45 protein-coding genes (1 of these 45 running past the window's edge) are annotated in these 57,671 nt (G+C 44.7%); 21 read left to right on the plus strand and 24 right to left on the minus strand.

The annotated features are described in order from the left end of the window. Window positions 1–207, plus strand: partial view of a recombinase family protein gene (locus HMPREF1536_RS18110; RefSeq protein WP_028726652.1) — the final stretch only. 390 nt of this gene lie to the left of the window's left edge; the window shows 207 of its 597 coding nt (coding positions 391–597); the start codon falls outside the window, past its left edge; its stop codon occupies window positions 205–207. Here the strand turns inward: HMPREF1536_RS18110 and corA are convergent. The 3 genes from corA to HMPREF1536_RS18125 are packed head-to-tail and all read right to left on the minus strand — an operon-like array spanning window position 204 to window position 5,210. Beyond that, window positions 204–1,286, minus strand: coding sequence for a magnesium/cobalt transporter CorA (gene corA, locus HMPREF1536_RS18115; protein ID WP_044191578.1), 1,083 nt, complete (start codon window positions 1,284–1,286; stop codon window positions 204–206). The genes HMPREF1536_RS18110 and corA overlap by 4 nt on opposite strands. Before the next feature lie 12 nt (window positions 1,287–1,298). Then, window positions 1,299–3,770, minus strand: a complete 2,472-nt coding sequence (locus HMPREF1536_RS18120) for an endonuclease MutS2 (protein ID WP_028726650.1) — start codon at window positions 3,768–3,770, stop codon at window positions 1,299–1,301. A gap of 15 nt (window positions 3,771–3,785) precedes the next feature. Further along, window positions 3,786–5,210 (minus strand): PDZ domain-containing protein, encoded by a 1,425-nt coding sequence (locus HMPREF1536_RS18125; RefSeq protein ID WP_028726649.1) that lies wholly within the window; start codon window positions 5,208–5,210, stop codon window positions 3,786–3,788. Between the two features lie 222 nt (window positions 5,211–5,432). Between HMPREF1536_RS18125 and HMPREF1536_RS18130 the strand changes: the two genes are divergently transcribed. Further along, window positions 5,433–6,017 carry a nucleotide exchange factor GrpE gene (locus HMPREF1536_RS18130; protein ID WP_028726648.1) on the plus strand — a complete coding sequence of 195 codons (585 nt, stop codon included), beginning with the start codon at window positions 5,433–5,435 and terminating at the stop codon, window positions 6,015–6,017. Window positions 6,018–6,053: 36 nt separating this feature from the next. Next, window positions 6,054–7,214, plus strand: a complete 1,161-nt coding sequence (dnaJ, locus tag HMPREF1536_RS18135) for a molecular chaperone DnaJ (protein WP_028726647.1) — start codon at window positions 6,054–6,056, stop codon at window positions 7,212–7,214. A 77-nt stretch (window positions 7,215–7,291) separates the two neighbouring features. Here the strand turns inward: dnaJ and HMPREF1536_RS18140 are convergent, their stop codons facing one another. After that, window positions 7,292–7,927 carry an HAD family hydrolase gene (locus tag HMPREF1536_RS18140; RefSeq protein ID WP_028726646.1) on the minus strand — a complete coding sequence of 212 codons (636 nt, stop codon included), beginning with the start codon at window positions 7,925–7,927 and terminating at the stop codon, window positions 7,292–7,294. Between the two features lie 192 nt (window positions 7,928–8,119). Here HMPREF1536_RS18140 and HMPREF1536_RS18145 point away from each other — a divergent pair, with 192 nt between their 5' ends. Next, on the plus strand, window positions 8,120–9,496 hold the full coding sequence (locus HMPREF1536_RS18145) for a 3-keto-disaccharide hydrolase (protein WP_028726645.1): 1,377 nt from the start codon (window positions 8,120–8,122) through the stop codon (window positions 9,494–9,496). Window positions 9,497–9,498: 2 nt separating this feature from the next. On the opposite strand, the gene HMPREF1536_RS18150 is transcribed toward HMPREF1536_RS18145, so the two are convergent. The 5 genes from HMPREF1536_RS18150 to HMPREF1536_RS18170 all read right to left on the minus strand — a co-directional run bounded on the left by HMPREF1536_RS18150 (window position 9,499) and on the right by HMPREF1536_RS18170 (window position 19,194). Further along, entirely contained in the window at window positions 9,499–11,265 is a 1,767-nt protein-coding gene (locus HMPREF1536_RS18150; RefSeq protein ID WP_028726644.1) for an ArnT family glycosyltransferase, read from the minus strand. Between the two features lie 97 nt (window positions 11,266–11,362). Then, a complete protein-coding gene (locus HMPREF1536_RS18155; protein WP_028726643.1) occupies window positions 11,363–12,922 on the minus strand; it encodes a DUF4435 domain-containing protein in 1,560 nt (519 codons plus the stop codon). Between the two features lie 301 nt (window positions 12,923–13,223). Continuing rightward, window positions 13,224–15,932 (minus strand): alpha-L-rhamnosidase, encoded by a 2,709-nt coding sequence (locus HMPREF1536_RS18160; protein ID WP_028726642.1) that lies wholly within the window; start codon window positions 15,930–15,932, stop codon window positions 13,224–13,226. A gap of 209 nt (window positions 15,933–16,141) precedes the next feature. Continuing rightward, window positions 16,142–17,623, minus strand: a complete 1,482-nt coding sequence (gene proS / locus HMPREF1536_RS18165) for a proline--tRNA ligase (protein WP_028726641.1) — start codon at window positions 17,621–17,623, stop codon at window positions 16,142–16,144. Window positions 17,624–17,922: 299 nt separating this feature from the next. Then, window positions 17,923–19,194 carry a phosphoglycerate kinase gene (locus HMPREF1536_RS18170; protein WP_028726640.1) on the minus strand — a complete coding sequence of 424 codons (1,272 nt, stop codon included), beginning with the start codon at window positions 19,192–19,194 and terminating at the stop codon, window positions 17,923–17,925. A gap of 277 nt (window positions 19,195–19,471) precedes the next feature. Here HMPREF1536_RS18170 and HMPREF1536_RS18175 point away from each other — a divergent pair, with 277 nt between their 5' ends. The 3 genes from HMPREF1536_RS18175 to HMPREF1536_RS18185 are packed head-to-tail and all read left to right on the plus strand — an operon-like array spanning window position 19,472 to window position 22,316. Further along, window positions 19,472–20,623: a COG1470 family protein gene (locus HMPREF1536_RS18175; protein WP_028726639.1), complete on the plus strand. Its 1,152-nt coding sequence runs from the start codon at window positions 19,472–19,474 to the stop codon at window positions 20,621–20,623. A 3-nt stretch (window positions 20,624–20,626) separates the two neighbouring features. After that, complete coding sequence (locus HMPREF1536_RS18180; RefSeq protein ID WP_028726638.1) at window positions 20,627–21,367, plus strand: ABC transporter ATP-binding protein; 741 nt, start codon at window positions 20,627–20,629, stop codon at window positions 21,365–21,367. After that, window positions 21,360–22,316 (plus strand): ABC transporter permease, encoded by a 957-nt coding sequence (locus tag HMPREF1536_RS18185; RefSeq protein WP_028726637.1) that lies wholly within the window; start codon window positions 21,360–21,362, stop codon window positions 22,314–22,316. Before HMPREF1536_RS18180 ends, HMPREF1536_RS18185 begins: the two co-directional genes overlap by 8 nt. 88 nt (window positions 22,317–22,404) lie before the next feature. Here the strand turns inward: HMPREF1536_RS18185 and HMPREF1536_RS18190 are convergent, their stop codons facing one another. The 3 genes from HMPREF1536_RS18190 to HMPREF1536_RS18200 form a co-directional block, all read right to left on the minus strand. Then, the gene (locus HMPREF1536_RS18190) at window positions 22,405–22,872 is read right to left on the minus strand and encodes an alanyl-tRNA editing protein (protein ID WP_028726636.1); all 468 of its coding nucleotides are present in this window, start codon (window positions 22,870–22,872) and stop codon (window positions 22,405–22,407) included. Window positions 22,873–22,952: 80 nt separating this feature from the next. Further along, window positions 22,953–24,014, minus strand: coding sequence for a GNAT family N-acetyltransferase (locus HMPREF1536_RS18195; RefSeq protein ID WP_028726635.1), 1,062 nt, complete (start codon window positions 24,012–24,014; stop codon window positions 22,953–22,955). Window positions 24,015–24,158: 144 nt separating this feature from the next. Continuing rightward, a complete protein-coding gene (locus HMPREF1536_RS18200) occupies window positions 24,159–24,674 on the minus strand; it encodes an outer membrane beta-barrel protein (protein ID WP_028726634.1) in 516 nt (171 codons plus the stop codon). 151 nt (window positions 24,675–24,825) lie between these two features. On the opposite strand from HMPREF1536_RS18200, the gene panB reads away from it, so the two are divergent. Together panB and HMPREF1536_RS18210 are read left to right on the plus strand one after the other, a co-directional pair. Further along, window positions 24,826–25,653 carry a 3-methyl-2-oxobutanoate hydroxymethyltransferase gene (gene panB / locus HMPREF1536_RS18205; protein ID WP_028726633.1) on the plus strand — a complete coding sequence of 276 codons (828 nt, stop codon included), beginning with the start codon at window positions 24,826–24,828 and terminating at the stop codon, window positions 25,651–25,653. Between the two features lie 126 nt (window positions 25,654–25,779). Further along, window positions 25,780–27,108: a cobyrinic acid a,c-diamide synthase CobB gene (locus HMPREF1536_RS18210; RefSeq protein WP_028726632.1), complete on the plus strand. Its 1,329-nt coding sequence runs from the start codon at window positions 25,780–25,782 to the stop codon at window positions 27,106–27,108. Window positions 27,109–27,111: 3 nt separating this feature from the next. Here the strand turns inward: HMPREF1536_RS18210 and HMPREF1536_RS18215 are convergent, their stop codons facing one another. Further along, window positions 27,112–27,849: a DNA alkylation repair protein gene (locus HMPREF1536_RS18215; protein ID WP_044191571.1), complete on the minus strand. Its 738-nt coding sequence runs from the start codon at window positions 27,847–27,849 to the stop codon at window positions 27,112–27,114. Window positions 27,850–27,920: 71 nt separating this feature from the next. On the opposite strand from HMPREF1536_RS18215, the gene HMPREF1536_RS18220 reads away from it, so the two are divergent. From HMPREF1536_RS18220 to HMPREF1536_RS18235, 4 genes are all read left to right on the plus strand, one after another. Then, window positions 27,921–28,415, plus strand: a complete 495-nt coding sequence (locus HMPREF1536_RS18220) for a membrane protein (protein WP_028726630.1) — start codon at window positions 27,921–27,923, stop codon at window positions 28,413–28,415. Between the two features lie 22 nt (window positions 28,416–28,437). After that, window positions 28,438–30,045, plus strand: a complete 1,608-nt coding sequence (locus HMPREF1536_RS18225) for a flotillin family protein (protein WP_044191569.1) — start codon at window positions 28,438–28,440, stop codon at window positions 30,043–30,045. A gap of 524 nt (window positions 30,046–30,569) precedes the next feature. Next, window positions 30,570–32,381, plus strand: coding sequence for a reverse transcriptase/maturase family protein (locus HMPREF1536_RS18230; RefSeq protein WP_046151773.1), 1,812 nt, complete (start codon window positions 30,570–30,572; stop codon window positions 32,379–32,381). Between the two features lie 176 nt (window positions 32,382–32,557). Beyond that, on the plus strand, window positions 32,558–33,124 hold the full coding sequence (locus tag HMPREF1536_RS18235) for a cob(I)yrinic acid a,c-diamide adenosyltransferase (protein ID WP_028728754.1): 567 nt from the start codon (window positions 32,558–32,560) through the stop codon (window positions 33,122–33,124). A 24-nt stretch (window positions 33,125–33,148) separates the two neighbouring features. Here the strand turns inward: HMPREF1536_RS18235 and HMPREF1536_RS18240 are convergent, their stop codons facing one another. Then, window positions 33,149–33,994 (minus strand): histidinol-phosphatase, encoded by an 846-nt coding sequence (locus HMPREF1536_RS18240; protein ID WP_028728755.1) that lies wholly within the window; start codon window positions 33,992–33,994, stop codon window positions 33,149–33,151. 203 nt (window positions 33,995–34,197) lie between these two features. Here HMPREF1536_RS18240 and HMPREF1536_RS27950 point away from each other — a divergent pair, with 203 nt between their 5' ends. Further along, window positions 34,198–34,368, plus strand: a complete 171-nt coding sequence (locus HMPREF1536_RS27950) for a hypothetical protein (protein ID WP_167331512.1) — start codon at window positions 34,198–34,200, stop codon at window positions 34,366–34,368. An 86-nt stretch (window positions 34,369–34,454) separates the two neighbouring features. Here the strand turns inward: HMPREF1536_RS27950 and kbl are convergent, their stop codons facing one another. Then, window positions 34,455–35,645: a glycine C-acetyltransferase gene (gene kbl / locus HMPREF1536_RS18245; protein ID WP_028728756.1), complete on the minus strand. Its 1,191-nt coding sequence runs from the start codon at window positions 35,643–35,645 to the stop codon at window positions 34,455–34,457. 250 nt (window positions 35,646–35,895) lie between these two features. Between kbl and HMPREF1536_RS18250 the strand changes: the two genes are divergently transcribed. Continuing rightward, entirely contained in the window at window positions 35,896–36,849 is a 954-nt protein-coding gene (locus tag HMPREF1536_RS18250; RefSeq protein WP_028728757.1) for an NAD-dependent epimerase/dehydratase family protein, read from the plus strand. A gap of 295 nt (window positions 36,850–37,144) precedes the next feature. Here HMPREF1536_RS18250 and HMPREF1536_RS18255 read toward each other — a convergent pair whose 3' ends face one another. After that, a complete protein-coding gene (locus HMPREF1536_RS18255) occupies window positions 37,145–38,023 on the minus strand; it encodes an aldose 1-epimerase family protein (protein WP_028728758.1) in 879 nt (292 codons plus the stop codon). Between the two features lie 125 nt (window positions 38,024–38,148). Here HMPREF1536_RS18255 and porU point away from each other — a divergent pair, with 125 nt between their 5' ends. The 3 genes from porU (at window position 38,149) to HMPREF1536_RS18270 (ending at window position 45,667) form a co-directional block, all read left to right on the plus strand. After that, window positions 38,149–41,589: a type IX secretion system sortase PorU gene (porU, locus tag HMPREF1536_RS18260; protein ID WP_052349868.1), complete on the plus strand. Its 3,441-nt coding sequence runs from the start codon at window positions 38,149–38,151 to the stop codon at window positions 41,587–41,589. A 33-nt stretch (window positions 41,590–41,622) separates the two neighbouring features. Then, complete coding sequence (gene mgrA, locus HMPREF1536_RS18265; protein WP_028728760.1) at window positions 41,623–42,621, plus strand: L-glyceraldehyde 3-phosphate reductase; 999 nt, start codon at window positions 41,623–41,625, stop codon at window positions 42,619–42,621. Between the two features lie 172 nt (window positions 42,622–42,793). After that, window positions 42,794–45,667 (plus strand): PD-(D/E)XK nuclease family protein, encoded by a 2,874-nt coding sequence (locus HMPREF1536_RS18270; RefSeq protein ID WP_028728761.1) that lies wholly within the window; start codon window positions 42,794–42,796, stop codon window positions 45,665–45,667. Between the two features lie 3 nt (window positions 45,668–45,670). Here the strand turns inward: HMPREF1536_RS18270 and HMPREF1536_RS18275 are convergent, their stop codons facing one another. The 7 genes from HMPREF1536_RS18275 to HMPREF1536_RS18305 form a co-directional block, all read right to left on the minus strand. Then, a complete protein-coding gene (locus HMPREF1536_RS18275; RefSeq protein ID WP_028728762.1) occupies window positions 45,671–46,387 on the minus strand; it encodes a porin family protein in 717 nt (238 codons plus the stop codon). 5 nt (window positions 46,388–46,392) lie between these two features. Further along, a complete protein-coding gene (locus HMPREF1536_RS18280; protein ID WP_028728763.1) occupies window positions 46,393–46,959 on the minus strand; it encodes a flavin reductase family protein in 567 nt (188 codons plus the stop codon). 5 nt (window positions 46,960–46,964) lie between these two features. Continuing rightward, window positions 46,965–47,429 (minus strand): aspartate carbamoyltransferase regulatory subunit, encoded by a 465-nt coding sequence (pyrI, locus tag HMPREF1536_RS18285; RefSeq protein WP_028728764.1) that lies wholly within the window; start codon window positions 47,427–47,429, stop codon window positions 46,965–46,967. 14 nt (window positions 47,430–47,443) lie between these two features. Further along, entirely contained in the window at window positions 47,444–48,358 is a 915-nt protein-coding gene (pyrB, locus tag HMPREF1536_RS18290) for an aspartate carbamoyltransferase (protein ID WP_028728765.1), read from the minus strand. Between the two features lie 69 nt (window positions 48,359–48,427). Further along, entirely contained in the window at window positions 48,428–50,122 is a 1,695-nt protein-coding gene (locus HMPREF1536_RS18295) for an alkaline phosphatase (protein WP_028728766.1), read from the minus strand. 20 nt (window positions 50,123–50,142) lie between these two features. Beyond that, complete coding sequence (locus HMPREF1536_RS18300; protein WP_028728767.1) at window positions 50,143–51,318, minus strand: M24 family metallopeptidase; 1,176 nt, start codon at window positions 51,316–51,318, stop codon at window positions 50,143–50,145. A gap of 90 nt (window positions 51,319–51,408) precedes the next feature. Next, window positions 51,409–53,691, minus strand: coding sequence for an ATP-binding cassette domain-containing protein (locus tag HMPREF1536_RS18305; protein ID WP_028728768.1), 2,283 nt, complete (start codon window positions 53,689–53,691; stop codon window positions 51,409–51,411). Window positions 53,692–53,794: 103 nt separating this feature from the next. Here HMPREF1536_RS18305 and HMPREF1536_RS18310 point away from each other — a divergent pair, with 103 nt between their 5' ends. Then, a complete protein-coding gene (locus tag HMPREF1536_RS18310) occupies window positions 53,795–54,274 on the plus strand; it encodes a DUF456 domain-containing protein (protein WP_028728769.1) in 480 nt (159 codons plus the stop codon). A gap of 44 nt (window positions 54,275–54,318) precedes the next feature. Here the strand turns inward: HMPREF1536_RS18310 and HMPREF1536_RS18315 are convergent, their stop codons facing one another. Next, entirely contained in the window at window positions 54,319–54,825 is a 507-nt protein-coding gene (locus HMPREF1536_RS18315; protein ID WP_028728770.1) for a ferritin-like domain-containing protein, read from the minus strand. A 142-nt stretch (window positions 54,826–54,967) separates the two neighbouring features. On the opposite strand from HMPREF1536_RS18315, the gene HMPREF1536_RS18320 reads away from it, so the two are divergent. Both HMPREF1536_RS18320 and HMPREF1536_RS18325 read left to right on the plus strand, forming a co-directional pair. Continuing rightward, window positions 54,968–55,309, plus strand: coding sequence for a hypothetical protein (locus tag HMPREF1536_RS18320; protein WP_028728771.1), 342 nt, complete (start codon window positions 54,968–54,970; stop codon window positions 55,307–55,309). 56 nt (window positions 55,310–55,365) lie between these two features. Beyond that, a complete protein-coding gene (locus tag HMPREF1536_RS18325) occupies window positions 55,366–57,558 on the plus strand; it encodes a DUF4838 domain-containing protein (RefSeq protein ID WP_028728772.1) in 2,193 nt (730 codons plus the stop codon). The last annotated feature ends 113 nt before the right edge of the window (window positions 57,559–57,671 follow it).

Genomic DNA, 57,671 nt, shown 5'->3' on the forward strand with positions numbered 1-57,671 from the left:
ACAAAAGAAGCATTGAATCATAAGAAGGATAAAGGATTACAATTGGGACGTCCGAAAGGAACCGATGCCAAGCAATCCCTGTTGGATGCCAATAAGGATGAAGTGATGAATATGCTGGAAAGAGGTGATACGGTTGTGATGATCTGTAAGCATTTCAATGTTTCAAGAAATACCTACTATCAGTTTAAAAGGAATTACGGACTCTAAAACCAGTCTTTTTTCCGCATATATATCCAGGTGAGCAGGCCTGTGAGGAACATAATTCCCCAGGCAATGCCATAACCGTATCTCCAGTCGAGTTCAGGCATCAGCTTAAAGTTCATCCCCCATACACCAACAAGGAATGTCAGTGGAATGAAAAGGGTAGACACTACCGTCAGCCGCTTCATGATCGCATTCATGCGCAGGTCGTTGTTGGAAATATAGAGATCCACTAAGGAAGAGATGATTTCCCTGCAACTTTCGGTCGTTTGTATGACAAACTGCAACTGGTCGGATAAATCGGTATAGACCGGCAACATATCCGGACTTATTATTCCGTTTTCTGTGCGTAACAATTTGGGGAATTGTTCTTTCAAAGGCTGGCTGTTCTTGCGGATAATCATGTATTCATGGCGGCGCTGTTGTATCAGCGATCCCATATTGCCCTGGTCGCTTTTTATATCGAGCAGAGTTTCTTCTATATCCTCCAGCATTTCCTCTACTTTAGAGGCTGTTTCTACCAGATTGGCGATAATCGTATTCAGCAGGAAAGCCAGTAGCAATCCGCTGCCTTTTTTTCGCAGGTTCAGCATATCCGATTCCAGTGCTTTCATTGTACTGGCAAATACCGGATTGTTCGTCTCGGTAAAAGTGATGACCACATTTCCTGTCACCAGCAGACTGATATGCTCGGAATGAATTTCCATATTCGCATCATAGTAGCTGGAATTAAGAATGATAAGCATGTGGTTGGCATACTCTTCGATCTTCACGACATGTTGAGGGGTCAGGATATCTTTGGCATCCAGGTTATGCAGTCCGAAATCGTTTACGATACGTGTGATCGCTTCCGAATCGGTAAGTCCGCTCACCTGGAACCAGTTTACTTTATTGGGGTCTGTCAGCTTGTTGAACGAGGTAGTTCCTTTCTTGACTTCTGTCGTATGAAGTCCGTCGGAATTGTATTGTGTGAGACGAATGTCGGTTACTGTTTCATGTTCACCTGCATAATAATATTTATCCGACAAATGCCGGTTGGAAATATGTCTGCGCCTGTGTAAACGCGTTCCCTCTTTTCGTCTCATAACTACAATTGTTTAATCCAGTTCTACAACAGTGATACCTGCACCGCCAAACTGGACATGCTCATCGTGGTAATGCCCGACTCCCGGAACCGAATGCAGATAGTCGCGTATCAGTTGCCGGAGAATACCTGTACCCGTGCCGTGCAGGATACGTACCCGTTCCGCTCCGACCTGGATGGCATCGTCAATGAAATAGGTTACAGCTTGCAGTGCTTCATCGCCCCTCATACCTCTAACATCTATCTCCTGCTTAAAGTTCAGTTTCTTTTCATGCATATGGTCTGTTGTGCCCACACTGACAAAGGTACTTTTCTGGATCTCCTTTTTGATCTGGCCTTTGCTGACCTTCTCCAGTTGCTCCAGTTTGACTGTACTTTTTATCATACCGAATGCCACGACAGCCTGTTTTCCCTGTAGCTCCATGACTGTTCCGGCCGATACCTGTCCTTTCAGACGGACATTATCGCCCACTTCGATCACCTCGCGGTTGAACGTCTGTTTGGCAGCCGGCGCATTCTGTTTCTGCTTCTTACGCTCTTTACGTTCCTGCAGTTTAGCCATTTTGCGAGCTATCTTATCGTCTTCTTCTCCGGTCGACTCGACAGATGCTTTGAATTCCTCCAATGCTTTGCGGGCAAGCTTGGTCTGTTCCTTTTCCGCCTGTGCTTCCTTGATCTCACGAACCGTATTTTCGATTTTTGCATTGGCTTCGGCCAGTATTCGCTGTGCTTCGGCCTTTGCTTCGCGCATGATCTCCTTGCGTTGCTTGTTGACTTCTTCCAGGTCTTTTTCGTAACGCGCCGTGATATCTTCCAGCTTCTTTTCCTGCTGGCGGATATTCTGCCGTTTGCTTTCCCAGTAACGTTTGTCGCGAACAATATCCTGTAGATATTTGTCCATATCGATATAATCGGAACCGACCTTGGCGGAAGCGTCGGCAATCACGTCTTCCGGTAGTCCGATCTTTCGTGCGATCTCTACTGCGAACGAACTACCCGGGTTTCCAATCGATAGTTTGAACAACGGTTGCATCAGATGGCGGTCGTACAACATGGCACCGTTTACGATCCCTTCAGTATCTTCGGCGAAATGCTTCAGGTTCTGATAGTGGGTCGTGATTACTCCGAAGCTATGGTTGCGGTTGAACCGGTCTAACAACGCTTCAGCAATGGCTCCACCGATCTGTGGCTCCGTACCGCTACCGAATTCGTCGATCAGTATGATCGTTTTTTCGTTACAGTTCCTGACAAAATACTTCATGTTGGTCAGGTGGGAGCTGTATGTACTCAGGTCGTTCTCGATACTCTGTTCATCACCGATATCGATAAAGATACTGGTGAAAATTCCGGTACGCGAACTCTCATGCAAAGGAATTAACAACCCGCATTGCAGCATATACTGCAACAATCCGACTGTCTTCAGGCAAACTGATTTACCTCCGGCATTCGGGCCGGATATGATCAGCAGGCGTTTTTTCTCATCGAGCGTGATGTCGAGCGGTATGACCTGCTTGTTTTGTTTTTGTAAAGACAGATAAAGCAGGGGATGGACGGCACGCGCCCAGTCTACCTGTTGTATGTTTTCAACTACCGGCTTGATCCCTTTCACCTGCTCGGCAAAAAGAGCTTTGGCACGAATGAAATCGATATCGGCCATAAACTCATACGATTGCAGGATATCCGGAACCATCGGACGGACGATATTGGTGAAGTCTGTCAGGATCTTCATGATCTCGCGCCGTTCGTCGCCTTCCAGCTCCCTGACGCGGTTGTTGGCTTCGACAACGACTTCCGGCTCAATGAACACAGTCTTGCCACTGGCAGACTCGTCATGTACGATCCCTTTGATCTTTCTTTTGAAAGCTGGAGCGACGGGGATCATCAGACGTCCGTCGCGCATGGTAGGTGTTACGTCTTTGTCGACAACTCCTTCCGACTGTGCGCTTCGCAAGATCGATTGCAGGCTGCGGGAAATACCGCTCATTGTCGATGTGATCTCCTTCCTGATCTGTGCCAGTGTGGGAGAGGCATTATCTTTTACTTTTCCGAACTTATCCAGGATGGAGTCTATTTTTCCTATCAGTTGCGGGAAGACAAGTATATCTCCGGCCAAAGCCGTAAGTGCCGGATAAGCGATCTCTTCATCCTCTACAGGACGGAAAAAGCGGACGATATCGTTGATGGTTTGTAAAGAACGTTTCAGGTCGAATAGCTCCTTTTCATCCAACCAGGTTCCTTCCGGACGTATCCGCTTCAGCGAATAGCGTACATCGAAGAAGAAAGCGGCAGGAAATTCCTGTTCCCCATGTAAAATACGGACAAACTCATCGGTTTGTTCCAGACGTTCAATAACAGTTGAATAATCTGCCGAAAATTCCATTTCGGCTACCCGCTCTTGTCCCAGCGGGCTTAAACATTTATCGGAAATTAAACGGCGGACTTTATCGAACCCCGTTTTTTGTTCAAAGTTTTGTGGATATATCACGTTAATTAATATGCTTTATTTTATCTCCACCGTAACCTCTCTGCGGATGGTAGGGCGGACGATGTATTCCATTTTGTTTTTGCCCCTTTTGACTTCAAACGTACAGGCATTATTTCCTGCAGGATTGACATACGGAGCATAATAATATAAGTAGGAGAAGGCTCCTACATTGCCGGAGCTTTGCAGTGCATCGGCAACCTGAGAGTATTTGAATGTATCCCAGAACATACAGCGTTTAAATCCGTTGGCATCTGTAAACCGTGTTTTCGGATCGCGGTATTTCATCGTTTTTGATATGAAATTCTTATAGCCGGCGGTAAATTCTTCGGCGGAATAATTCATTTTGTTGTCATTGATCTTTTCGATCACATCGCGTGGACGAAGGCCGGATGCATAAGCCGGTGAATTGCGGTCGACATCCGTAATCAGTTCCAGACGGTCGATGTCATAGCTGATCCCTGTATAATTGTAGGTTTTCTGACTGACCTTGTATTGTACGTTGCGGCCATATTTCACGTAAGGATACTGCATCAGCATTAACGGAGCATGGATACGGGCATACTCTTCCAGACGGTAGGAATCTTCCAGTAATTCATTCGCCTCACATTCCCAGATGATACGTCCAGGGACAAATGCCTGGTCGATCATGCGGAAACCGAACTGCAACAGATATTCCGCTTCTGCTTCCGCAGCGGAACTCCCCAGGAAGGGGAAAGAGTCCATCTTGCTCTGCGTAAAGTTATAGCGATAGGTCGGCTCCTTGTCTACCAAGATCACGTTTGTTCCCTTGAAATTCGGATTTTTATCAAAGAAATAGAATGTTTGTATCAAGATATCCGGCTGGGCAATATTAAGAGTTAACCCTTTTTTGGTCAGTTCTTTTTCAATGCATTCATTGATCGCTGTTTCCAGTTTACGGTTGTTTTCGTCGATCGCAGCAAAAGCAAATGTCTTGAATTTAGCGAAACTGACAGAGTCGGGGGTAACTACTGTTTTAAACGGGCAGGTAAAAGTCCGTTCACCGGTCGTTTCCAGGCTATACATCGAGAAAGCGGATGCCAGTTGATCTTCCATGATTGAGTTAACCTTCTTGCAATCTTTCTTTACCATCACCTGTTTGGTCGGGACGGCAAGATTACTGATCGTAAGGATCACCTCATTCTTTCCGGCCGGATTAAACAGTTCCGCAATCTCCTGGGGAGATACTTCGGTTGTTGTTACTCCGTCTATCGCCTCTATTATATCTCCTTGTTTTACGCCGGCCAACTCTGCCGAAGAATAAGGGATTATTCCGGTTATTACAGGTTTGTTTTTCCCCCAGTTCTTACTCTGGCTGATATCGTATGTAAATCCTAATCTGCAAATGGATGCATTCCGGTTTTGAGCATAACCGACCATAAATACAAACAACAGTAATATGGATAAAATAATTCTCTTCATAACGTCAGAAATTCTATTATTAGTATTAATAATGCCTGTTTAAATCTAAATATACAGGCAAAGGTAAAGATATTTTTGTTGTGTAGGAATAGTTGGCAGCATATTTGATATTATTCCAGTGCATGACAACAGGGATAACTTTATCTATACACCTCGTGCCATTAGATAGAGATAGTTGTATATCGCTGACAATTAGGTAATAATAAAAATATTAAGATAGTTATGAGCAAGATGAATTTTAATGGAAAGAATGAAACATCTGAAAAAGATGAACACCTGAATCAGGAAGATGCGACAAATTTGCAGCACGAACAGGAAAATGCGGCAGAAGAAACAGCCGCGACTGACAATGTGACCGAAGAACTGGACGCGCTGAAAAAGAAGTACAACGAACTGAACGACTCTCATCTGCGTTTAATGGCAGAATTCGACAATTATCGTAAACGTACCTTACGTGAAAAGACCGATCTGATCAAGAATGGTGGCGAAGCTGCTCTGAAAGGATTGCTTCCCGTTGTCGATGATTTCGAACGTGCATTACAGAACATCCGTAAATCGGATGATGTTGAAGCCGTAAAAGAAGGAGTGGAATTGATCTATTCCAAGTTTATGGCTTACCTGGCCCAGCAGGGAGTGAAAGCCATAGAGGCGGTAGGACAACCGTTCGATACCGAATTGTTTGAAGCTGTGGCTACTATTCCTGCTCCGGAACCTGGCTTGAAAGGAAAGATCCTCGATTGTGTCCAGACCGGATATACTTTAAATGACAGAGTGCTGCGTCACGCTAAAGTAGTAGTAGGAGAATAAGCAACGTGCTAACGGGCAAATAACAACAATACAAAGATGGCTAAAAGAGATTATTATGAAGTGCTGGAGGTGGAAAGAACCGCTACAGTAGAAGAAATTAAGAAAGCATATCGGAAAAAAGCAATTCAGTTCCACCCTGACAAGAACCCTGGTGATAAACAGGCAGAAGAAAACTTTAAAGAAGCTGCCGAAGCGTACGACGTATTGGGAGATCCTCAGAAGCGTCAACGTTATGACCAGTTCGGGCATGCCGGAGTAGGAGGTGCTTCTCAGGGAGGAGGCTTTGGTGGAGCCGGAATGTCTATGGAAGATATTTTCTCTCAGTTCGGAGACATCTTTGGCGGACACTTCGGTGGATTTGGTGGTTTCGGTGGTTTTGGCGGAGGCTCTCGTGGCGGCCGCCGGGTGAACCGCGGATCGGATTTGCGTGTGAAGGTAAAACTGAATCTGAAAGAGATCGCCAACGGAGTAGAAAAGAAAATCAAGGTTAAGAAATATGTCCCTTGCAGCAAATGTCACGGAAGCGGGGCAGAGGACGACCATAGCAGCAAGACTTGTGATACTTGTCACGGTAGTGGTGTGGTGACCCGTGTTGCCAATACCATCTTAGGACAGATGCAGACACAGTCCACTTGTCCGACCTGCGGAGGTGAAGGTAAGATCATTACCAAAAAGTGTTCCGAATGTAACGGCGAAGGAATTATGCGTGATGACGACATCATTACCATCAATATTCCGGCCGGTGTTGCAGAAGGAATGCAATTGTCTATGAGCGGCAAAGGAAATGCAGCGCGTCATGGAGGTATCAACGGTGATTTGCTGATCCTGATTGAAGAGGAGCCGCATCCGGAGTTAATCCGTGATGAAAACGACTTGTTATATAACTTGTTGTTGAGCGTACCTCAGGCGGCATTAGGAGGAAATGTAGAAGTTCCGACTATCGATGGCAAGGCGAAAGTGAAGATCGAACCGGGTACACAGCCGGGTAAGGTTCTTCGTTTGAGAAACAAGGGATTGCCTTCTGTAAATAGTTATGGAACAGGTGACTTGCTCGTGAACGTAAGTGTGTATATTCCGGAAACACTGTCAGCGTCAGAAAAAGAAACGTTGACTGGCCTGGATAATTCACCTAACTTCCAGCCTAACCGCACCATGAAGGAAAAGATCTTCAGTAAATTCAGACATATGTTTGATTAGAGAAATTCAAATATTCTCAAGCAAAAGAAAGAGTAAAGTTGACTTTGTAAGTCGGCTTTACTCTTTTTTTGTTAGGTCTACCACCTCAAATAATCCTCGAAAGTGATCTGTACGAAATTGGGGATTACTTCATATACCTTATTTTTAAGTGTTTCTTCCGGATTGGTGGTGCTTAGTCCGATTACCCGCATACCGGCATCGGTTCCGGCTTGTATTCCGGCGAAAGAGTCTTCAAAGACGATGCAGTCGGCGGGGGAGACATTCAGGTCGTTTGCTGCCAGTAAATAACACATCGGATCGGGTTTGCCTTTTGTGATACGGTCGGCTGTTACGATCGTGTCGAACATGTTTTCCAGATGATGTAATTTGAAAGCACGTTTCACTTTTAAATCATCAGAGCTGGTGACCAATCCTATTTGTACACCTTGCTTTTTCAGCAGATGAAGAAATTCCATAGAACCGGGCATGGCCGGCAGGGGCATTGTGCTTTCATACTCGGTTGATTCTTTTATTACCATCTGACGGAATTCATCCGTACGATCGGAAAAATACTTGTCCATGATGTAAGGGAGTGTTGTCCCTTTAATTACAGCTGCGAAGTTTTCAATACCTGTTTCATAACGTTCACCTGCTTCATTCCAGAAAATATCATAAATGGGTTCTGTGTCAACTATCACACCGTCAAAGTCAAAAAGAGCCGTTTTGAATTTCATAAAAATACCTTTATTGATTACATTTTGCACACAAAGATAAGCCTATTTCTTCGATAAGAGCGCATCTTTATTAAAATTGCTACACTTTTGCTGGTGAATTATGAATAAACTCTTATCTTTGTGTCCGTACACATTAGTATATTGATATACCGGAAAAACATTTCTTACTTATAATACTAAAAGGAAAACAGAATGAAAGCAAGTTTGAAGTTGGCAGCATTATCTCTTGTGCTGCTTTGTTCCTGTCAACCGAATGATGGCTGGCAGAAGTTATTCAATGGTAAAGATCTTACCGGTTTCAAACAGTTGAATGGAGAGGCTCCTTACCGGGTGGAAGACGGTTGCCTGGTTGGTACTTCGGTGACAGGCCAGCCGAACAGTTTTATGGCTACCGAACAGGAGTATGGTGATTTTATCCTGGAGTTTGAGGCCTTATGTGATCCTTCTTTAAATTCGGGTGTACAGTTCCGTAGCGAGAGTCGTCCGGATTATCAGAACGGACGTGTACATGGCTATCAATGCGAAATGGATCCGTCCGACAGAGCGTGGAGCGGTGGTGTATATGATGAAGCACGTCGCGGCTGGCTTGTGACACTGGTCGATAATAAACTGGGACAGGCTGCTTATAAAAAGACGGACTGGAACAAATACCGTATTGAAGCGATCGGTAATAATATCCGTATCTGGCTGAATGGTGTAAATACGGCCAATCTTTATGATGACGAAACAGCGAAGGGCTTTATTGCTTTTCAGGTACACGGTATCGGAAAGAATACGGAACTGGAAGGAAAAGAAATCAAATGGCGTAATATCCGTATCAAGACAGAGAATCTGGAAGCAGAACGTATGCAGGGGACTTTGGCTCCGGAAGTGAACCGTGTTCCTAATTACCTGACGGAAGCAGAAAAGGCAGACGGTTGGAATCTGATGTTCGACGGTAAGACAACCAATGGATGGCGTGGAGCCCATAAAGAGGCTTTCCCGGATCATGGCTGGAAGGTTGAAGACGGACAATTGATCGTGCTGAAATCGGGTGGTGCCGAATCTACTAATGGTGGTGATATTGTTTCTGACAATGAATATGCTGCATTTGAACTGAGTCTGGAATTCAAAATCACTCCGGGAGCAAACAGCGGTATCAAGTATTTTGTAACGGAAGCGGAAAAACAGAAAGGTTCGGCTTATGGACTGGAATACCAGATACTGGACGATAAACTTCATCCGGATGCAAAACTATATACCACTTTCCCCGGTAGCCGTACACTGGCAAGCCTTTATGATATGATGCCTGCTCAGAACAAACGTTTCAACGGTGTTGGAAACTGGAATCAGGCAGTCGTTAAAGTATTTCCGAATAACCATGTGGAACATTGGTTGAACGGTTTTAAAACACTTGAATACGAACGTGGATCGGATGCTTTCCGTGAATTAGTGAAAGGTAGTAAATATGCTGCCCCGTCATATAACGAGGCAGGTCGTTTCGGAGAAGCTCCCCAGGGACATATCCTGTTACAGGATCATGGCGATGAGGTAGCATTCCGCAGTATAAAAATTAAAGAACTTAAATAGTCTTATTTCTCACGAACAAAGCTGCACAGAATAATCGGTCGGCGTAGTTCATGAATGATACGTTCAGAGGAGGTCAATATACTAAATGTGTATTGGCCTTCGTAATTTTTAAGAACTACTTCCAGGTCACTCGGAGTTGTAAAGAAAAATCCACCCTCGGGCATCTCTTGTTCGAAATTATGAAAGCGGTTTCCAAGGTAAAAATTAAGCCCATACAAATTCCTGTATATTCTGAGATTGTTCATCACAAACATATTATTCTCATTCAACGGATATTCTTTCTTCACTCTTTCTGCAAAAGGACGGGCAGAACCATCCTGACGGATACCACGCATAATGACACCGTCAACCAATAAATTGATCGTAAAGCTTAGAGCGATTGTAGCATACAATATCTTGATATTTATCTTTTTGAACATCTGATAAAGCACTGTCAGCAGCGCCAGCAAGACTATAATAACAATGCAAATAGTAAGTCCGTTGCAATAAGAAAACATATTGGATATAGCTTCAACCTGCGATAGCGTAGCGGCACGGCTCGTATATTGTGAAGCGATAGCTACCGGGTCTATAATTCCAGTCATTGTCAATCCAATAGCGATTAATACAACAGCTGTTACAGAGGATAAAAATGCAGCAAATACGCGGGTTACCTTCGTCCTGTATTCAGTGATATAAATGGCATATTGAGCCAGGAATATGGCAATGAACGGATAAGCAGGCATTAGATATACACTTCTTTTACTGGAAGGTATACTATAAAAAAAGATGATACATACCAACGCTACCAGACTGAATAACTTCTCTTTTTCCATAGAAAGAATGCGGTTCCAGCTATCTTTCAGGATTTCTTTCAGGGACTGGTTGCTTTTTTGCCATTTCAATCCGAAAAGAGAAAAGAAGAAAAAGATTGTCCAGGGAATAAATCCGGCAGCCAGTGTCATAAAGTTATACCATACGCCATTTTCATGTCCTAAATTGTAATTGATCTCGGGAGTATCGAGGTGAAAGAAACGTCCGAAGTTTTCAGCCAGCACGAGATCCAGAAACTGGTCTCCGCCCTGCTTCCAGGCTGCAATATACCATAGCAATGGTAAGAACATGGAAGAAACGCCGATATAAAGCAACGATTTGAATATAGTAAGCAGACTATATCTGCGAAGCATCAATAAATAAGCTCCAAATGCAAATAAGGGAAGAATCAAGCCCACCGGCCCTTTGGTCAGTACGGCACATCCTAATAATACAGGTATAATGATCGGTAAACCTTTTAGTTCCAACCTGTCTTCCCACCTGAACAGCTGATAAAGCCCGATAACAATAAAAGTAGTCAGCAACATATCGACCCGGGTTGTCATTGCCGCCCTATGTATTTCTATACAAGTCAGTAGCAGGAGAGTAGCTATAAAAGCCTGTTGGAATTTAATCCTTCGTCCGAAAAAGATAAGCGTGCAACCTATCAGGAATATAAATGCGATGGTAGACGGTAGCCGTGCAGTAAACTCTGATACATATCCCTGCGGATAAGAGAAAACAGCCATTAACCAATGTGCCATAGGCGGTTTGTAAGCAAACTCATTTGCATAAACCTGCGGTAATATCCAGTTTCCTGACTCAAGCATGGATATGGCAACTGAAGCCTCGCGTGGTTCTCCTTTCGTGGAGAAATCTCCCAGGCCGATCCAGGGAAGAACGGAGATTATACAGATGATGATAACCATTGTTACCGGCTTTTGCAGGTAAAGATATTGAAGTGTTGGTGTGCGCATATTCTTCTTGTAAAAAGGACTAAACCAGTTAATGTCGTTGTAATAATTTGCAAAAGAACGATTTTTTACGGACTTTTCCCGCATTTTTGATAACTTTTTATGTCCCTAAGGATTCTTTGATAGATGTGCGTATCACTGCTGCATCCTCTTTGTTTTCCTTCAGTATAGAGAGAATGAGGTTCAGATAACTTTCTTTGTTGCTGATACCGCAGATGTTACACAACCGGCTTTGCGGTAACATTCCCTTCTGATTGTACACGCGGAGGATATTTTTGTAGTCGCAGGTTTCAATATATTGAATAAACTTATCTTTTATCCCATTGTATATTTCATCCACATGTACATTGAAACGGATGCTTTCCACATGTTCGGTCAGTTGTTCGACGGTCGTTATTTTGCGGTCGACCGTCGTCTCCAGTTTCTTACGTACACGATGTTTGGCATGCAGAATCACCTGGCTTTCCAGATCTTTCTCGAATAGTTTGACTACATTCTCTTTTACTTGGTTGAATACCTGTTCGGGATCTCTCATCAGCCGGCTGGCAACAGTCTTGATAACCGGTTTGAGCATCAGCAGATTCTCAACTTCAGCTACATCGGGAACGAAGATATGCTGATCTCGCAGATAGTCGATCTCTCCCTGCGTACGGCGGTCGCGGTCTACGATCCCCATCGATTCCAGCGTATGGAAGTCTTGCAACTGCCGGAAAGCCTTCGTTGTTTCGATCACCTTCTGGCAGCCACCCATCGGCTTGACCATATAATCGGGGAAGATCAGCGGGTAGAGACGGTTGTCGATGCTGTTGGAATCGGTTCCTTCAATGAAAAGGATCGGTTTGCGGCTGCCCAGAATGTCGATATATACTTCTTCGGGCAGACTGTCGTTGCTTTCTATCAGTTGGTAATCCCATACATGGGCGTCGGCATTATAATCCCTGATCCAGATCCGTTTTCCTTCGGGGCGTGAAATAGCAAAGTCGATATCGTGCGTCAGATAAACGAATGTGCAGTCCGGACGCATGGCTTCGATCTCATCCCAAAGCAGGTTCTTGATCGAGTTGTGAAGCAGTATTTCCGGTTCTTCGATCACCAGCAGTTCGTCGGGACGGGCACAGAGCACGGCGCCTATCAGGTAGAAGACGATCTTCTCGCCGTCGCTCATTCTGCCGGCCGTATAAGAATCGCCGTCGCGGCTGGTGGAAGCCAGTTCAATAAAGCCGGATTTCCTGACCAGGCGGTTATGCGGGAACATTTTCTCCCAGATGGCCTGTATGCGGTCTATTTTGGTAACGGGCGGTTCCAGGTCCGGAGTTTGTTTACATGCTTCCTTATAATTTACCGCAGCTTCGAACTCTTCGCTTTGCAAACGTAGGATCAGTTTTTCATATTCTGAAAGACGGGGCATGAAGATGCGTTCCGCAATCATCGATTGAAGTCGGGAAAGTTCGTTGCCTTCAGACTGGATATCTTTATCGTTGCTGTTGATAAACAAAGAGTGCATTCCCGATATCTTCATGGATCGATCAGGATAACGCTCCAGCAGGTCTCTGCCGAATGAGCTTTTACCGGCTCCGTTAGCTCCTATTACAACCAATACGTTTGTATCCAGCGTGATTGGCTCCGGGGCATTCATCTTGGGGGGAAGAATCAGTTCCATACAAGTATAGATTAGTTTTTCTTCCAAAGGTAGTAATTTAAATGAGATCCTATAGCTTTCTAATCCTCAAGTAATAATTCTCTAATGTAAAAGTCTCTATCTATTATATTTTTGACCTTGGTCAAAAACGTTTTCTACCTAGGTGCTAAACGTTTATCACCTGGGTCAAAAAGCTTTACTACCCAGGTCAAAAATATAATAGATAAGGACTTTCGGATTAGTAACAAGTAGCTTTTGCTTTATAATATGCCAGTATTTATACTACTAATAAACGGAATGCCGGGAATGAAAAAGGAGTGCGTCAAAAATGATAACTACCCGAACCGATCTCTATTTCCGTATAGGTAGCAGTGTCGCTTACTTTTCTGACTCCCGGCTGGTTGGCGTGTTTGATTCCGAACTCTTTCGGTATCCGTACAATCGCTGATGTATTGCCCGGAATCGTTATATCCCAGTTGAAAGATCCGTTCTCTTTTTTCCAGGCACTTTTGATTTCTCCGTAGACAGACTCATAAGATGCAGAAACAGAATTTAATCCTTCGGGGAATACTGGTGCCATGATCAGTTTTTTATAAGCGATAGCATCCTGGGCACATTTGATGCCTGCCAGGTCTTCGTAGTACCAGATGATCAGGTCACCCAGCAGCATGACATGGTTGGCGGAGTTCATTGCCGGATCAGCAGTGTCGCCATTCCAGAGTTCCCAGATGGTGGTGGCTCCTTTTTTAACCATGTAACCCCAGCTGGGATAGGTCTCGTTCGTGGCAATTTTCCAAGCCATATCTACCCGGCCATATTCGGTAAGGCCGCGCATCAGGTGCTGGATTCCCAGTACACCAGTGCTGACATGACCACCGAAATCTACCTCTGTTTTCTTTACGATATTGGTAAATACTTTTTCTTCATATCCATTTGGAACGAGTCCCAGACGCAATGACAACATATTGGCTGTAACCGTATTGTTTCCGTATTGGGCTGTTTCGGGATTGAAATATTTCGCATTGTATGCTTCTTTCATCTTTGCAGCCAATTCCTGATAAGCAGCAATATCATTCTCGTGTCCGCTTAACCGGGCAAATTCGCTCATCATATTCAAAAGGCTGTAATACATGGTAGTGGCCAGGATAGCACCATCGGTTTTACGGGCCGGATCTTGCGAATGGATCAGTTCCTGCGATTCCGGAGGCATACACCAGTCGCCGTAGGTGTCTTTGACGATGATGTAATCTTTCATGGCTGTTTGCTGCATGTGTTCCATCCAGCGTTTCATAGACGGGTAATGTCTGATGATACCGCTTTTATCTCCAAACTGGCGATAGAGCAGGTTGGCTACATAGAAATAAGCTGCCGGCCAGGTAACATCGTCGTTATATAATGTCCAATAGCGGGGAGATACATCGGAAATACTTCCTTCGGGACTCTGAGAGTCTTCAATATCCTGCAACCATTTATTATACAGAAGGGCATTGTCGAAGATGAAAGCTTCCCCGTACGCTCCGGTTACGCGGTCGCCCAGCCAGCCAAGGCGTTCGTCACGCTGCGGACAGTCGGTCGGCATTCCCCGGTAATTGCCGCGGATACCCCAATAGGCATTCTTATAGATTTGGTTGACCAGTGGATTGGAGGTTTCAAACTTTCCGGTAGTCTTCATCTCATCATAGATCACAGCACCGGTGAAAGCGGCTAATTCCGGTTTATAATCGAGTCCGGAGATTTCAACAAAACGGAAGCCATGATAGACGAATGAAGGTTTCCAACTGAAATTACCGTCTTTGGCCGGAGTGTAAATATCGGTGACATTGGCTGTCCGCAGGTTATCCAGATAAAGCGAGCCGTCTTCTTTAAGTATTTCTGCGAATGTCATTGTGATAGGCTGATCTTTTTTCCCTTTCAGGTCGATGGCCAGCCAACCGACCATATTTTGCCCCATATCGATGATATATTTTCCGTCCGGTCTTTCGGTGATGTTGACAGGCTTTATTTCTTCCTGAATGCGAAGGTTGGGATTGGCCTGTACGGTTAATTCTCCCGGTGGAGTTTCCATTACATCGGCCGCCAGCCATTTGGAGTCATCGAAACCGTTTTTATTCCATCCCTCCAGTTCCAGTCGTGCATCATATTCTTCTCCGTCGAATTCGTTGTTGGCAATGATCGGGCCTTTGGATGTTACTTTCCATGAAGTATCGCTGAGGATAGTCGTTTGTGAGCCGTCGGTGTATTCGATCTCTAGCTGTGCCAACAAAGAGGGCAAAGTTGCTTTTTGCATATCTCTCATTCCGAAGTAACGTCCGTTACCCAATGCAATACCGATCGTGTTTTTATCTTTCGACAGCAAATCTGTCACATCATATACATTATAATATACGCGGTTAGGATACCAGGATGGCCCGGGTGCGAAAATATCTTCACTGACACGTTTACCATTTATGTAAGACTCGGATGAACCGAGACCTGAAATGTAGAGAACGGCCCTTTGAACGGGTTTGTCTGCTGTAAACTCTTTGCGGAGATAGCGGGCGGCCAGGCGGCTCTTACCCTGATATGTTTCTCCTTGATTGGAAAGATTGTTTTCACCGATCCATGTCGCTTTCCATTCGGAAGGATTAAGTAATGCCATCGACCAGGTGTTTACTTCGCTCCAGTTCGTTGTTCCCTGGTTCGTATTCGATTTAACACGCCAGTAATATTGTTTCCTGGATTGTAACGGACTACCTTCATAAGGAATCTGTATGGAAGCATCGCTTTTTATCTCACCGGTATCCCATAGTAAATCATCTCCGTTTTTCAGCTTGTCGGGAGAGTCGGCTACCTGTATCTGATACGAGGTTTGAACGAGATCAGGTGATCCGGAGGAGATTTTCCACATAAAACGGGGTTGTGATACACCTATGCCAACCGGGTTCTCTTTCATTTCAACCCGGAGATCTTTTATCTTGACCGTAGAACCGGAAGTACATCCGGCCAGTATAAAGACGAAAGCGGCCAATAACGAGGATAAGGTTATTTTCATCTGTATTTGTATTAAGTTTATATAGAATAAAAAAGTATTATTTCTCTTGTCACAAAATTAGAGCTTTGGGCATTGGTCTTAGTTCTAATTTTGACTTTTTTCCTATATAAAATGATACAATAAGACTTTTACGCTATACGGATATGAAAAAAGCGGTAAACTCCTTCAATAGAAGGATGCTTACCGCTTTTGTCTTTTTATATTTATTTTTAATAAGCTCGTGCAAACAATACGCGTTGTGCGGAAGGTTTACCGGTAACCATACATTTACCCGGAGTTTTGTCGCCTTCCAGAGGGATACAACGGATAGTTGCTTTGGTTTCGTTCTTGATCAGTTCTTCTGTTTCGGGAGTACCGTCCCAGTGAGCCATAATGAACAGGCCTTCTTCGATCTTTTCTTTGAACTCTTCGTAAGTCTCTACTGTTACCGTGCAAGCAGTACGGTGGTCGAGGGCTTTCTGGAAGATGTTCTGCTGGATCTCTTCCAACAGGTTCTGTACGTATTCTTCGATACCGTCGCAAGTGATGGTTTCTTTTTCCAGCGTATCGCGGCGCATTACCTCGATCGTGTTGTTTTCCAGGTCGCGTCCGCCCATAGCCAGACGTACGGGAACACCTTTCAGTTCGTATTCTGCGAACTTCCATCCCGGTTTTTTGTTGTCTGCATCGTCAAACTTAACGGAGATACCCATCTTCTTCAGCTTGGCAACGATACCGCTTACTTTTTCGCTGATCTGAGCCAACTGTTCGTTGTTGCGATAGATCGGAACGATCACAACCTGGATAGGAGCCAGGTGCGGAGGCAATACCAGACCATTGTCGTCAGAGTGAGACATGATAAGCGCACCGATCAGACGGGTTGAAACCCCCCATGAAGTAGCCCATGCATAATCGCTCTTACCTTCCTTGTCGATGAAAGTAACGTCGAAAGCTTTACCGAAATTCTGTCCCAGGAAATGGGAAGTACCGGCCTGCAGAGCCTTTCCGTCCTGCATCATCGCTTCGATCGTATAAGTATCCAAAGCACCAGCAAAACGTTCGCTGGCAGACTTGACACCTTTTACAACCGGCATAGCCATATAGTTTTCTGCGAAGTTAGCATATACTTGCTGCATTTTCTTTGCTTCGATCTCTGCTTCTTCCCGTGTTGCGTGAGCTGTATGTCCTTCCTGCCACAAGAATTCTGCGGTACGGAGGAATAAACGGGTACGCATTTCCCAACGCATCACGTTAGCCCATTGGTTAACCAGAATAGGCAGGTCGCGATAAGACTGGATCCAGTTACGATAGGTATTCCATATAATTGTTTCCGATGTCGGGCGGATGATCAGTTCTTCTTCCAGTTTGGCTGCCGGGTCAACAACAACACCTGTTCCGTCATGATTTGTTTTCAGACGATAGTGTGTTACAACGGCGCATTCTTTGGCGAAACCTTCTACGTGTTCAGCTTCCTTGCTCAAGAATGATTTCGGGATCAGTAGAGGGAAATAAGCGTTTACGTGACCTGTTTCCTTGAACATATCGTCAAGAATACGTTGCATCTTTTCCCAAATTGCGTATCCGTAAGGTTTGATAACCATACAGCCACGTACGGCAGAGTTTTCCGCCAAATCCGCTTTAATCACCAAATCCTGGTACCACTGAGAGTAGTTTACACTTCTCTTAGTCAGTTCTTTCAGCTCTTTTGCCATTTTCTTTAATTCTATGTTATTTTCAATGATTTTCGAATAATGTCGGGCAAAGGTACAAAAATATTTAGATAGCATTTCAATAAGTATGGTTGATATTGGAATATATTCTAAGTAGAATTAAGATAGGGAACCAAGAGTTGTTTCATACTGAAGAAACTTTTGTTTCTACCGGATGAAACTTTTGTTTCACTATAGAGAAACAAAACCTTGAAGCTTTAGTGATAATCAGAGGTCTTTAAACAAACAAAGGCTGTCACCTTTTCGGGGACAGCCTTTGGGTATCTGATGAAGAGTATTTCTTATTTGTACGGTTCGCCCTTTACAGCAGCGATACCCGGAAGAACTTTACCTTCGATAGCTTCCAGCAAAGCACCACCACCTGTAGATACATAAGAAACGGCGTTAGCAATACCGAACTTGTTTACGCAGGCAACAGAGTCGCCACCACCAACAAGAGAGAATGCACCGTTCTTTGTAGCTTCAACGATAGCGTTACCTACTGCACGAGAACCGTCTGTGAAGTTTTCGAATTCGAATACGCCTGTAGGACCGTTCCAAAGGATAGTCTTTGAGTTTTTGATAACCTCTGAATAGATTTCGATTGTCTTAGGGCCGATGTCAAGACCTTCCCATCCGTCAGGAATTTCGTTAACGTCAGCATATTTAGTGTTAGCGTCGTTGCTGAAAGCATCAGCGATCTTTGCGTCAACAGCCAATACCAGGTTTACACCTTTTTCTTTTGCTTTCTTCATCAGGTCGAGAGCCAGATCCAGTTTATCGTCTTCAACGATAGAGTTACCGATCTTGCCACCCATAGCCTTTGTGAAAGTATAAGTCATACCGCCTGTTACGATCAGGTTGTCTACCTTGTTCAACAGGTTTTCGATAATTTCGATTTTAGAAGAAACTTTAGAACCACCCATGATAGCAGTAAACGGACGAGTGATGTCGTTCATTACTTTTTCTACGGCTTTTACTTCTTTTTCCATCAGGTAACCGAACATCTTGTGGTCAGTATCGAAGTAATCAGCGATCAGTGCAGTAGAAGCATGAGCACGGTGAGCAGTACCGAAAGCATCATTTACGTAGCAATCAGCGTAAGAAGCCAATCTCTTAGTGAATTCTTTCTGGCTTTCTTTTACTGCTTTCTTAGCTGCTTTCTTTTCGTCGTCTGTAGCATCTTCGGCCAAACCTCTTGGTTTGCCTTCTTCTTCAGCATAGAAACGAAGGTTTTCCAGTAATAAAGCTTCGCCTGGTTGTAAAGCAGCAGCTTTAGCACCAGCTTCTTCGCCAATACAGTCGTTAGCAAACTGAACTTCTACGCCCAGTAACTCAGATACGCGACCCAGGATATGCTTCAGTGAAAATTTATCAGTAGCGCCTTTTGGACGGCCCAGGTGAGAACCTATAATTACACTGCCGCCGTCTGCTAGGATCTTCTTAAGGGTAGGAAGAGCGGCACGGATACGAGTGTCGTCTGTGATGTTGAAGTTTTCGTCCAATGGAACGTTGAAGTCAACTCTTACAAATGCCTTTTTGCCGGCAAAATTGAAATTGTCAATTGATTGCATAACTCTTATATTTAAATTTCTGTATAAAATGTCTTTCTTAGCGCTCGCAAACTTACATAAAATATTTTATTTCAATGTCACATTTAGATAATAATTAGGTCTGTTTCGCATACCAATGACTTTCCGGCGGATTTATCTATTATATAAACGTATAGTAAAGTACTTGTTGTTGCAATAGAATTTTTTCAATACTTTTAATAGTTGCTAATAATCTCTGTTTATATATTTGCCGATAGCTAATTAAGTAATCATTTTTGTATACTCTATAAAAATTATTATGAAAATGCAAATTAACTGTTTAAACCTGCTATTGGTGCTGTTATTGGGTGTTATCCCTTGTAAGATCCACGCTACAGACACAGTAAAGAGCGTGATGTTGTATACTCCCTACACGAAGATTTCTGTTCCGCCGGGAGAGTCTGTTGATTATAGTATTGACGTCATTAACAAAAGTGACGAAGTAAAAAACGCAAAGATTTCCATTGAAGGAATGCCTCGCGGATGGAATTATGAGATCAAGTCCGGTGGTTTTACTATCAGTGAGTTATCGGTCCTTCCGGATGAGAAAAAGAATTTCTCTTTGAAGGTGGAAGTTCCTGTAAAAGTGAATAAAGGAACATATCAATTCATCGTTTCTGCGGATGGAATGACAAAACTTCCTCTTACGATTACCGTATCCAAACAGGGAACCTACCAGACGGATTTTACAACAACCCAACCCAATATGGAAGGGAATTCAAAATCTACATTTACATTTAATACGACTATTAAGAATCGGACAGCGGAGCAACAACTATATGCCCTGACCGCCGATGTTCAACGTGGATGGAATGTCGTTTTCAAACCGAACTATAAACAGGCAACTTCTGCTCAGGTAGAACCTAATGCCACTCAAAATATTACGATCGACATCAATCCTCCGGCGAATGTGGCTGCCGGAAGTTATAAGATACCTGTTCATGCATCGACCGGCTCGACCTCTGCCGACCTCGAACTGGAAGTGGTGATTACAGGTTCGTATGAAATGGAACTGACTACACCGAGAGGACTGCTTAGCTCGGATATTACAGCCGGTGATGTCAAACGGATAGAGCTGATGGTAAAGAATAACGGCTCTGCCGAACTGAAAGATATTGCGCTCTCGGCCAGTAAACCGGTGGATTGGGAAGTTACTTTTGATCCGGCTAAGATCGTAAAGTTAGGAGCAGGACAGAGTACGAATGTCGTAGCCACGGTAAAGGCTTCGAAGAAAGCCCTTCCGGGTGATTATGTTACTAAAATGGAGGCAAAGACACCGGAGGTCAATGCTACTGTCGATTTTCGCATTTCTGTAAAAACTCCGATGATCTGGGGATGGGTCGGTGTATTTATTATTGTAGTAGTGTTGGGTGGGGTGTATTATCTGTTCCGCAAATACGGAAGGAGGTAAGCCATGTTGCAGCATGTTATCGAACTTACCGGCCTGACTAAAAAGTACGGTGGTTTTACTGCAGTAAACGACCTGAATCTCACAGTGGAGAAAGGTGATATATTTGGTTTGCTCGGCCCAAACGGCGCCGGTAAATCAACTACTATCCTTATGATGCTGGGATTGACGGAGCCAACTGCCGGGTCGGTTATGGTATGTGGCATAAATTCGACTACCCATCCGATAGAAGTGAAACGGAAGGTTGGTTATCTACCCGAAGATGTCGGTTTTTACGATGATATGACCGGCATCGAAAATCTGGTTTACACAGCGCAGCTGAATGGTATTGCGAAGGAAGAAGCTGTGCAGAAAGCGGTTCAATTGCTTGACCGGGTAGGACTGTCTAATGACGGAAAAAAGAAAGCCGGTAAATATTCTCGGGGTATGCGTCAACGTCTAGGACTGGCGGATGTGTTGATAAAAGAACCTGAAGTGATCATTTTAGATGAGCCGACTTCGGGTATCGATCCTTCGGGTGTGCGTGAATTTATGGATCTGATCCGTCAGTTAAGCCATAAAGACGGGCAGACAGTCTTATTCTCTTCCCACCATCTGGATCAGGTTCAGCAGGTCTGCAATCGGGTTGGGCTATTTAGCAGTGGCAAGTTACTGGCCGATATCAGGTTGGCGGAGTTGCAGAAAGAGGAGCATGCACTCGAACATATTTATAATCGTTATTTCGAAGGAGGTAAAGAGCATGAATAGAATATATCATCCTTTTTGGGTCATTGTAAATAAGGAAGTATCCGACCATGTGAGGAGCTGGCGGTTTATCATCCTGATCGTTATTATTGCCCTGACCTGTATGGGGTCGCTGTATACTGCTCTGACTAATATCGCAGCCTCCATCAAGCCGAATGATCCGGATAATGCTTTCCTTTTCCTGAAGCTGTTTACGGTTTCGGATGGAACGTTGCCTTCCTTTGTTGTCTTTATCAGCTTTTTAGGGCCTTTATTGGGGATCGCTCTCGGATTTGATGCGATAAACTCTGAACAGAACCGGGGTACGCTCAGCCGTATCTTGTCACAGCCGATCCACCGTGATTATCTGATCAATGCGAAATTTGTAGGAGCACTGATCGTTATAGCGATAATGTTGTTCTCGCTGGGATTTTTGGTGATGGGGTTCGGATTGATAGCTATTGGGATTCCGCCTACGGCAGAAGAGTTTTTACGGATGGTATTTTTTATTATCGTTAGTATCTTCTATGTCGGCTTTTGGTTGAATTTGTCGATCTTCTTTTCAATTCAGTTCCGTCAGGCGGCTACTTCTGCGTTGGCTTGTGTGGCTATCTGGTTGTTCTTTAGCGTATTTTATAACATGATTATAAACCTGATTGGGAAAGCATTGAGTCCGTCAGGTTATGCCAGCGATTACCAGATAATCAGTTACCAACGCTTTATGCTTAATTTACTGCGTTTTGCCCCCAGCCAGCTGTTCAATGAAGCAACGACAACATTGTTAATGCCTTCAGTGCGTAGCCTGGGGCCCTTGACGATGGAACAGGTTCATGGCGCAATTCCCAGTCCCTTGCCATTAGGACAGAGCCTGCTGGTGGTATGGCCGCAGTTGACAGGGTTGATTGCCGCTACACTTATCTGTTTTGCTTTATCTTATGTCTCTTTTATGCGCCGGGAGGTGCGCTCGAGGTAATTTGATTTTAATATTTAAAGGCTCCTGTGTTACTTAATCAAAGGAAGTAATCAGGAGCCTTCTTAATATATTAAATGTATAGAAATTCTTATTTTGCTTCCAGCTTGAAACGAAGTCTCAGCCTATTATCCGTATAGTCGTAATTCAGTAATTTAAAGCGGCCAATTTCGGATGTATTGTTAACATGGGCACCGATACATGCGCAGGCATCATAATCGCCGATACGTACGATACGCAATGTCTCGCTGGCTTCTTTCGGAAGTTTGCTCAGGTCTACTATATCGGCGGCAGCTTCTTTTGTCATAAACTCGATGACAACCGGCAGATTCTGGTCGATCACTTCGTTTACTCTGCGCTCCACTTCTGCCATAGTTTCAGCAGTAGGTTCTTCCGTTAAAATGTAGTCACACTTGCTCTTCTTCCTTTCTATATGAGCATTTTTGGAACGTGGGCATCCGAACATCCGAACCATTGTCTGGTTCAAAATGTGTTCTGCACTATGCATCGGTGGATACTCTGTCTTATTGTGCTCGTTTAATTGAATTTCTTGTTCCATATTAATTATTTTGATTGATGAGGTTTACTGCAACTTGTTTTAACTTGTGTGATTTTTTGCACAAGTTGATTAATATATTTTTACTTCAACTCCTTCCTCAGTAAACTATATACATTAATATCCGTATACTCTCCGGAAGATAGTAATTCCCCATCACGTTCCGTACCTTCCAGCGTGAAGCCTAAACGTAGAGGAATGGCGTTACTTGGTTGATTGCCTACTGCACATCGTATCTGGATGCGGTTGAAATCTTTTTCAAAGAATGCCCATTCGCAGAGATAATGAACGGCCCGCGTAATAACACCTTTTCCCCGATACTCAGGAAGCAGCCAGTAACCTATTTCCGTGCGGTGGTTTGTCCGGTCTGAGAAATGGAAACCGATCAGACCGCAAATCGCAAAACCTTTTTCGATGATATATACGACATCCCGTTCTTTGTAAGGCACTTTTAATGTGGATTCCAAGAATGACTGTTCATCGGCAACACAGTTTAAGCCATCGACAAACGGTAACCAGATCCGTAAATCCTCACGATGTTTATCGATTGCCTCGTATATGATTTCTGCATCCTCATAAATAGCTTCCCGGATCGTATAACCCGGAATTCCGAAAGAAGAGGAGTGGGGGCGAATGCTTTTTTCAAACGCTTTGCGTTTTTCTCCTCTGTAGGGAACTTCTCCTGAATAACTGAATCCTAAAGAATCTATTAAGCGGAGCATATATTGATTGTCGAAGTTGGTGTCAATGCGAAATTCATAGACGCCCTTGCTACGACTTACTTCTTCCGCCTGCAACATAAAACGTTTTGCCAATCCCTGGCGTTTCATCTCTTCGGCTACGGCCAATCGGTGAACTACCATATAAGGAAGGTCGTTTGTCCATTTACCGTCGATTTCTTTGTAGGCGGGTTCTCCGTCGAAAGAAATAACGCCATAAGTGACAGCTATATTATCTTTATTACAAAAGACATATCCGTCTCCCGATTGAATATCTTTGGCAATGTTTTCAAGTGCCGGATAATTCTCATCCCATTGATGGCTGTTCAACCGTCGCATTTGTGCTTTGGCTTGTTTGATAATTTCCCAGATACGTGTTATATCTGCTTCTTCTGCTTTCCGGAATAGTAAATCTGAATGGTCCATATTGTATTCTTATATTTCAGTGGATGCAAATATAATGATATATTCCGGGCAACAGAATATTTTTTGAAGAAGTGGTGTTCGGAAAGAAAAAGAGCCTGTTTATCCAAGTTGGATAAAGACAGGCTCTTCCTGTTTGATTGATAATTAGAATTCGTAATGGAAACCGAAGCTAAGGTCTTCAGAACCCAAACTAACACCGGATGTGCTGTTTGAATATTTATAGTCATCACGGTAACCGGCAAATCCGTATTTAGTAACGAATGTCAGGTTTTTGCAAATTTCAAGTGCGATACCCGGTTTGATACCGATCTCAAAACCATTGTTGCTATCATTATCTTCTACTTTGGAGGTTGAAATGCCGACTCCACCGTCCAGGAACAGACGTACAATGCCTCTTTCAAAGAAGGAGAAACGGGCATAAGGTGCAAAGTTGAAAGCATTGGCTTTTATACCCTTTTCTTTTAAATGAGTATAACCGATCTCGGCAGCTATAGCCCATGTTTTGTTTAAGTTGTAGCCGACTTCCGGTGCGATAGTGAAATTGGTCAGATCGGCATTCTTGTTGTGAGTAAGGTTAAATGAACCACCTACGTAAATCTGTGCATTGGCACTGATGATTGCTATGAATGCAACCACCATAGTTAAAACTAACTTTTTCATTTTTGCTTGTATTATATAAACGTTAAATCTAAACGGGTGCAAAGATAAATAAAAATAAACATATGTTGTACGGCATAAATATTTTATTGTTTGTCTTGCTAATTACAGATAATCCTTAACTTTGCCGCCGTAACAATTAACAAAAAGCATTATGTCAGTTGCAAAGAGGGATTTAGATGATACAAGAAAGGTGACTACACATCGCCTGATGGAAATGAAACAACGCGGAGAAAAAATCTCCATGTTGACAGCTTACGATTATTCAATGGCTAAACTAATCGATCAGGCAGGTATGGATGTTATTCTGGTTGGCGATTCAGCATCGAATGTGATGGCCGGAAATGTGACAACGCTTCCTATAACGCTGGATCAGATGATTTACCACGGTAAGTCGGTTATGAAAGCCGTACAACGTGCATTGGTCGTGGTCGACCTGCCTTTCGGTACTTATCAGGGAAACTCGAAAGAGGCTTTGGCTTCCGCTATCCGTGTGATGAAGGAAACACATGCCGATTGTATTAAACTGGAGGGAGGAAGTGAAATAAAAGAATCCATCGAACGTATTCTTTGTGCAGGTATTCCTATCATGGGGCATCTGGGATTAACTCCGCAGTCTATTAATAAATTCGGAACTTACACTGTACGTGCCCGTGAAGAGGCTGAAGCACAGAAGTTGATCGATGACGCCCATTTGTTGGAGGAGATCGGCTGTTTCGCTATTGTGTTGGAAAAGATCCCGGCACAATTGGCTGCACGTGTAGCTTCCGAACTGACTATTCCTATTATCGGTATCGGTGCCGGTGGAGGTGTAGACGGTCAGGTATTGGTTATGCATGATATGCTGGGTATCAATATGGGATTTTCTCCTCGTTTCCTTCGCAGATATGCCAATATCGGTGAAGAGATCACTCGTGCGGTGCAAGCCTACATCGAGGATGTAAAGACACAGGACTTCCCGAACGAGAAGGAGCAGTATTAAGATTACTCTCATATGCAGGTAACATAGTTGTGCCATGCCTGTGGCACAACTGTGCAACCTGAATGGCACAACTGTGCCAAGGGCATGGCACAGTCTTGCTTTAACACTTACTTCACCGGAATACTTATGAAATCTCATCTGCTAATAGGTGCCGCCTCTTCAGGAAGCGGTAAAACAACATTTACATTGGGACTCCTTCGGGCATTGAAGAACCGAGGCGGTAATGTCAGACCTTTCAAATGTGGGCCTGACTATATTGATACGTGTCATCACAAGATGGCGGCCGGTTGCCCCTCTGTCAATCTGGATCGTTTTATGATGTCGGAACAGCATGTCCGTGATCTATACGATCGCTATACGGCGGAGGCTGATTATGCTGTTACTGAAGGGGTGATGGGACTTTTTGACGGATATGACGGCATGAAGGGCAGCAGTGCCGAGATCGCTGCAACGTTGGATATTCCGGTGGTGCTGATTGTCAATGCGAAAAGTACGGCTTATTCCGTTGCTCCTTTGCTATACGGTTTCAGGAATTTCTATAGAGGGATCAAGCTTGTTGGTGCTGTTTTTAATTTTGTTGCATCCGAAAGTCATTACTCTTTCCTGAAACAGGCTTGTCGGGATGCCGGAGTGGAGGCGTTGGGATATCTTCCTAAACAGGCGGATGTTGAAATACCCAGCCGCCACCTGGGATTATCGTTGGACGAGACCTTTTGCTTTGATGATTTTGCCGACCGTATAGCCGGATTGGTGGAAAAGTATGTCGATATCGACCGGCTTTTGGAATTGACGGCTTATCAGCCGGGTGTTATGAAGTCATCTGTTGATCTATTACCGGATAACGGATCATCTTCCTTTAGAATATCGATAGCCCGTGATGCTGCCTTCAACTTCGCTTATGAAGAGAATATCCGCATGTTGCATCGATCAGGTAAGGTTACTTTTTTCAGTCCGTTGAAGGATACGGAATTACCCGAGTCCGATTTTATTTATTTGCCGGGAGGCTATCCGGAACTATATCTGTCTGAATTATCATCCAATCAGTCCATGCTCCGGGCGATCCGTCAGTATGCGGAAGCAGGAGGGAAGTTGTTGGCCGAATGTGGCGGGATGATGTATTTATGCAACGAGATAAGATCGACAGAAGGAACCGCTTATCCGATGGTTGGCCTGCTCGACCAGTCGGCAACAATGGAACAGATGAAACTGCGTCTGGGATATCGTACCTTGCATTATAAAGATTATGTTTTGAAAGGGCATGAATTTCATTATTCCCGTATCTTGCCAGGTGAAGCACCTCTTGTCTCGGTCGCTACGGCACAGACGGCGAAAGGCAGTTCTGTCGATACGCCGCTGTACAGGTATAAGAATGTCTTGGCCGGCTACACCCATCTTTATTGGGGTGACGGTGCACACAACCAGTGGTTTACCGATTACTTGAACGGACTTATCTAGCCATTATTTCGCCATCGCCTGTGCCTTTAACTCTTTAGGCATCTTCTCAATAGCATATCTTAAGGAAGTGCGGGGCATAGTCGCCTTTTTCGACATCACATAATCGAATACTTCTTGTTGATGCGCTTCGCTGGCGGCTTTCAGCATCCAGCCGTATCCTTTTTGTACCAGATCGTCCGGATCATAAAAAAGAATATCTGCTATCTCGAAAATATCCTGTAGAAACAACCCTTTTCTGGCGGGGATAATCAGGGTGACGGCAGCCGCCCGCTTAGTCCATCGGTTATCCGACCGTGCCCATTCTTTCAAGCGGGATATATATTCCGGATACATCTCCAAGAGTGTTCCGACGCTGTGGTTGCACAAAGTATCGCATGAGGCCCAATTACTTACATAGTTGTTTACCCATTTCTCAAAGACGGAAAAGTCTTCCGGTTGGTATTGTGGATGGAGGTAGTAAGACCAGTTGCAGGCAATATAAGATTCTTCCGAGTATCCCGACTCCCATAATGCTTCACATAACGAAAATATTTCATTTTTAGGCAGTTCCTTGATCTCTGCATAAGACTCTTTACTGATTTTGTTGACGGTAGGTATCCTTACGCCGTGATACATGATCTTCTCTTTAAAGAAGTTCTGGGCGGTCTGCCGGGTCTTTTCGTCTATGTTTTCTGTGAGTGATTGCTGTACTTTTTTTATGATCGTCTGCATAATGGGATATGAATTATTTCTTGCAAACATACATATTTTTATTATATATGCCGATTATATTGAAATAATCCTTATTTTCGTATAAACTAATAATTCATACCATGGTCAATACTATTTTTCTTGGTATCGCGATCGTTGCTTCAGCAATATTTCTGATACAGTTTATCATGTCTATCTTTTTCGGCGACCTGGATACAGATACGGATATAGATGCCGACCTTAGCAGTGCCGTATCATTTAAGGGATTTACTCATTTTTGTATCGGCTTCGGATGGTATATGTACATTTCAAACAGCACGGCTATATCGACTTTTCTGATCGGTATCCTGATCGGTCTGGCATTCGTTTTCATTCTGTGGTTTCTCTATAAGAAAGCCTATCAGCTTCAGAAAGAAAATAAACCGGAGAAAACAGAAGCGCTGGTAGGAAGGGAATGTACAATTTATGCCCGCGACGGGATCCGGTATATCGTTCAGGTAGCCATGAATGGCGCATTGCGTGAGATGGAAGTCCGCTCGCTGGAAGGAAAAGATTATCAGACAGGCGATCGGACAATTGTTTGCAAAGTAGAATCAGGGACAATTTATATACAATAATAACAAACTCAACAATTAAATTATGACACAGGAAATGCTAATTATGGTGGCCATTCTGGTGGTGGTCATTATCCTATCTTTTATCGGGATACTGTCTCGTTATCGTAAATGTAAGAGTGATGAAGTGCTGGTTGTGTACGGTAAGACAGCCGGAGAAAAATCAGCAAAACTGTATCATGGTGGGGCGGCATTTGTGTGGCCGATCATTCAGGGATATGAATTCCTCTCCATGAAACCTCTTCAGATCGACTGTAAATTGACCGGAGCCTTGTCCGCCCAGAATATCCGTGTGGATGTGCCGACCACGATCACGGTGGCGATCAGTACGGATCCTGAAGTTATGCAGAATGCCGCAGAACGTCTGCTGGGCCTGCAACCGGCAGATAAGCAGAACCTGATTACCGATGTCGTATATGGCCAGATGCGTCTGGTTATTGCAGATATGACTATTGAGGAATTGAATTCCGACCGCGATAAGTTCTTGTCTAAGGTTCGTGATAATATCGATACGGAACTGCGTAAATTCGGCCTTTACTTGATGAATATCAATATAAGTGACATACGCGATGCGGCCAACTATATTGTCAATCTCGGTAAAGAAGCTGAAAGTAAGGCCTTGAATGAGGCACAGGCCAATATCGAAGAACAGGAAAAGCTCGGTGCTATCAAGATCGCTAACCAGATCCGCGAACGTGAAACGACCGTAGCGGAAACGCGTAAGGATCAGGATATCGCTATTGCTGAAACCAAGAAGCAGCAGGAAATATCCGTGGCCAATGCCGATAAGGAACGTATCGCCCAGGTAGCTGTTGCCAATGCTGAAAAGGAATCGCAGGTAGCTCGTGCGGAAGCCGATAAGAATATCAATATCGAAAAAGCCAATACAGATAAGGAAAGCCGTGTTGCCGAACTGAACTCCGATATGGAAATCAAGAAAGCCGATGCAGGGAAGAAAGCCGCTGTCGGACGAAACGAAGCAAACAAAGAGGTTGCCAAGTCTGATGCCGAACTAGCCGTAACCCAGGCCGAAGCAAGCAAACAAGCCGGTGAAGCTGCTGCCCGTTCGGAAGCCTCTGTACAGGCAGCTCGCGAAATAGCCCAGCGTGAAGTGGAAGAAGCAAAGGCCAAAAAGGTAGAATCAGCCTTGAAAGCACAGAAGATCGTTCCGGCGGAGATCGCCCGCCAGGAAGCTATTCTACAGGCTGAAGCAGTGGCCGAAAAGATGATCCGTGAAGCCGAAGCGAAGGCAAAAGCTACGTTAGCTCAGGCAGAAGCCGAAGCCCGTGCCATCCAGATGAAACTGGAAGCCGAAGCCGAAGGTAAAAAGAAATCATTGCTGGCTGAAGCCGATGGTTTCAAGGCAATGGTTGAAGCAGCCGAATCGAATCCGGCTATCGCTATCCAGTACAAGATGGTGGATCAGTGGAAAGAAATTGCCGGCGAACAGGTGAAGGCATTTGAACACATACAGTTGGGTGATATTACCGTATTTGACGGTGGGCAGGGTACAACTGGTAACTTCCTGAACCAATTGGTTAAAACGGTTGCCCCAAGCCTTGGCGTTCTGGATAAATTACCTATGTGCGCCCGTAAAGGTTGCATCGTAAACATCTCTTTGGCAAGAGATTAGGAAAGTGTTCTTTGAAAATAACCTATCATCAGCCGACTTATCTGTTTTCGGGAAAACTTAACCGAGCAGGGAGTGTAGCATGTCGGAAAAGTCATAAGTCAGTTAGTTACCAAACTGCGACTGAATGGCGAGATGAAAAGATAGATATGAGGATAAAGTCCGAATTGATTAAACGATAGTCCGAGTGGTTCCCCTTTAGGCTATGGCGTAAGGTAACTATCAATCGCCATATCGTGATACTACTTCAGTGTATAGGTATGAATGTAGCAAGAACTTATCACGACACAACCGCAGTAAGCGAGTGAAGGACGGAAGTCGTATCCGACAATCTATCATGCCAACAGTTACGATGTAATAAACGGGGATTACCTATCCCGAAGTGCCGAAAGGCTATTAGGTTTGACCTATGAAAATTCGGAGTGGTAACGGAGCTTCCATAGTAGTCCGAGCAAGGTAACGCCTTGTACATGGCGAAGGGAAGCAGCTAATTATTAATACAATTAACGGAAAATGTGAGAGACATTATGAGAAGTCCAGAAAGAGTATTAAACAGTCTATCAGAACACAGTAAGGATGTAAGCTACAAGTTTGAACGTCTTTACAGAATTTTGTTCAATGAGGAAATGTTCTATGTTGCCTATCAGCACATCTACGCCAAAGAGGGCAACATGACTAAAGGTTCGGACGGTCAGACCATTGACAACATGAGCCTGAAACGAATTGAAAAGTTGATTGATACGTTAAAAGATGAAACGTACCAGCCCCAACCGTCAAAGAGGGTGTACATACCGAAGAAAAACGGTAAGAAAAGACCTCTTGGCGTACCGACTTTCAATGACAAGTTAATACAAGAAGTAGTAAGAATGGTATTGGAAGCCATATACGAGGGAAATTTTGAATACACCTCGCATGGGTTTCGACCCAATCGAAGCTGCCATACTGCATTAACTCACATCCAAAAGGAGTTTAGCGGTGCAAAGTGGTTTGTAGAGGGAGATATAAAAGGTTTCTTTGATAATATAAGCCATGATGTATTAATAAACATACTCAAGGAGCGCATTGCGGACGAACGCTTCATACGCTTAGTACGCAAGTTTTTGAAAGCGGGATATATCGAAGAATGGCAATTCCACAATACTTACAGTGGCACACCGCAAGGGGGTATCATCAGCCCGATATTGGCTAATATATACCTTGACAAGCTGGATAAGTATATAAAGGAATACATAGCCAAATTCGATAAAGGGAAGAAACGAAAATTCAGTAGAGAAAGTTTGGACTTCGGCAATGCAAGAAAACGTATTGTGCGAAGATTGAAGTCCGTAAAAGACGAAAGGCAAAGGGTAAAGCTAATCCTTGAACTGAAAGCAATAGAACAAGGACGGGCTAAATATCCCAATGGCGAAGAAATGGATGCCGATTACAGGAGAATGAAATATGCGAGATATGCAGATGATTTTCTCGTGGGAATTATCGGAAGTAAGCAAGATGCGCAACAGATAAAGGGAGATATTAAAAACTTCCTTGCTGATAAACTGGCATTGGAACTGTCTGATGAAAAGACACTTGTCACCCATACCGAAAGACCTGCCAAGTTTCTCGGATATGAAATTACTGTAAGAAAGTCCAACGACCAAAGACGTGATAAACGGGGTAGATTAAGAAGAACCTATGGTAAAAGGGTCTGCTTGAATGTCAGTATGGAAACTGTCCGTAAAAAACTGTTCGATTGGGGAGTCTTGGAAATGACAAACCGTAACGGAAAGGAAATATGGAAACCGAAATGTAAATCGGGACTGATATTCAATGACGACCTTGAAATCCTTGATAGCTATAATCGGGAAATCGTGGGTTTCTATAATTACTACTCCATAGCCAACAACTGTGCCCATGCCTTGAATAATTTCAAGTACATCATGGAATACAGCATGTACAAAACGTTTGCAGGCAAATATAAGTGCCGCACACGCAAGGTAAACAAGAAATATCGTAAGAACGGTAGGTTTATCATAAAGCACATGACTAAAACAGGTGTAAAGGAAAGATACTTTTACGACGGTGGCTTCAAACGCAAGAAGCCCACCTATAAATCGGAATGTGACACCATGCCACGAACAATTTATACTGCGGGGCGGACAAGTCTTGTTGAAAGGCTGAAAGCCCATGAGTGTGAATTATGTGGAGCGACAGACGACCTTGTTATGCACCATGTAAGGAAACTAAAGAACTTGCAGGGTAAGGAAAGCTGGGAACGACACATGATTGCCCGCAAACGCAAAACGATTGCCGTGTGCAGGAGTTGTCACAAAAAGATACATGACGGAAAGATAGACTAAAATTAGTGGAGAGCCGGATACGCTGAGAGGTGTAAGTCCGGTTCGGGGGCGAGCATTTGGAAACCTACCATAGAAATATGACAAGGCGCTGGGTGCTTAGCCTACCGGAGAAACTGTAAAAGGAATTATCCATCCGGATGATAAAGAAGATAAGAAAGATACAACGAAAAAGTAATATGAGAATTTACACAAGGGGAGGAGATAAAGGTCGTACCGGTATTCATGGCGGCGAACGGGTGGATAAAGACGATATCCGTATCGAAGCAAACGGCACACTGGATGAAGTGAATGCACAAATCGGTGTCGTACGGGCTTTATTGCCTCCCGAACATGAATGGCAAGATGTGCTGGGTAAGATACAACGGGAGTTGATGGTGGTCATGTCGCATGTGGCGACTCCATCGGCTATCCGCGATAAGAATCCTAATGCCTTATCGGACGATCTGGTAGTTTTCTGTGAACAACAGATTGACACGCTGACGGCACAGATGGAGGATAACGGATTTTTTATCCTTCCGGGGGGAACATTGATTTCCGCCCACCTTCAATTGGCTCGTACGGTTGTACGTCGTGCTGAACGCCGTTTGTGGACATTGAACCGGCAAGATCCTGTTGAAGAGAATATCCTTCAATTCACGAACCGTTTATCTGATTTGCTTTTCACAATGGCTCGTTATGAAATGTTCCGTCAGGATCATACCGAGGAACGGTGGCAATCCTTCTTGTATAAGAGAAAAAAATAAAGCGACTTTAAAGTCGCTTTATTTTTATATGGCAACGTCCTGCCAGTTTCCTTTTATTAATTCGCGGGTTGTTCTGAAACCGATCTCTTTTAGTATTTCGAATGCTTCACTACGCCCATCATTCACCAGATCAGGATAATGACAGTCGGAATTGACCATTACCGGGATATTCATATTTTTCAGTAAACCGAGATATTCCTTGCGCGGGAATATCTGTTGTTTTTTGATCAGGTTCTTCGTGTTTACTTCCACCATTAATTCTTTTTGAGCGATCAGGTCGAGTACCGCATTAAATGGCTTCTGGTACCAGTCTGCATCAAAGGAAAAACCTTCGCATTTATGCCCGTTCATATAGATCTTGTCCATGTGTCCGACGATATCGATGCCACCGGCTTCGATCATTTTCAGTGTCGAATCGAAATAACGTGTCACCAGCTTGCTTATCTTTCCTTCAAAATAACGGTCTACCGAGTCTTTGTAGTCGGCAAAAGCCCCATCGATACAAACCATATTGTCTTCACTCAGGTGTTCCGACAAGGGTAGGAAATGAATGGAGCCGATCCGGTAATCCAATGGCAGTTCCTGAAAATAAGCAATGGAAGGGTTATAAGTTTCGTCCAGATAATCAATTTCCAAAGAAGTGTATATTTCCAGTTGGCCGGCATATTTTTCTTTCAATCGGTTTATCTCCTCCAGATATTCGGGCATATCATCTTTCGACATATTCCAGAATGTTTCGAAAGGCAGGGGCGAGTGTGAAGAAAATCCGTACGCTCTGAATCCATGCGATATAGCGAACTTTACAAAATCTTCAGGCGTACTACGCCCATCACAGAATGTGCAATGACTGTGATAATTACTGAGTTGCATAAAATTATTGTATTGTCTATTATTTTCGGTAGGCAAAGATATGAAATCTTTCCGTCTTATTGAAGTGGCTTCACGGTAATAAATGAAGAAGTTGCAGAACGCTTAAGATATACGCTGTGCGGATTGTTTTTCGTGAACATATTGACAGAGATAGTTGTTTAATTATCGAGTGATTGTTAAACAAGTGATAAATAAAAATAGATATGAACAGGCGTGAAAGATTGGAACTGGAGATATCCAATATCCAGGCGAAGCTAGATAATCCCCCGAAAGAAACACCGTCCCATATCCTGAAGTCATGGAGAAAGGACTTGGTAAGTCTGGAGTTTGAATTGAACAACCTCGTTGATGGCGAGGAAGATAATAATTATTAAAGGTTAATGGTTAGTTTTTCTAAGAAAAGAGCAGCGGAAACAAGAATGTACCGCTGCTCTTTCTATATAATAATGTAATCTACTTCTTATTTGATAACATTCAATTCTTTACCTACCTTGATAAATGCAGCAATCGCTTTATCCAGGTGTTCAGTTTCGTGTCCGGCAGATAACTGAACGCGGATACGAGCCTGATCTTTCGGTACTACCGGATAGTAGAAGCCTGTTACATAGATACCTTCTTCCTGCATACGGGCTGCGAAGTCCTGAGACAGTTTTGCATCGTACAACATAACTGCACAGATAGCAGACTGGGTCGGTTTGATATCGAAACCGGCAGCCAGCATCTTATCACGGAAATAAGATACATTGTTCATCAGTTTAGTATGCAATGCGTCGCTCTCTTTCAATATCTTGAACATTTCCAGACTGGCTCCTACAATAGCGGGCGCTACCGAGTTAGAGAACAGGTAAGGACGTGAACGCTGACGAAGCATATCGATAATTTCTTTCTTACCGGTTGTGAAACCACCCATAGCACCACCGAATGCTTTGCCTAATGTACCTGTAAAGATATCAATTTTACCATATACATTATATTGTTCTGCCACACCATGACCTGTAGGTCCGGCTACACCGGCTGAGTGAGATTCGTCGACCATAACCAGTGCATCGTATTTCTCTGCCAGTTCGCAGATCTTATCCATCGGTGCCACATTTCCGTCCATAGAGAATACACCGTCTGTTGCAATGATGCGATGACGCTGTGCCTGGGCTTCCTGCAGACAACGTTCCAGGTCGGCCATATCAGCATTGGCATAACGATAACGTTTTGCTTTACACAAACGAACACCGTCAATAATTGAAGCGTGGTTCAATGCGTCGGAGATGATAGCATCTTCTTCAGAGAACAATGGTTCGAACAAACCGCCGTTTGCATCGAAACAAGCAGCATACAAAATAGTATCTTCTGTTTTGAAGTAGTCGGAGATAGCAGCTTCCAACTGTTTGTGCAGATCCTGAGTTCCACAGATGAAACGAACGGATGACATACCGTATCCGTGGGTATCCATAGCATCTTTTGCAGCTTTGATCAGACGCTGGTTGTCTGACAGACCAAGGTAATTGTTGGCACAGAAGTTTAAAACATTACTTCCGGCATTTACTTTAATGTCGGCTCTCTGAGGCGTAGTGATAATACGCTCGTTCTTGTACAATCCGGCAGCTTTAATATTTGCCAGTTCCTGTGTAAGGAAATCTTTTAATTTACCGTACATAACATTGTTTTTTGTTAGTATTTTTGAATCAAGTAGACGAAATTGTTTGTAGTTGAGGCTGACAAGTTACAGTTTGAAACTTTTCGTTTATGTAAGCTGCTAACTGTTAAAAGTCAACTGTCAACTGAATAAGCAAAGGTCATATTTTTTTTTGAATTTTGGTATTAAAAAACACAAGAAAATAATGCAGGAACAATTTAATTCTCTATACCTTTGCCGCGGAAAAAACTTAAAAAGACAATAAAACGCAATGAAGAATGTATTAATTATTGGTTCTACCGGTCAGATCGGCTCAGAGTTAACCATGGAGTTGAGAAAACGTTATGATGGCGACATCGTGGCAGGTTATATTTCCGGTGCAGAGCCTAAAGGTGAACTGTTGGAATCAGGCCCTTCTGCTATTGTTGATATAACAAACGAACAGCAGATTGCTGAAACAGTTTCTAAATACAAGATCGACACGATTTACAATCTGGCGGCTTTACTTTCGGCTGTGGCTGAAGCAAAACCTCAGTTGGCTTGGAAGATCGGTATGGGTGGTTTGTTTAATGTACTGGAAGTGGCACGTGAAATGCATTGCGCTGTATTTACTCCCAGTTCAATCGGTGTTTTCGGTAACAACACTCCGAAAGACAAAACTCCGCAGGATACGATTCGTAACCCACGCACAATGTATGGTGTAACAAAAGTTTCCGGTGAGTTGCTGAGCGATTATTATAATATCCGCTTCGGTGTGGATACCCGCTCGGTTCGTTTCCCCGGTTTGATCTCTTATGTAACTCCTCCGGGAGGTGGTACAACTGACTATGCTGTCGATATTTATTATTCAGCAGTAAAGGGAGAGAAGTTTGTATGTCCGATTGCAGCTGGAACATTTATGGATATGATGTATATGCCAGATGCTTTGCATGCTGCTATCCAGATCATGGAAGCTGATCCTACTCGTTTGCAACATCGCAACTCATTCAACATCGCTTCTATGAGTTTCGATCCGGAAATTATTGCAAGTAACATCCGTAAATATATTCCTGACTTCCAGATGGAATATAACGTGGATCCGTTGCGTCAAGCAATTGCTGAATCATGGCCTAACTCACTGGACGATACTTGTGCTCGTGCAGAATGGGATTGGAAGCCGACTTATGACCTGGATACAATGACCCGTGATATGATCACAAAATTGAAAGAGCGTTTTACTAAATAACAATTATAAGAGGTTTGGTGATGAGAGGGGATGTCCGGTTTCGGATATCCCCTTCTTTTTTGCTGTAAATAAGAAAGTTTCTAATAAAGAATAGTCGCTTTTATATGTTTTTGAGCATGTCTTGCATAAATAATGTTAACGGTATGCATTTTTCTTGCAAATGTTATGCTGTATAACATAAAAGCGCTATATTTGCACTGTGTTTTTCATGGTATTAGATTTAAGGTTAACAATGAAGATTGGCTGTCCGTGATGGATAGCCTTTTTTTTGTCCAATAGTTTCGTCTTCTCCGTTTTATTTATGAATCTCTACCAGATAACTTGCATTGAATGTTTCCCCCGGTTGAAGATACTGCATCCAGTCTCTATCTTTATATTCGCCGGAGTAATTTACCCGGTCGCAACGGCCATACCACGGCTCTATACATACGAAAGGTGCGTTTTTAGCGGGTGGCGACCAAAGGCCGACAACGGGGGCGGTGAAATAAACGGTGAGATAGGAGCTGCCGTCCGGATTGAGTAAGTCTACACGTCTTACTTGGCTGTCTTCGATCACTAAAGCATCTTTATCGAAGGTGTGTGTATCCAGTGGTAATAATCCTTCTTTGTCGAGAGGGAGCGGATATTCCGTATCGCCTATACAACCTTTTTCCTGGATGAGTTTATATGTCAGTCCTGCTGTGCGGTCGAAAGCAAAGAAACCTCGTTTTTGACTGTTTTCATCATAATCAGGATAATAGAAGGCCGGGTGTGCGCCGATTTGGAAATGCAATTCCTCGTTACCCGTATTTTTTACTACCCATATGATTTCTATCTGATTGCCGGCCAGGCGGTAACCGATTTCGAGATAGAACGGGAAAGGGTATAATTTCAACGTATCTTCACTTTCTTGTAGTTTGAAACGCAGTTCTGTGTCGGTTTCCTTTATCAGTTCAAACTCTTTATCGCGTGCAAAACCGTGTTGTGAGAGGTGATAAGTGATACCGTTGTGGCGGTATTCGTTGTTCCATAAACTGCCGACAATGGGGAATAGAACAGGAGAATGGCGTTTCCAGAAGGCCGGATCGGCTTGCCAAAGATATTCTTTTTGAGTAGCGTTGGCAACGATGCTGCTTAGTTCGGCACCTTGCGGGGAGACCTGAATCGTCAGCGAGTCATTTGATAATGTTTTCATATTCGGATTATTTAATGTCGTTTCTTAGTATAAGCAAAGTTAGTAAACTTCTTTTTTGATTTCCCGGCTGTTTTATAATAAAACAAAACAGAAAGCGTTAAAAGATCATTGAATAGTTGAAAAATATGATACTACACAAAAGAAGATTGTCAGCGAAAAGCTGTTTCGTATTTCTGTTTTGTTTTTGCCTGTCGCTCTCGTTAGGGGCTCAGGAGAGGTATGCTAAAAACTCCGTACTAAGTAACGGTCATTGGGTGAAAATAGCGATCGAAAAGAATGGAATCTACAAACTAACAAATTCCGAATTGAAGAAGATGGGGTTTGATGATCCTTCAAAAGTGGCTGTGTATGGCTATGGTGGCTGGCCGCTCGAAGAAGATTTCTCGAAGCCTTATGTTGATGACCTGCCTGCGGTTCCGGTGTTGAGGAAAGACGATTACCTGCTTTTTTATGGGCGGGGGACTACGAAGTGGGAGTATAAAACGATGAGATATTCCGATGGACGTGAAAGACAAACTTTTGTCCATACAAATAATCCTTATTCTGACTTGGGGTATTATTTCCTAACCTCTTCTCAGAATGTGAAAGAAATGGAGACTGTAAAATCAGAGCCGAAAGATGGAGTGATAGAGTTGAATACTTTTGATGATTATCTTTTGCATGAAAAAGATTTGGTATCTCTTAATAAATCAGGCCGTGAACTTTTTGGAGAGTCGCTTATGTCGACGATATCTGTTCCTTTTGATAATATTGAAGGTATAGTGCAGGAAGATGCTGTGGTGGAATGTCGGTTGATTGCTAAGACGAATATATCTAAAGATTTTGTACTCTCGATAAATGGCGAAGATGTTGTGAAGGGTCGTGTATCCGGCGTATCAACAGGTGCTAATTATTATGAATACATAAAAGCGAGGTCTGCTGAGGCTTTTGGTTATTGGAAAGGAGAGAAAGGTAAGTCTTTCAATATTAAGGTAGACTATTTTGAAAAAAATAATACAACTGCTTATTTAGATTACATTCGTGTGCATTTGAAGAGAACACTTCAAACGTACAATGAGCCAACCTTTTTTCGCAATGTGTCGTCGATCAATCATAAGTCTTGCTTTATAATAAAGAATGCGACTTCAAATACAATTGTTTTGGACGTTACTGATGCACAGAGTCCGAAAGTTGTAGAAGCTGTGTTGAGTGGAACAGAACTCTCGTTTGTAATTCCACAATCTTATCAATTGAGAGAGTTTGCCGTAGTTCAGTTAGACAAGTCTGTTCCGTCTATTGCTGCAAAAGACGCACAGCAGGTTGGTAACCAGAATTTACATAGTACTAAACAGGTTGATATGGTTATAATTTCTCCTTTTGCATTTAAAAGCGAAGCAGAGCGTTTGAAGAAAGCCCATGAGGAGAAGGACGATCTAGTTACTGAGGTGTTTACTCCGGAAGAGATTTATAATGAGTTTTCAAGTGGAACGCCGGATGCTACAGCTTACCGACGATTGATGAAAATGTTTTATGATAGAGGGAAAGAGGATGCTAAAGCTCCTAAATATCTTCTGCTTTTTGGAGACGGTGCATTTGATAACCGGTTTGTAACAAACGATTGGAAAAAAGTAGGAGATAATGAAAAGAACAATATGCTGTTAACTTATCAGACTACTGAATCATTAGATATGTATTCCTATACGGTAGATGATTATTTTGGTTTTCTGAAAGATTCTGGAAAGGATATATCAATGGCTACGTTGGATATTGCCGTTGGACGTTTTCCTGTCCGTACTCGGAAGCAGGCAACGGAGGTTGTTGATAAGGTAATCTCTTATATGAATAACTCGGATTTAGGTATTTGGAAGAATAATCTGTGCTTTATTGCTGATGATGGCAACAATGCGGATAGTTTTAAGGTGGAGCACCAGATAGATGCTGAAAATTTAGCACTTACGAGGGAGATTGAGTCTCCTGAATATATCGCTAATAAAATCTATTTTGATGCTTTCAAAAAGGACTTAGGCGGCGCCGGTAAATATCCGGAAGTGGAGGAGAGAATTGTAGAGAAATTGAAAAACGGTATGTTCCTTCTAAATTATGTAGGACATGGAAACACAGAGAATTTGAGTGATGAGCAGGTGATAAAACACAATGATATTTTGAAATATACTTACAAACACTTACCCTTGTGGATAACTGCAACTTGCGATTTTTGCCGCTTTGATGCTGTTGCTACATCAGCTGGTGAGGATGTGTTTTTAAGGGATAAAAGTGGGGGGATAGCATTGTTTACGACATCCCGTGTCGCCTTTACGGATATTAATGAGCGGATGAACCGCCAGTTTATGAATCTATTATTCAAAAAGGAAAATGATTTGTATCTTACATTAGGTGAAGTTATGAAGCAAACTAAATTAGGTGAAAAAACAGATAAACGTAAACTAGGCTTCTGTCTGATCGGTGACCCTGCATTACGATTGTCCTATCCGAAACACCGCGTTCAGGTTACAACCATTAGCGGTTCACCGGTAGGAAAAGATACGGTTGTTTTTAATGCAAACGCCTGGATAACGGTGGAAGGAGATATCCAGGATACAAAAGGAAGCCTTGTCTCTGACTTTAATGGAGAATTGCGTGCTAAGATATTGGATGGTTACCGAAGAGATTCCACATTAGGTAATAATCCCTATAAAAATAAGATCTATTATCATGATTACTTCAATACCGTTTTTGAAGGCGGCGGTTCTGTGAAAAACGGTAAGTTTAAGTTTACCTTTAAAGTACCGAAGGATATTTCCTATTCTGATAATACTTGTGGTAAAATGAGCTTGTATGCTTTTGATAAAACAGCAGGTGAGGACGCGCAAGGATATTTCAATAAGTTTTTAGCGAACGGAACAAAGGATGATCCGGATAACGATTCGGAAGGCCCGGAAATACGGTCGTTATTCCTGAATGATTCTACTTTTGTGAGTGGAGATAAAGTGAACAATACGCCTTATTTCTATGCCAGACTTTGGGATAAAAGCGGAATCAATGTGACAGGCAGCAGTATCGGACATGACATCACGTTGAATATCGATAACAATCCGGTAACGAACTATACATTAAATTCTTATTACGAATTTATTCCTGACTCGGAAGGCGAAGGTATTGTGAAGTTCGCTATCCCGGCACTGGAACCGGGTTTGCACGATGCCGAGTTCAAAGTCTGGGATATCATGAATAATCCTACGACCTGCACCTTCCAATTTGAAGTCGTCGAAGGCCTCAAACCCTTCATCTCCCGTCTTATTGCTACGCCGACTCCGGCTAAAGGTAACGTGAAGTTCCGTCTCTGGCATAATCGTCCGGAGACCCAGATGAAAGTCGGTATCCTGGTCTACGACATTACGGGGCGTCTGCATTGGAAGCATGAGGAAACAGGATCGTCCGAACTGTTCAAAGACTATGTGATCGACTGGGACTTGCGGAATAACGCAGGCTCACATGTGCGCCCCGGTGTTTATCTCTACCGTGCCGCTATCAGTACCAATAATTCGAAAGAGGCAACTGAGACGCAGAAAATGATTATTTTATGGTGATTTTATCTACATTTGCAAGAAATACAATAAATCATGGAAAGTATATACAAGGCAAATGAAGAGAGATACGCCAGCATGATGTATCGTCGTTGCGGCCGAAGCGGGATACTGCTGCCGGCTGTTTCGCTGGGGTTATGGCATAATTTCGGAAGTGTGGATGTGTTCAGCAACTTCAGTAAGATTGCTTATACCGCATTCGATAACGGGATCACCCATTTCGATCTCGCCAACAATTATGGCCCGGTTTACGGATCGGCGGAAGAGAACTTCGGAAGGATATTGAAGAAAGGTCTCGGCGTGTATCGCGACGAGCTGCTTATCTCCACCAAGGCCGGTTACGACATGTGGCCCGGCCCTTATGGAAACTGGGGAAGCCGTAAATACCTGATGGCAAGTCTCGACCAGAGCCTGAAACGTATGGGACTCGATTATGTGGATATTTTCTATTCGCACCGTCCCGACCCCGAAACTCCCATAGAAGAAACGATGGGTGCACTGGCTGATATTGTCCGTCAGGGAAAAGCCCTGTATGTCGGCATTTCAAACTATAACGCGGAGCAGACCGCGAAAGCGCTGGCCGTACTGAAAGAGCACCGCGTACCTTGTCTGATCCACCAGGCACGCTATTCCATGTTCGACCGTTGGACGGAACCCGACCTGCTTCCCTTGTTGAAAGAAGAAGGTATCGGAATGATCGCTTTCTCTCCTCTGGCACAGGGAATGCTCACCAATAAATATCTGCACGGTATACCTGAAAATTCAAGAGCCGCCCGGTCGACCGGCCATCTGCAACGGGAACAGGTGACGGAAGATAAGATAAACAAGATCCGTCTGTTGAATGAATTGGCCGCCCAGCGCAACCAGACCCTTGCAGAAATGGCATTGGCCTGGCTATTGAAAGACGACCGCGTAACCAGCGTGTTGATTGGTGCCAGCTCGGTTGAGCAACTGCTTGACAATCTGAAAGCGTTGCGCAATACAAATTTCACGGCAGACGAGCAGGAGAGGATCGAGAGGATATTAAAAATGTGATTACGAATTATCTTAGTTTCTTCCGGACGAAACTAAAGTTTCTTAGGCAGGAAACAAAAGTTTCTCCCTGATGAAACAAAAGTTTCCTAGGCAGGAAACTAAATGGGGTTGCCGACTCCGTTTCACCGTTCCCTGCATCCTCTAATAATAAATCAATAACAGAAACAAAGCAATGAAACCATTCTTATATCAGATAGCCTCTATATTCTATCAGCAATACGGCGCGGAAGTCAGCAAGCTGGCTTTTGTGTTCCCCAACCGTCGAACAGGTCTTTTCTTTCAGAAGTATCTTTCGGAGGTAGCCGAGAAGCCGCTTTTCTCGCCAACTATCCTGACCATCAACGACCTGTTCGTGCAGTTGAGTGGCAAGCAGACGGCCGACCGTATCAACATGCTGTTCACGCTATACGATATATATGTACGGCACAGCGGATCGACGGAGACATTCGACGAGTTCCTGTACTGGGGCGAAATGCTCCTTAACGATTTCGACGATGTAGATAAGTATATGGCCGATGCCCGCATGCTCTTTACGAATGTGACCGATCTGCGGGAGATAGAGAATGATTTCAGCTTCCTGGATGAAGATCAGATTGCCGCCATCCGCACGTTCTGGTCTTCCTTCTATCCTAAAGGGGATACGCCCAACCAGGAAGAGTTTCTTGCCGTATGGAAAATCCTGTACGACCTGTATAACGACCTGAAAAGTGCACTCGCCGCCGAAGGTAAAGGCTATGAAGGCATGATCTTCCGCGAAGTGGTCGAACGGATGGAACGTAACGACTGTTGCGACCTGCCTTATACGCAGGTGGTTTTTGTCGGACTGAACGCCCTTTCCGTTGCGGAAGAACGTTTCCTGCTGCAACTGCAAAAGCGTGAGATCGCCGACTTCTACTGGGATTATGCATCCGCGAAGGTGACCGATCCCAATAACAAAGCCTCTTATTTCGTAGAGCGCAACCTGAAGAACTTCCCTTCGAAATACCCGCTTCCCAAAGAAGAGGAGGTGAATACGAATATCGAAGTGATCGGCATCCCTTCCGGCATCGGACAGGCCAAACAAGTCTATACCTTATTAAACGAACTCTGCAAGGAAGATGAAATGAGCCCGGAAGAGGCCTTGCGCACGGCGGTGATCCTGCCCGATGAACATCTGCTTATCCCTGTGCTCAACGCTATTCCCGAACAGATCCGCCGTATCAATGTGACGATGGGTTATCCGCTGGCCGGTACGCCTGTGGCTTCCCTGATGGAATATATTCTGGCGCTGCAAAAGAACGTACGTTATGTAGACCGCCAACCGGTATTCTATTTCCGTGATGTGTTGCCTATACTTAATCACCGGTATATCAGCACGACCAATCCGGAGATCGTTACTTCCCTTATCAGGGATATTGCCGAAAACAATAAGATCTATATCACTACCGCCGATCTGGGAAAGACACCGCTTCTGTCCGTCCTTTTTACCCCGGTGACGGATGTGGATACTTTCTCCGATTACCTGATTAACGTATTGCAGGAACTCAACAAGGTCATGTATTCTTTATCCTCGGAAGAGGAAGAAGACGCCACCCAGCGCACCAACGATCTCGAACAGGAATTCATCTTCCATTATTTCACCACCGTAAACCGTATGAAAGAGATCATGCAGGACAGCGGGATTGACATGAAGATCGATACTTATTTCCGCCTGCTGAAGCGTGTGACGGATACCATCACGATCCCTTTCCGCGGAGAGCCTCTTTCCGGCCTGCAGATCATGGGAGTGTTGGAAACCCGTGCGCTCGACTTCGACCGCCTGATCATTCTTTCCATGAACGAAGGAATCTTCCCGTTGCGGAAAGCGGCTAATTCCTTTATCCCTTATAATCTGCGCCGTGGTTTCGGGTTGCCCACTTACGAGCATCAGGACAGCGTATGGGCTTACCACTTCTACCGCCTGATCTATCGAGCAAGTCATGTAAGCCTGCTGTATGATACCCGTAGCAACGGATTGCAGACAGGCGAAGTAAGCCGTTTCGTCCATCAGCTGCATTATCATTATGAACAGCCGATGCATAACAAACTGGTCGTTTACAACGTATCGTCCGCTAAGACTCCCGCCTTGCAGGTTCAGAAAACAGATGAGGTGATGGAACGTCTGGCGGCTTTCCGGAAAGGCGGTGTGCGGGCTATCTCGGCTAGTGCCGTTAATACGTATCTGGACTGTCCGCTTAAATTCTACTTCTCGGTAGTGGAAGGCATCCGCGAAGAAGAGGAGGTAAGCGAAACGATCGAGAGCAACGTTTTCGGTAGCATCCTTCACAAAGTAATGGAGGAACTCTACAAGCCTCTTTGCGGAAAAATGGTGACAGCTGATTTACTGAAAGCAATCAAAAAAGATACCCCGGTGCTGACCGGTGCCATTGCACGTGCCTTCGCCGAAGTCTTTTTCAAGACAGACGTGGTACGTCCGCTGACCGGACAGAACTTCCTGATCGGCGAGATGATCCGTAAATACGTAGAAAAGATACTGGAGCGCGACAGCAAGCTGACCCCGTTCAAATATATCGAGTCAGAGAGAAAGATAAACCGTCTCTTTACGTTGACCGACCGGTCGGAGATCCAGCTGAAAGGTTTTATCGACCGGATCGATGAAGTGCGTGATACCATTCGCATCATCGACTATAAGAGCGGTAGTGGAACGTCCACCTTTACAACCGTGGAAAGCCTGTTCGATATGGAGGAGAAAGACCGTGCCAAAGCCGTGATGCAGGTATTTATGTATTCATGGATGGTTGGTGAAGTGCCGGAAGGCAAGGTGCTCCAACCGGGTATTTATTATATGCGTACGCTTTTCTCCGACTCGTTCGAAGCCGCCGTAAGCCATCGTATAGAAAGGAACCGGTCGGAACGGGTGACAGACTTTGCCGAATATTCGGCCGCTTTTGAAGAAGGTTTGCGGGGTTGCCTGGATGAAATATTCGGACGTGAAAAGCCGTTTATCCAGACTCCGACAGAAAAGGCCTGCGCCTGGTGTCCTTTTAAGGATATATGCGGGAAGTAAAGATCAGAAGAGAAATCCCAGCGAGAAACTCATCATATTGGTACGCTTGTCGAGCGAAATGTTTCGTTCGACGGGCGATTGTGATGATTTGTCTTTGAAGTCAGACTCGATCTGGTTGAGCCCGAATTCGTAGGTAAACTCAAAGAACAGACGCCAGATACTAACGCCCAGCCCGGTTGCAACGCCTATCCCGAACGGGGTATTATCGTTAATATACTCGTTGGTGACTTCCGAGAAATGAGTGGTATAACGCAGCTTGTAATTATACCTGAACTTAGGCCCCACCATCAAACTAAGGGCGTACGGCCCTTCCTTCACCAGATAATAACCGATCATAACAGGAAGTTCCAGGGAAGAAGACTTGAGCCTGAGTTGGTCGCTCTCTGAACTTTGGCTTGTCAAGGTACCTGTTGTTTCTGTCTCCGGCAATGAGAAAAGGATATCGCCTTCAGTGCGGTACCAGGACAGGTCGGGTTGAATAAAGAAACGGTCGATATTGATCCGGCAGAACACGGAAGCCTGATAACCTACCTTATATTGCAGACGGATGTTTTCAGCTTCAACATCATCGATCCGAAGTGAGTTCACGATCGGGAATGTGGAGTTGAAGCCGACTTTGGCTCCGAAATTAAATGCCTTATCCTCGATAGATATGAATTTCTGTGCCTGGACAGAGATTCCGAGGGAAAACATAAACAATAGAAGGAGGCTCTTTTTCATACTCTTTATTTTTTCTTTTTTACCGACCAGCCGAACTTGCCGACGAAGTCTCCCAGTCCGTAATATTTCCCATGCGAATAAGCCAGCAGATCCGCACGTTGCATATCGAAAGCACCTGTATCCGGATCCAGATATTTGTCGTCGGCCTGCACATTCAGTACGTCGGCGATAAACATATCGTGACTGCCCAATGCAACCACTTCCTTCACCCGACATTCGATACAAAGAGGGGCTTCCTCTATCGTGGGGCAATTGACCAGGGTCGCTTTGCCCGGAGTCAATCCCATTTCTTCAAACTTGTGATGATCTTTTCCCGAATTCACACCACACCAGTCGGTGGCATAAGCCAGTTCGCGTGTAGTCAGGTTGATGACGAACTCCATATTCTTTTTCAGAACGGGATAAGAATGGCGTTCGGGACGTACGGATATATAACACATGGGTGGATTGGTACAAATCGTACCGACCCACGCCACTGTTATGATATTATATTCTGAAGGTTCGCTGCCACAGCTAACCATTACGGCCGGTAATGGATAGATCATGGTACCGGGCTTCCAGTCATGCTTCATATAATTTATTTAATGATAATGTCTTCCTTGTTGATCTTACGTTCGCAATAACGGCACCGGATCGTTCCCTTTTCCTTGTCGATCACTTCAAAACGTGTCGGCATCGGCTCGTTGTTGGTGATACATTTTGGATTATTGCATTTTACCAGGGCAACGAGTTCATCCGGCAAAGTAACCGTTTTTTTCTCTACAACCTCGTAATCGCGGATAATGTTCAGGATCACTTTGGGAGCGATCAGGGCTATACGGTTGATCTCGTCTTCCTCGAAGAATTTGTTGGAGATCTTGATAACACCCTTGCAACCCATCTTGTTGCTGTGGAAATTATTTCCGATGGTAATTGTATTATCCATGTGTTCCAGTCCCAACAACTTGGCTACTTTAAACAATTGGCTGGGAGGGATATGGTCGATAGCAGTTCCGTTTTCTAAAGCGGCTACCTGCAATTCTCTTTTCTTTTCTGCTGACATAACGATTATCAGAATTAAATATTGATACCTAAAACTTCACAAATAATAGCCTGGCGGGCAAACAGTCCGTTGCGTGCCTGCTGGATATAGTAGGCCTTCGGATTATCGTCTACATCATAAGCGATCTCGTTTACGCGGGGCAGGGGATGAAGTATGCGAAGGTTCTCACGACTGTTTTCCAGCATCTTGTTGCGCAGGATATACACGTTCTTAACCCGTTCGTATTCTTCCAGGTCGGTAAAGCGTTCGCGCTGTACGCGTGTCATGTAAAGGATATCGGACTGGTTGATCACGTCTTCATCGAAAGTCGTGTGCTCGTAGTATTTGATGCCGTGCTCGTCGCAGAAGTTTTTATATTCGTCCGGCATGCGAAGTTCGTCCGGAGCTACGAAATGAAAAGTAGGGTTGAAGTGCGACATGCCGACGATCAGCGAGTGCACGGTGCGGCCGTATTTAAGGTCGCCGACCATTGTGATGTTGAGGTCGGTCAGCTTTCCCTGTGTCTTTTGGATCGAATAAAGATCCAGCATAGTCTGCGAGGGATGCTGGTTTGCCCCGTCACCTGCATTGATGATAGGCACATCCGTTACTTCCGAAGCATAACGGGCGGCTCCTTCCAGGTGATGTCTCATGATGATAAGATCCACATAGTTGCTTACCATCAGGATCGTATCTTTCAGCGTTTCCCCTTTGGAAGAGCTGGTTGTCGAAGCATCCTGAAATCCGACAACTCGTCCGCCCAGTCGGTTAACAGCCGTTTCAAAGCTTAATCGCGTGCGGGTAGAAGGTTCAAAAAACAAGGTGGCGGCCACTTTGCCTTCCAGCAGCTTTCGGTTCGGATTCTCCTCAAACTTCCTGGCGTTATCCAGAATACGAAGAATGTCCTCTTTGGAACATTGATCGATAGAAACTAAACTTTTACTTTTCATTTTTTGTATAATCTGTCTTTTATGCAAAAGTATAAAAAAAGCGGAGACTGAATGGTCTCCGCTTCGTTTTTATTTAAGATATTCTGCCAGCTTTTCCGGGAGGTAGAATGTATTGTTCTTATCTACGTAAACAACGACTGAATTCAGCCGGATTTCTTCCTGGCCTTTCTTGCCGATTGTTACGATATTACTGAACGGTGTAATGTTGATTTGTTTCTTTTTATTCTTCACCACCAGCGAGGGAGAACCTTTTTCGTCTTTGGCCGGAATGATTTCACATTTGTAGTCTTCGAATACTTCTGTGTGGGGAGCGAAGTTTTCAGCTGTCAGTTCGTCCAGCTTGTCGCGATCCATGCCGAACAGGGCGCATAGATAAGCATTCAGTTCGATGTTGGTATGCATACCGATCGGCAGGCTTGCCTTATCCGGATGGTAAGCGGCCAGGAATACATCTTCGCCGGTATGTCCGCCTGTTGTAAAGCCGAAGCAGGTTTTAGAAGTCAGCAGTTTTGACATGAAAGAAGTCAGTGAGCCGCTGTATAATGAGCCTTTACCTTCAGTTGTACGTTCGCTTTCCGGGATCGGGCTGTTCTTATAGTCTTTACAATGGTTCAGTGCATCCAGTTCTTCTGGGCTCAGTTCAAAACCGGCATATTCACGGAAGATATTCTGTACCTCTGAATTAGGTTCGCTGTTCACTTTTTTAGCGAAACCTTCTGCTGTCAGTTTGTACTGGGAGAACTGGTGGAATAACTGGTCTTTTGTCAACTTATCATAACCTTTGCAGTCTGCGCGACCGATGCTGATACCGCTGTTTCCGTGGTCGGGAACCATGATAACGGCTGTCTCACCGTTCTGGCGTGCAAATTCCAATGCGGCACCACAGGCACGGTCGTAAGCCAACATGTCCGTAGCCATACCGACAGGGTCGTTTGCATGTGCAGCCCAGTCTACTTTACTACCTTCCACCATCAGGAAGAAACCTTCCGGGTTTTTAGACAGTTTCTCAATTGCGATGCGTGTCATTTCTTCGAGCGACGGCTGTTCTGCCGGGTCACGGTCGATGTCGTAAGCCATTTCACGATCAGCGAACAAGGCCCACATATTGTTGCCGCTGTAATTGCGCATACCGTTGATATCGTTTTTGAAGACACCGTAGCCGTTTCCTTTCAGATAGGCTTCGCTTTCTTCCGGAAGCAGAGAGACGCCACCACCGATCACTACGTTCAGGTCGTTGTGAGCCATCTGAGGAGCGATCCATTCATATTTACCACGGTTGTAGCTGTGAGCCGAGCAATCAGCCGGTGTCGCATGCGGAAATTCGCAAGTGAAGACAAGTCCGGTCGATTTGCCCTGTGTCATTTTGGCCGCTTCCAGAACAGTTGTCAACGGTTGGAAAGCACGTGCCGGATCAGTCGGATAAATATCGTTGTCGCCGTCGTTTTCAGGATAAGTGGAAACATAACCTGTGCGGCTCGGATAACCTGTCATATAGCAGGATGTTGTCGGGGCAGAATCGCCGATCGGGGCATTAGACGAGTGCGTGCGGACAGTTCCACACAGATACGGATCCAGGTTTAGATTAGGTTTGTCGGGGTTTGTGTACCATTGCAACCAGCGTGCCATAGAAACGGTAGCCAGTGAAGTTCCGTCCGGTATCAGAAGAATAACATTCTTGACCGGTTTTACATTTTCTACATCCGCAGCTTTTGCCGGCACAAAGAGAATGGCCAGTAGAAGCAGAAAAGTAATCGTCTTTTTCATGTGCTTTTATTGTTTATTTATTAATGTAATTGAATGATTTCTTCTTTACAAAGCGTCAGCTTTTCCAGTCCTGTTTCCGTCACCAGGAAACTGTTTTCAATACCGACGGCTCCCACACCCGGAATAACGAATTTAGGTTCGAGGGCAAATACCATATTCGGTTGCAACTCCTCTTTCGAACGCGGGGTCAGGACGGGCAGTTCGTTGATCTGAATGCCGATGCCGTGTCCTACGAATTTGGCTTGCTGCTTGGTTCCCATAAAATTGGCTGCCAGACCTTCTTTTTCGGCAATGCCGGCAGCGATAGTATATAGTTCCGAACAAACGACACCCGGACGGGCTGCGTTCTCGATCTCGTTCTGTATTGTCAGGGCGACCTGATGGGCACGGTAGGCTTCTTCGGTCAGTTTACCGACGGAGAATACGCGGGTCATATCCGTCATATAAGAGGTATAGTTCCCCGCCATGTCGACCATGATAGCCGTACCTTCTTTCAATACAGTACCGTTGGCTCCGAGCGGGCAGGAGGCATCCATGCCACCGCCACCCAGGGCGAAGTCGAAAGGAGAGGGAGCTTCGGCGTTTTCACCGGCCAGGATACTTCCCATAAAGATATCCATATTAGCACCGAACGCACGGAACAATCCGATGGAACCATTCTGGCGCATACGCTTTTCTATTTCGTACTGAAATTCGAGGTCGGTCATTCCCGGACGGAAACATTCCGGAACCTCGGAATATGTCTTGGCATGTTTTTCAGCCGAGATACGGAACTGTGCAATTTCCCAGGGCGTCTTGATCTCTCGCAAAGTCCGCATCAATGTAGTTGCATTGCCGGTTTCTTTGGGATTGAAGATCGATTGCAGGCGGATATAATCGTTGTAAGTCAGTTCGTCGGCTTCCAGAAGCAGCTTTTCCGGCATCTTTATTCCGCGGGCAGCGAATATTTCAGCTATTTGTTCCGGTTTGCGTATATATTCGATCTGGTCGTTACTTAATCCGTTGGGACGTTTTACGAAGAACCAGGGCGTGCCTTCTGCGGGCAGATAAAAATATCCGCTATACACACGTCCGGTTGTATAATACAGGTTTACATCTACACTTAGCAGGCATGCATCCGCATTTATCTTTTGCATTGCCTGTTGCATACGACCCCATTTCAATTGCAGATCGCCGGTCAATTCTTTTTGTATCATCTCCAACTTTTATTTTTATGTGGCATCAAAGATATTAAAATTATTGCCGGTAAAAAGCAGGATTCCGGATTAAATCTTGATTAAGATTTACTACTTATCCGGTAACTCCGCCTTCAGATAGTTGGCTGTGACGGATGTCGGATGAGTGAGCATCTTTCGGGGCGTGCCGCTGAAAATCAGTTTACCTCCCATTTGTCCGCCTCCGGGGCCGAGCTCGATCACGTAATCGGCAGCCTTCAGTACATCCAGGTTGTGCTCTACCAGGAAGACTGTGTTGCCTTGATCTACCATCGAGTCGAACAGTTCGATGATATGGCGGATGTCTTTTACGTGCAGGCCGTCTGTTGGTTCGTCCAGTATGTATATTTTACCCCGGTCGTCGAGGTGGGAAGCCAGCTTTACCCGTTGTAGTTCGCCGCCCGATAAAGTAGAAAGCGACTGGTTGAGGTGGAGGTAACCTAATCCCACCTGCATGAGCGGCAACAGTTTCTGTTCGATGATTGTCCCGGCAAAGCGGAGGGATGCCTTGCGTACCGTCAGATCCATTGCTTCGGCAATATTGATGCCGTCTACCTCATATTGCAGTGCTTCCGGCGAGTAGCGTAATCCGCCGCACGCTTCGCAAACCGTTTCTATGGCATCCATAAAAGCCATATCCGATACGATCACCCCTTTGCCGCCACAGACAGGGCAGCCGCCTTTCCCATTGAATGAGAACATGCCCGATCCGGCACCGCTCTTTTGTGCAAACACCTTCCGGATATCGTCTGCCACACCCAGGTAAGTGGCAGGGGTAGATCGCAGGCTGATACCGATATTCTTCTGGCTGATATAGATCACTTCTTCCGGACAGGCTTTGCGAAAACATTCCATCAGGGAGCTTTTGCCTGATCCGGCAACTCCGGCAATAACGGTAAGCACTCCCATCGGCAGTTCGACCGTCAGGTCTTGCAGGTTATGTTCGGAAGCATGTTCGAGCGTGAACCAGCCGGATGGTGTACGGAGATGTTGTTTTAACGGTACTTTTTCCGCAATCATCTTTCCGGTCTGTGTGCCGCTTTTCAGCAAGCCCTCATAACTGCCTTCGTACAGGATATTGCCACCGTCCATTCCGGAACCCGGGCCCATATCGACGATATGGTCGGCAATCTGTATCATTTCTTTATGGTGTTCGACCAGCAAGACGGTATTGCCGTGGTCGCGCAGCTTGCGGACAGAAGCTTTCAGCAAGTGAATATCGTGGCTATGCAGTCCGACGCTGGGCTCGTCGAGGATATAAAGCATGTCACAGAGCGACGAGTTGATGTATTTGGCGATCTTGCATCGTTGTGCTTCGCCGCCCGAAAGCGTACCCATACTGCGGTCGAGTGTCAGGTAACCCAGTCCGATTTCCAGTAGTGCCGACAGCCGTCCGCCGATAGACTGCTTAATGTCATAGGCAATAGGCTCCTTGATGCTGTTCAGCCAGCTGATGATATCGGGAATGGCCAGCCTGGTAACTTCCGCAATATTCTTTCCGTTGATACGGCAGGACAGTACGGTCTGGTTGAGACGCGTGCCTCCGCAATCCGGGCATACGCCTGTTGTCAGCATCGGCTCTAGCAGTTTTTGATGAACTTTCCCTTCTTCCGAATTGATGATGCTCCGGTACATGCGGACAATGAGCCCTTCATACTTTGCCGTCTTGGGCCAGTTTGCCGGCGGGTTCTTTAGTTTGATGCTCGGGGAATAGAGGAACATCTCCAGCTCTTCCGGCGAATAATCCTTTATTTTCTTATCGAGATCGAACAGTCCCGTGTTGGCATAGCGTATCCAACGCCATTCACCGGGTTTGAATGCCACGTAATTGATCACTCCGTCTTCGTTCAGTGATTTATTGAAATCGACAAGCTTATGTATATCCAGTTCCCTGATCTCGCCCAGCCCGTCACACCGGGTACATCTTCCCTGCGGATGATTGAAGGAAAAAGTATCCGAATACCCGATAAAAGGTTTCCCGACACGTGAGAATAACAATCTTAATAAAGAATAGATATCCGTATAAGTTCCGACGGTGGAGCGTGCGTTCGGTGCCGGTTTCCGTTGGTCGATCACGATAGCGACCGGTAGGTTTTCTATCTTGTCCACATGCGGACGCCCGTATTTGGGCAGATATTGCTGGACGAAACTCGGGAAAGTCTCATTCAGTTCCCGCCGTGATTTCGCAGCAATCGTGTCGAGTACAAGCGACGATTTACCGGAGCCGGAGACACCGGTGAAAATACTGATCTGTTTCTTGGGGATATTCAGTGAAACAAATTTCAGGTTATTCTCATGGGCACCTTCTATATTAATGTATTCCTGTCCGGGATTGTCTATATCATTTGTCATCATCTGTATTCATTATGTATCGGGCTACAAATATCGTGCGAATAATCCTCACAACAAAATACTTTTCATATCTTTGACCGGATTCTAACGATATAAATTTAAGTGAATGGATATCTTCCTGATCATTGTCGGGGCTATTTGCCTGTTGGTTGGTTTTGCCGGATGTTTCCTGCCGGTTTTACCGGGGCCTCCTTTATCTTATCTGGGGCTTCTTTTGCTTCATTTTACCGATAAGGTACAGTTTTCGGTTACACAACTGGTTGTGTGGGGGCTTTTGGTTGTCGTCGTGCAGATATTGGATTATGTTACTCCGGTACTAGGCACTAAATACGGTGGCGGTAGTAAATGGGGTAACTGGGGATGTGTGCTCGGTACGGTTGTCGGGATCTTTCTCTTTCCGCCCTGGGGAATCCTGTTCGGCCCGTTTGCCGGAGCGGTGATCGGCGAACTGCTGGGGGGAAAAAAGTCATTCGATGCTTTCAAAGCCGGGATAGGCGCATTTATAGGATTTCTGCTTAGTGTGGTAGCGAAGATGTCGCTTTGCGGATATTTTGTTTATTGCTTTATAAAGGCGCTGGTTATATAAAAATAAAAGAGACCCTTTGCAGAGTCTCTTTTATTTTTTAGTCATTATTCTGCAGGAGTTCCGCCGGCAGAAATGATCTTGCTGCGTTCGATAGATTGCAGGGCCAGATAATTCGCTCCGAAGTTTTCCATGTTTTCAATTTCTGTTTCGAACTGATCCAGATGGCCTTCTTCTTCAATAACCAGACCTTCGAAAACTTTCTTGGTGGCAGAGTCGGCATGTTGAGCACATTCGTTTGCCCATGCGTTATAATCGTCTACACTACCGGTTTCCATCTGAGCTGCTTTTTCAAGCATCGCTTTTACGTCGTGAATCTTTTCTACCGGGCCTGAACATTTCATTTCTACTTCACCCTTCAGGAACAGGATACGTTCTGCAAGGCGTTCCACATGCATCATTTCAGTGATGGCTGTACGTTTGAAAAGGCTTGACAACAGGTCGTATCCCATATCATCCAGGCGGAAATGGAAATACATGTACTGGTTAACAGCTGTCATTTCATCGGCTACTGCTTTGTTTAGCAGTTCAATACTTTTTTCTCTCTTAAGCATAATCGTTGAGTTTTTAAATTATGTTATGTAAAACATATTTGTTCCAATGCCGTAAAGTTAACAGTTTCCTTTATACAATGGCGCGGGGCTGTAATAATATTTTTTATCTTTGTCATAGATTCTATCAATAAAAAAAGATCAAATGACAAAGATACAGGAGTTTCTGGCCGCGCTGCCGGAAGATAAAAAAGCATTATTCGTCCCGGTGTTCGGTGATATGGACAAGTTTTATACCGTTGTATATCTTATTATCCGCAACGAACATATAACAGATCAGGAAAAGCCGGAGCGGTATGAAGACCGCCTGCAGGTGATCCGCCAGGTAAAAAGCAGACTGGAAACGTTAATCACTTCCTACGGGCTGGACGGGAAAGAAATCGTAGCCGACATTGCCAGCGACTATTTCGAAAATTATGTCAATTATAAGGAGCCGGAGTTCGATATCACGAACGAGGAGTTTATAGGTATCATTCAGAAACTATAAGCTCTTTCGGATTACACATATAATATACTTCACTTAACTTCTAAACAAATTCAATTATGAGAATCTTAAATCTATGTACTTTATCCCTTTTACTGGTTGCCCCTTGCCTCGATGCGCAGGTGACAGTGGTAAAAGACAGCAAGCCGGTCTCCCGTATTCTGGTGGAAAAAGGTGTGGAGGTGGATAACCAGGCAGCCCTTCTTCTCCAGGACTTTTTAAAACGGATAAGCAGTGCCACGTTGCCGGTACTGACCGATAAGCCCCCCCGTAAAGGAGACATCGTGATCGGTAAGAAAGATGTGTCCGGCCTGACGGAGGACGGATTCCGCCTGCAAACAGACAATGGCATCGTGTATATCAGCAGCGGAGGGGATAAAGGCAATATTTATGGCGTAGTCACTCTGTTGGAAGACTATCTGGGTGTTTCTTATTACGGGGCGAATGCCTATACGCTGACAGAGCGCCCGACGGTAGTGATCCCGGAGCTGAACCGGGCGGAGAACCCGGCTTTCCGTTACCGCCAGAGCCAATGTTATGCCATGCGTGAAGATCCGGTTTATAAACAATGGTTCCGTTTTGAAGAACCGTCTGAAGTTTTTGCCGGCGGCATGTGGGTACATACCTTCGACCGTATTCTACCTTCCGACGTATATGGTGCCGCTCATCCGGAATATTATTCCTTTATCAATGGCGAACGCCGTCCCGGAAAAGCCAGCCAGTGGTGTCTGACTAATCCGGAGCTTTTCGAACTGGTGGCACAGAAGATCGACTCTATCTTCAAGGCGAACCCCGGTAAGAACATGATCTCCGTCAGCCAGAACGACGGTAACCATACGAACTGTAGCTGCCCGGAATGTAAGGCACTCGACGAGCAGGAGGGAGGCCCTACCGGCAGTCTGATCCATTTCCTGAACAAGCTGGCCGAACGTTTCCCGGATAAGGAGTTCTCTACGTTGGCCTATCTGTATACGATGCATCCGCCCAAGCATGTGAAGCCGTTGCCGAATGTCAATATTATGCTTTGCGATATCGATTGCGACCGCGAAGTCCCTTTGACGGACAATGCTTCCGGACAGGATTTCATGAAAGCGATGGAAGGCTGGTCGGCTATCAGCAATAATATATTTGTGTGGGACTATGGCATCAACTTCGACAACTATATTTCCCCGTTCCCCAACTTCCCGATCCTGCAAAAGAATATCCAGCTCTTTAAGGAACATCATGCCACGATGCATTTCTCGCAGATCGGAGGTTCCAAAGGCGGCGATTTCCCGGAAATGCGAGCCTATATGGTCAGCAAGCTGATGTGGAATCCTTACCAGAATACCGACTCGCTGATGCGTGCGTTTATGGATGGTTATTATGGGGCGGCTTCTCCCTATATTTATCAATATGAGAAACTGCTGGAAGGGGGATTGTTGGCCAGTAAGCAGCGTCTCTGGATATACGACTCGCCTGTGTCACACAAAGATGGAATGCTCAACACCAACTGCCGTAAGCGTTATAATATGCTTTTCGACCAGGCTGAAGAAGCTGTTGCGGCTGATCCTACTCTGCTGAAACGTGTACGCCTGGCTCGTCTTCCGCTTCAATATGCCGATCTGGAGATTGCCCGCGCAGAAGGCAATCACGATCTGAACGAGGTAAAAAAACAACTGGCCCTGTTCGACGAACGTACCCGTGAGTATGGAATCCCTACTCTCAATGAGCGCAACAACCCTCCCGGCGAATATTGTAAACTGTATGCCGAACGGTATTTGCCCGGCAAAGCCGCTAACCTGGCAAAAGGAGCCAAGGTGATCTGGTTGCAGGAGCCGACCGGAAAGTATAAGGCATTGGGGGAAACTGCCCTGACTGACGAACTGTTCGGCGGAACCACTTTTGTGGAAAGCTGGGTCGGCTGGGAAGGCATCGACGGAGCATTTGTTCTGGATCTGGGTAAAGAAATCCCGTTCACTTCGATCGAGAGTGATTTCCTCCATCAGCTAGGCCAATGGATATTGTTACCTAAGAAAGTGACTTACTCAGTCTCTTCCGACAACAATACCTGGCAGCCGTTCGGTGAAAAGAGTTTACCGGAAGACCGTTCCGTGCAGGTGAAATTTGTCGGCGTGAAATGCGAGAAACCTTCACCTGTAACTGCCCGTTATATAAAGGTAGAGATAGAAGGAGTAAAAATCTGTCCGTCCTGGCATTACGGCGTCGGTTATCCGGCCTGGTTCTTCCTGGATGAAGTGACTGTACGGTGATAAATTAGCATATCTTTTGCTAATCTTGACGTGTAACTTTATTAAAATACTATTTTAATATCAATGAAATAACTTTTTTTGTATCAGGTTTGTATGACTATGTGCTGAATAAC

It is taken from the genome of Parabacteroides gordonii MS-1 = DSM 23371 (genome assembly GCF_000969825.1).
In the GTDB taxonomy this organism is placed as follows: domain Bacteria; phylum Bacteroidota; class Bacteroidia; order Bacteroidales; family Tannerellaceae; genus Parabacteroides; species Parabacteroides gordonii.

Excerpts from the sequence above, each read along its gene's own strand:
- corA (WP_044191578.1), bottom strand. The coding sequence starts at position 1,286 with ATGAGACGAAAAGAGGGAACGCGTTTACACAGGCGCAGACATATTTCC.
- HMPREF1536_RS18125 (WP_028726649.1), bottom strand. The coding sequence starts at position 5,210 with ATGAAGAGAATTATTTTATCCATATTACTGTTGTTTGTATTTATGGTC.
- HMPREF1536_RS18130 (WP_028726648.1), top strand. The coding sequence starts at position 5,433 with ATGAGCAAGATGAATTTTAATGGAAAGAATGAAACATCTGAAAAAGAT.
- dnaJ (WP_028726647.1), top strand. The coding sequence starts at position 6,054 with ATGGCTAAAAGAGATTATTATGAAGTGCTGGAGGTGGAAAGAACCGCT.
- HMPREF1536_RS18140 (WP_028726646.1), bottom strand. The coding sequence starts at position 7,927 with ATGAAATTCAAAACGGCTCTTTTTGACTTTGACGGTGTGATAGTTGAC.
- HMPREF1536_RS18145 (WP_028726645.1), top strand. The coding sequence starts at position 8,120 with ATGAAAGCAAGTTTGAAGTTGGCAGCATTATCTCTTGTGCTGCTTTGT.
- HMPREF1536_RS18150 (WP_028726644.1), bottom strand. The coding sequence starts at position 11,265 with ATGCGCACACCAACACTTCAATATCTTTACCTGCAAAAGCCGGTAACA.
- HMPREF1536_RS18155 (WP_028726643.1), bottom strand. The coding sequence starts at position 12,922 with ATGGAACTGATTCTTCCCCCCAAGATGAATGCCCCGGAGCCAATCACG.
- HMPREF1536_RS18160 (WP_028726642.1), bottom strand. The coding sequence starts at position 15,932 with ATGAAAATAACCTTATCCTCGTTATTGGCCGCTTTCGTCTTTATACTG.
- proS (WP_028726641.1), bottom strand. The coding sequence starts at position 17,623 with ATGGCAAAAGAGCTGAAAGAACTGACTAAGAGAAGTGTAAACTACTCT.
- HMPREF1536_RS18170 (WP_028726640.1), bottom strand. The coding sequence starts at position 19,194 with ATGCAATCAATTGACAATTTCAATTTTGCCGGCAAAAAGGCATTTGTA.
- HMPREF1536_RS18175 (WP_028726639.1), top strand. The coding sequence starts at position 19,472 with ATGAAAATGCAAATTAACTGTTTAAACCTGCTATTGGTGCTGTTATTG.
- HMPREF1536_RS18180 (WP_028726638.1), top strand. The coding sequence starts at position 20,627 with ATGTTGCAGCATGTTATCGAACTTACCGGCCTGACTAAAAAGTACGGT.
- HMPREF1536_RS18185 (WP_028726637.1), top strand. The coding sequence starts at position 21,360 with ATGAATAGAATATATCATCCTTTTTGGGTCATTGTAAATAAGGAAGTA.
- HMPREF1536_RS18190 (WP_028726636.1), bottom strand. The coding sequence starts at position 22,872 with ATGGAACAAGAAATTCAATTAAACGAGCACAATAAGACAGAGTATCCA.
- HMPREF1536_RS18195 (WP_028726635.1), bottom strand. The coding sequence starts at position 24,014 with ATGGACCATTCAGATTTACTATTCCGGAAAGCAGAAGAAGCAGATATA.
- HMPREF1536_RS18200 (WP_028726634.1), bottom strand. The coding sequence starts at position 24,674 with ATGAAAAAGTTAGTTTTAACTATGGTGGTTGCATTCATAGCAATCATC.
- panB (WP_028726633.1), top strand. The coding sequence starts at position 24,826 with ATGTCAGTTGCAAAGAGGGATTTAGATGATACAAGAAAGGTGACTACA.
- HMPREF1536_RS18210 (WP_028726632.1), top strand. The coding sequence starts at position 25,780 with ATGAAATCTCATCTGCTAATAGGTGCCGCCTCTTCAGGAAGCGGTAAA.
- HMPREF1536_RS18215 (WP_044191571.1), bottom strand. The coding sequence starts at position 27,849 with ATGTTTGCAAGAAATAATTCATATCCCATTATGCAGACGATCATAAAA.
- HMPREF1536_RS18220 (WP_028726630.1), top strand. The coding sequence starts at position 27,921 with ATGGTCAATACTATTTTTCTTGGTATCGCGATCGTTGCTTCAGCAATA.
- HMPREF1536_RS18225 (WP_044191569.1), top strand. The coding sequence starts at position 28,438 with ATGACACAGGAAATGCTAATTATGGTGGCCATTCTGGTGGTGGTCATT.
- HMPREF1536_RS18230 (WP_046151773.1), top strand. The coding sequence starts at position 30,570 with ATGAGAAGTCCAGAAAGAGTATTAAACAGTCTATCAGAACACAGTAAG.
- HMPREF1536_RS18235 (WP_028728754.1), top strand. The coding sequence starts at position 32,558 with ATGAGAATTTACACAAGGGGAGGAGATAAAGGTCGTACCGGTATTCAT.
- HMPREF1536_RS18240 (WP_028728755.1), bottom strand. The coding sequence starts at position 33,994 with ATGCAACTCAGTAATTATCACAGTCATTGCACATTCTGTGATGGGCGT.
- HMPREF1536_RS27950 (WP_167331512.1), top strand. The coding sequence starts at position 34,198 with ATGAACAGGCGTGAAAGATTGGAACTGGAGATATCCAATATCCAGGCG.
- kbl (WP_028728756.1), bottom strand. The coding sequence starts at position 35,645 with ATGTACGGTAAATTAAAAGATTTCCTTACACAGGAACTGGCAAATATT.
- HMPREF1536_RS18250 (WP_028728757.1), top strand. The coding sequence starts at position 35,896 with ATGAAGAATGTATTAATTATTGGTTCTACCGGTCAGATCGGCTCAGAG.
- HMPREF1536_RS18255 (WP_028728758.1), bottom strand. The coding sequence starts at position 38,023 with ATGAAAACATTATCAAATGACTCGCTGACGATTCAGGTCTCCCCGCAA.
- porU (WP_052349868.1), top strand. The coding sequence starts at position 38,149 with ATGATACTACACAAAAGAAGATTGTCAGCGAAAAGCTGTTTCGTATTT.
- mgrA (WP_028728760.1), top strand. The coding sequence starts at position 41,623 with ATGGAAAGTATATACAAGGCAAATGAAGAGAGATACGCCAGCATGATG.
- HMPREF1536_RS18270 (WP_028728761.1), top strand. The coding sequence starts at position 42,794 with ATGAAACCATTCTTATATCAGATAGCCTCTATATTCTATCAGCAATAC.
- HMPREF1536_RS18275 (WP_028728762.1), bottom strand. The coding sequence starts at position 46,387 with ATGAAAAAGAGCCTCCTTCTATTGTTTATGTTTTCCCTCGGAATCTCT.
- HMPREF1536_RS18280 (WP_028728763.1), bottom strand. The coding sequence starts at position 46,959 with ATGAAGCATGACTGGAAGCCCGGTACCATGATCTATCCATTACCGGCC.
- pyrI (WP_028728764.1), bottom strand. The coding sequence starts at position 47,429 with ATGTCAGCAGAAAAGAAAAGAGAATTGCAGGTAGCCGCTTTAGAAAAC.
- pyrB (WP_028728765.1), bottom strand. The coding sequence starts at position 48,358 with ATGAAAAGTAAAAGTTTAGTTTCTATCGATCAATGTTCCAAAGAGGAC.
- HMPREF1536_RS18295 (WP_028728766.1), bottom strand. The coding sequence starts at position 50,122 with ATGAAAAAGACGATTACTTTTCTGCTTCTACTGGCCATTCTCTTTGTG.
- HMPREF1536_RS18300 (WP_028728767.1), bottom strand. The coding sequence starts at position 51,318 with ATGATACAAAAAGAATTGACCGGCGATCTGCAATTGAAATGGGGTCGT.
- HMPREF1536_RS18305 (WP_028728768.1), bottom strand. The coding sequence starts at position 53,691 with ATGATGACAAATGATATAGACAATCCCGGACAGGAATACATTAATATA.
- HMPREF1536_RS18310 (WP_028728769.1), top strand. The coding sequence starts at position 53,795 with ATGGATATCTTCCTGATCATTGTCGGGGCTATTTGCCTGTTGGTTGGT.
- HMPREF1536_RS18315 (WP_028728770.1), bottom strand. The coding sequence starts at position 54,825 with ATGCTTAAGAGAGAAAAAAGTATTGAACTGCTAAACAAAGCAGTAGCC.
- HMPREF1536_RS18320 (WP_028728771.1), top strand. The coding sequence starts at position 54,968 with ATGACAAAGATACAGGAGTTTCTGGCCGCGCTGCCGGAAGATAAAAAA.
- HMPREF1536_RS18325 (WP_028728772.1), top strand. The coding sequence starts at position 55,366 with ATGAGAATCTTAAATCTATGTACTTTATCCCTTTTACTGGTTGCCCCT.